Raw genomic sequence first — 57,671 nt, 5'->3', positions numbered from 1 at the left:
ATCATTTTCACAAAAACACCTTACATTCTGCCAACGAACTTTTAGCAGCAGCAGGCAAAAAAAGTTTTAGTGAGGTCGATATTAATATTTTCATGCGTGGCGATGAATTTGGTAATTTATCCGACAGCTATTTCCCGGACAACTTAACCAATGTAACTAAACATTAAAAATTTACTTATAAAACAAAAACCAATACATAGCTTTTTTATTACATTTGTATAGATGTTAACTTATTTAACCACTAAGATAAATCGTTAATTTTTTTAACCTAAACAATTTAATCAATGCTATTAACACCCAAAGGCTATCGCATAGAAATGCTTGATCACCATCAAAAAGAAAATCTGGCACATGATCTTATTCATGGATTTAAAAATGTTTCAGAATACATTAATGGTGTTTGCTACGAAACCGTTGCATACGTTCAATATCTGCTACATCCCACAAAAATTTCGCTCCGCGAAATGGAAACCATTACCGGTAAACATTGGGTCGAGAAATTCACCACACAGCGAGAGTGGACAGGCGAAACAATTCCTGCCGGAACCGCTCTTGGCTTCTACCGTATAAATTCAAGCGGTTTCTTTCATTTTGCATTAGCAGTCGGAGGAACCCAAATTCGTGCCGTTAACGGATTAACACTTGGAGCAAGCTGGGCATTTGAAGTCAATCTTCCATCTGTTCTTGGCCCAAGAAACGAGGATGGAACCTATAACTATGACAATAGCAAAATCAGAGTATATTTAATGTATCTCTAAAAACAAAAACTTATATTTTTAAAGAAATAAAAGCCCTACCCACTATTATTTTAATAAGTTCGGAAGGGCTTCTTTATTTATAACCTCTTTTGCCAAAACCGTATTGTCATCAGCCAAAAAATAAGTATCAAACCTCACTCCTTCTTCGATCAATTCCTGAGGAATTTTGTCTTCTTTTAGCATCTTTTTCAACAAAATCGGAAATGATGAAACAGCTGCTAATTTATTAGATTCAGTTTCTTTTAGATTGGTTTCAAACCTTAATTCAATTTTATTATCTTCAAGATAACCTCTTGCCGTAGTAAGCGTTATGTTTTCTTCATGGAAACTCTTGGCTGTACTTTTATTATAGGTAACTACATATTCCTGGAGTTTTTGCTTTGTATTTTTACAACTAACCAATGACATTACTAAAGCCGCAGCAAATAAGACTGGTATTATTTTCTTTATCATATTTATATCATTTTTTTTGTTAAGTACAAAAAGCATCTCAAGGTAATAATAATCTTCGTAATTTCTACATCTGAAAGAAAAGAGCTCTTACTAAGTTTTCGATTGTATCAAACGCTTACTATTTTGCCTCCTTATTCCTATCTTTGTTCTACTTAAAACGTCATCTTAAAATTGAAAAAATCAAGATTCTACTACCTGCTTGCATTTCTTTGTGTGATTTGGTGTGGAATTCTCTCCAGAAAAATTGCAGTCATTCCACTCTGTTTTGGAGATGCATTGTACACCGTCATGATGTATATACTAGTCAGAATCTTATTTTTTAACCAAAAAACTTCTATTACTGCGATAATTTCATTGACCATTTGCTACGGAATAGAATTTCTTCAGCTTTATCAGGCAGACTGGATTATTGCATTGAGAAAAACTCTTTTGGGCAGATATGTTCTGGGACAAGGCTTTTTATGGAGCGACCTTCTCGCCTATACATTGGGAATTATAACTGCTTTTATCATCGAAAAAATTATTCTAAATTATACTACCTATGAAAATCGTATTCGCATCAAACAACAAAAATAAAATCCAGGAGATTCAAAGTATTCTTCCAGAAAGTATAAAAATAGTAAGTCTTGAAGAAATTGGCTGTTTTGAAGACATCGAAGAAACAGCTGACACCATTGAAGGGAATGCCATTTTGAAAGCCAATTACGTCACCGAAAAATACGGATACGATTGTTTTGCCGACGATTCAGGCCTAGAAGTAACTGCTTTAAATGGTGAACCCGGAGTATATTCAGCCCGATATGCTGGCAAACAACGCAATGACGATGACAATATGAATAAGCTTTTAAATGCCTTAAAAGACCAATCGGATCGCAGCGCCCAGTTCAAGACCGTTGTTGCTTTAAACTTAAAGGGTGAGCAGCATTTATTTACCGGAATTGTAAAAGGAAGTATCACTTTGGAAAAAACAGGAGATCAGGGTTTTGGGTACGATCCAATTTTTCAGCCTGAAAATTATACCAAAACATTTGCTGAATTACCACGAGAAGTCAAAAATACCATAGGCCATCGTGGAAAAGCAACTCAGCAACTAATTGATTTTCTGAATTCAACCAAATAATTGTTTAAAATACAACATTTTAGAGTGCAAAATTGATATTTCGTGACGTTTTTTTTTGGAGAATTCTTCAATTTTCAATAAAAATGATTTCACACTAAACATAACTTTTTGATAATCAAATCATAACAAATACATAATTCTTAAAAGAGCATTAGTTTATCTGAATAATTAACAGTAATTTTGCACCCTATTTTAAATACACATATGAATAAATTTGAACAATTAGGATTGAATGAATCGTTACTGAAGGCGATTTTAGATCTAGGATTTGAAAATCCGTCAGAGGTACAGGAAAAGGCGATTCCCCTATTATTGGAAAAAGACACAGATATGGTTGCGTTGGCTCAGACAGGGACAGGGAAAACGGCAGCTTTCGGTTTTCCGCTAATTCAAAAAATTGATGCTGACAACAGAAATACACAGGCATTAGTTTTATCGCCAACACGAGAACTTTGTTTACAGATTACCAACGAACTTAAAAACTACGCAAAATACGAAAAAGGTATTAATGTTGTAGCAGTTTACGGCGGGGCTAGTATTACAGAGCAAGCAAGAGAAATAAAAAGAGGAGCACAAATTATTGTGGCTACTCCGGGAAGAATGCAAGACATGATTAACAGAGGATTGGTTAACATTAAAAACATAGATTACTGTGTGCTTGATGAGGCTGACGAAATGTTAAACATGGGATTTTATGACGATATCTGCTCTATTTTATCAGATACTCCAGATGAAAAAAGTACGTGGTTGTTCTCTGCAACAATGCCGCAAGAGGTTGCCAGAATTGCAAAACAATTCATGAGCGAACCATTAGAAATCACAGTTGGAACTAAAAATTCAGGTTCTGCAACGGTTTCTCACGAATTCTACTTAGTAAATGCACGTGACCGTTACGAAGCTTTAAAACGTTTAGCCGATGCAAACCCGGACATTTTCTCTGTGGTTTTCTGTCGTACTAAAAGAGATACTCAGGCTATAGCGGAAAAATTAATTGAAGATGGATATAGCGCTGCTGCGTTGCATGGAGATTTATCTCAGGCACAACGTGACGGTGTAATGAAATCTTTCCGTGGAAGACAAATTCAGATGCTTGTTGCTACTGACGTTGCTGCACGTGGTATTGATGTGGATAACGTAACTCACGTTGTAAACTACCAATTACCTGATGAAATCGAAACGTACAACCACCGTTCAGGTCGTACCGGTAGAGCAGGAAAATTAGGAACTTCTATTGTAATTGTTACAAAAAGTGAGTTGCGTAAAATTTCTTCTATCGAAAGAATCATCAAACAAAAATTCGAAGAAAAACCAATTCCATCCGGAATCGAAATCTGCGAAATTCAATTGTTGCACTTAGCAAACAAAATTAAAGATACTGAGGTTGATCACGAAATTGACAACTACTTACCGGCAATCAACAATGTTCTTGAAGGCTTATCTAAAGAAGAATTGATTAAGAAAATGGTATCGGTAGAATTTAACCGTTTCATCGCTTACTACAAAAAGAACAGAGATATTTCAACTCACTCAGGAGAAAGACGCGAAAGAAACGATTCTGAACCAAGAGAATTCAATAACAACGGAGCTGTTCGTTATTTTGTAAACATCGGTTCAAGAGACAACTTCGATTGGATGTCACTTAAAGATTATCTAAAAGAAACATTAGACTTAGGTCGTGATGACGTTTTCAAAGTAGATGTAAAAGAAGGTTTCTCTTTCTTCAACACAGATCCTGAGCACACTGACAAAGTAATGGACATATTAAACAACGTACAATTAGAAGGACGTCGTATTAATGTTGAAATTTCTAAAAACGATGGTGGCGGAAGACGTGACCATAACAATCGTGGTGGCGGAAGAAATTCCGGATCAAGAAGAGAAGGAAACTTTGCTCCAAGACGTGAAGGTTCCGGCGGCGGATTCAGAAGCGACAGAAACTCTTCTTCAAGAGAAGGTGGTTTCAGAAGTGAAAGAAGTTCTTCATCAAGAAGAGAAGGTGGTTTCAGAAGCTCAGCTCCAAGAACCGAAGGAAGTTCAGACAGAGCTCCAAGACGTTCTGAAAGCTTTGGTGATTCTTCAAGACCAAGAAGACCAAGAAGAGATTAATACTTTAATATCTTAAAATACAAAATCCCAAATTCCGGACATAACTGGAATTTGGGATTTTTTTTTAAAATTAAAATCTTACGCTCTGTAAATGAGTTTTACAATCCTCAACAATACAATCTAACCTTCTTTATTACTTTTTATTTAAATACCAAAAGCCACACTGTAGCCTTTGTTAATTTTCTTATAATTATATTCGAAGACTACAAAATATTTAATCGTGATTTACTACTTTTAGAGCTTTAAATCAGGATATGAAATATTTCGCAATTTTCTTTTTTACACTATTATCAGCCGTCGGTTTTGCACAAGACACTGAATCTACCGTTCCGCAAAGAGTTTCAGGCTACATCATCAACGACAATAGCAAACAGCCTCTTTCTAATGTAAACATCATCAACACAAACAAAGTACGTGGTGCAAAATCTGATGCTAAAGGATATTTTGAAATTGATGTTCAGCTTAATGATACCATTCACTTCTCGATTTTAGGTTTTCAATCTTTAAGAGTCAGAGTAACCAATGACTGGATCAAAAACAAAGTAACCCGAATTCAGCTTACCGAAAAAGCAATAGCGCTGGAAGAAGTAATTATTGCTCCTTTTAACTTAACCGGTTACCTTGAAGTCGATTCAAAATTAATCCCAACTAAAGAAAATTACCGTTATAGCATTTCCGGTCTTACACAAGGTTATGAAGCCGGTGAATACTCTCCAAATGCCTTCGGAAAAGTATTGGGCTCTATTTTCAACCCCGCCGATATGCTCTACAATTTCTTTGGTAAAAATGCGAGGGAACTCAAGAAGCTGAAGGAAATGCGAAAGGACGATACCGTTCGTAATTTATTAGAATCAAAATTTGACCGTGAAACTGTCTCTGTACTTTTAGGCATCAGCAAAGATGAAATTCCAGATATACTGCAACGTTGTAACTATTCAGATTCTTTTATACAAACAGCAAATGATTTGCAGATTATGGATGCCATTAGCGGATGTTACGAACAATATAAAGTATTGAAAAGGAATTAGAAAATTACTCTTAGCTTAAAATATACAAAATCCTCAATTTTAAAATTGGGGATTTTTTTGTTCTGTAATCGAGTCAAATAACTTTATCTACTGTAGTTTCTTCAAACAAATAAAGGTTTTCATTATTTTTTTGAGTAAATTAGACATTCTACTGCTATTGAGAATCCAGTTTACATAAAATAACACCGTAAATACCATGACAGATATTACCCAGAAAATTTTAAATTTTATCGATCTTCACAAAGGAGAGGAAAATAAAAAATCGGTAATCGAAAACATAACCAGCGCGGTTTCTTTTAGAGGATCAAACATCTGGATTCTTGCCTGTGCCATTATTATCGCTTCTGTTGGCTTAAATGTCAACTCTACAGCGGTTATCATTGGCGCCATGCTTATTTCACCTTTAATGGGACCTATTGTTGGTGCCGGTTTTGGTTTGGGAATGTACGATTTTGAGCTTCTGAAAAAGTCGATGAAAAATCTGCTGATCGCAACAGTCGTAAGTTTAACAACTTCGGCTATTTATTTCTACATAAGTCCGTTCAAAGAAGCGCAATCTGAGTTACTGGCCAGAACTTCTCCTAATATTTACGACATTCTTATTGCCTTTTTTGGTGGTTTAGTAGGCGTAATTGCGGTGACCAGAGTCGAAAAAGGAAATCCAATTCCGGGTGTAGCGATTGCAACTGCTCTTATGCCACCGCTTTGTACTGCAGGCTATGGACTGGCACTCGGAAATTATGCGTACTTTTTTGGTGCACTTTACCTGTACACCATCAACTGCGTATTCATTTGCATTGCCACTTTTGTGATCGTAAAATTCTTAAATTATCCCGTTACAAAACAACTGGATCTACAACAACAAAAGAGAGTGAAATATGGTATTTCACTGCTCATTTCACTATTAATTGTACCTAGCATCTATTTTGCCTATCAATTGTATATTCAAAAAAGCTACACTTCCAGAACCGAAATTTTTATACAAAAGGAATTCCTCGATAAAGACTATCCTATTATTTATAAAAAAATCAAATACAATACTAACCCCAGAAGAATTGAATTGGCTTTTTTAGCAAAAAAATTTGATGATAATGAAATTATCAACCTTAACAAAAAACTAAGCGGTTACGATTTACCCAATACACAACTAATTATCAGACAGGACACTGTTAATTTAAGAAAAGATATTATGAATCAAATCAACAGCAATCAAAGTGTAGTCGATCAAAAAGACATCTTAATCAACAATCTCCGAAGTCAATTAGAGCAATATCAATTCAACACCGCCCAGATCAATAACGAAGCTAAAATACTTTTTCCTGCTGTAACAGCTTTAAAAATTGGAAATTATAACATTGAAGAAGAACCCAATAAATCGAAAATAATTCCTGTCGTTCTTTTTCAGAGTAAGAAAAAAGTGGATCCGGAAACCAAACAGAAAATGAAACGATGGCTAAAAGAAAGACTCGCCAAGGATTCTATTGAAGTATATCAGCAAAATTAGTTTTCAGTCGCGGTGTTCAATCTCAGTTTACAGTCTCAGTTTACAGTCTCAGTTTACAGTCTCAGTTTACAGTCTCAATTAACAGCTTTTAAGGCGCTGAAAACTGAGACTGAGACTGAAAAACTATAACTTATTACTTAACCGGTATATTCGAAAGGATTTCCAATACAAATTTCCAGTATTTTTGTGCAGATGAAATACTCGCTCTCTCATCAGGAGAATGCGCCCCGTGAATAGTCGGACCGAAAGAAATCATATCCATATCCGGGTAGTTTGTTCCTAAAATTCCACACTCTAAACCTGCATGACAAGCTACCACTTTTGGTTTCTCGTTATTTTGTTTCTCATAAATTCCAACCAAAGTATCTAAGATTTCAGAATTTACGTTTGGCGTCCAACCTGGGTAAGAACCAGAAAACTCCACTTCGCAGCCTACCAATTCGAAAGCAGAACGCAAAGCATTAGCCAAATCAAATTTTGAAGTTTCGACAGAAGAACGTGTCAAACACCCGATTGATATTTCGCCATCTTTTACAATTACTCTCGCAATATTATTTGATGTTTCTACCAAATCAGCCATATCGGCACTCATTCTGTACACTCCGTTATGAGCCGCATAAAGAGCACGAATAATACCTTCCTGAACACCTAAATCCATTACTTTCTCCGGTAAATCGCATTTTACGATTTCAATAGATAAGTTAGGTTCTGTCGTTTTGTACTCCGCCTTGATATCATTGATGATTTCCTGCATATCAAAAATATACGCCTCGTCAAACATTTCAGAAATAATTACTTTGGCTACACTTTCTCTCGGAATCGCATTTCTTAAACTTCCTCCATTAATCTCCGCCACCTGTAATCCGAAATTTTCAAAAGCATCAAACAACAAGCGGTTCATAATCTTATTAGCATTCCCTAATCCTTTATTAATATCCATACCTGAGTGACCTCCATTAAGTCCTTTTACAGTAATGATATGTCCAACTGATCCTTCTGGAACTTCTTCTTCATTATAAGTTCTTGTTGCGGTTACATCAACCCCTCCTGCACAACCAATATCAATTTCATCATCTTCTTCGGTATCTAAGTTCAAAAGAATCTGCCCTTGTAAAATACCTCCTTTTAGGTTTAAGGCCCCGGTCATTCCGGTTTCCTCATCAATCGTGAACAAAGCTTCAATTGCCGGATGCGGAATATCTTTGCTTTCCAAAATTGCCATAATTGTCGCTACTCCCAATCCATTATCTGCACCAAGTGTCGTACCACGCGCACGAACCCAGTCACCATCCACATACATGTCAATTCCCTGCGTATCGAAATCAAAAACAGTATCTGCATTTTTTTGGTGCACCATATCCAAATGCCCCTGCATTACAATTGCCTTGCGATTTTCCATTCCCGGAGTTGCCGGTTTTCTGATGATTACATTTCGGATTTCGTCTTCAAAAGTTTCTAAACCTAAGCTGTTTCCAAAGTCTTTCATAAATTCAATTACACGCTCTTCTTTTTTTGACGGACGTGGAACGGCATTTAAATCGGCAAACTTATTCCATAGTGCCTTTGGTTCCAGATTTCTAATTTCCTGACTCATTATATTTTTGTTTGTAGTTTAACAATTAAGTGCCCCAAAGTTACAAAGTTTAAATGCTTTTTTCGTCACAAATTTCACGAATTAGCATTAATCTGATGGCTAAAAAACAAATTCCGCAAAACGCCTCTTTTACAGTTCTAATATTGTATTTATATTTACGTAATTCAAAACTAAAATTGTGAAATCGAAATACATCTTGCCCCTATTTCTTGTTGTTCAGATTATCCTCTTAAAAATCCTTTCCTTGTTTCCTGATTTTGTGGAAGGATTTTACAGCAACAACTTATACATTAGAATTTCACATTTTTCCAGAACACTTTTAGGTAAAGTTTCATTCTCTGTAGGCGATTGTATTTATGCCGTTTTGATTTTATCCGCGATAAGCTGGTTTTGGAAAATTAGAAAAACATGGAAAATGGATTGGAAGGATCATGTTTTAACGATGCTGGGTAAAATTTCAATCTTTTACTTTTTTTTCCATCTCCTTTGGGCCTTCAACTATTATCGTGAACCTCTATTTGAAAAAATGGAAATCACAAAAGAATATAGCGATGCCGACTTACTAGTTTTCACAAAGAAATTAATCCTAAAAACGAACGAGATTCAGCTTCAAATAACCCAAAATGACAGTGCTAAAATTGTCTTTCCATACACTCAAAATGAAGCTTTCAGAATGAACTTAAACGGATATGAAAATCTTGCCAAAGAATATCCCTATTTCAGCTACGAGATTCCCAGCGTTAAGAAATCGCTCTTTAGTCTGCCATTGACTTATATGGGTTTTGGAGGCTACCTGAATCCGTTTACCAATGAAGCTCAGGTTAATGATTTATTGCCTATGTATAATTTTCCCGTCACGACCTGTCATGAAATGGCACATCAAATGGGATTTGCCAGCGAAAGTGAGTGCAATTTTATCGGGGTTCTGGCTTCGGTTAAAAATGATAATTTGTATTATAAATATTCAGGTTACAGCTTTGCTCTACGATATTGTTTAGGAATCTGGCAGGTTAAAAATAAAACTATTTTTAAACAGTTAAAAAAACAAATTCATCCGGGAATTCTAAAAAACTACCAGGAAAGTCAGGATTTCTGGAAACAATATGATACTTTCATTGATAAAGGTTTTCATGTTTTCTATGATAATTTTTTAAAAATAAATCATCAGAAAGACGGTTTGGAGAGTTATAGCAAATTTGTAGATTTGATGGTGAATTATTACAAAACCAAAGCATTATAAAGCTCAATTCAAATCATACCGAAGTTTTAGCCACTGATTAAAAGGATTAGAAAATTCCTATAATCATTTTTAATCTGCCGTAACAAAAAAATAAACAGTACCTTGTAACAAAATAGATTTCAATACTACTAATACATTTATGAGCGAAAATCTAGAACAGTCATTTGTTACGCAATTGCAGGCAAATCAGAATATAATCCATAAAATATGTAGATTATATACTGCCGGCGAAGATGCTCACAAAGATTTGTTTCAGGAAATCACCATTCAGCTCTGGAAAGCGTATCCAAAATTTAGAGGCGACAGTAAATTTTCGACTTGGACGTATCGAGTTGCCTTAAACACCGCTATTACCTTATACCGAAAAACTAAACGAACCGTATCAACCGTAGAATATGAAAGTCATCAGCATTTTATAAAAGATGTTGATTACAATTATGAAGAAGAAGAACAGATTAAACTGATGTACAAAGCAGTTTATCAGCTTAATGACATCGAAAAAGCATTAGTTTTTATGTATTTAGAAGACAAAGATTATCAAGAAATAGCAGAAACCTTAGGAATCAGCGAAGTGAATGCTCGTGTGAAAATGAACAGAATTAAAGGGAAACTTAAAAAAATACTAAATCCTTAAAAATTATTATGAAAGAACTGGATTTATTAAAAAAGGACTGGCAAAAGAACTCGGATTCTTTTGAACAAATATCGGAGAAGGAAATCTACAAAATGATTCACAAAAAATCGTCTTCAATCGTGAAGTGGATTTTAATCATCAGCATTTTGGAAGTACTATTTTGGACGATCTCAAACTACTTTTCAAATGTAGATGCTGATCTAAAGAAAATGAATCATCCTGAGATCATTCTGGTAATGGATATTTTATTATATTTCAACTATATCGTGATTTTTGTTTTTATCTACTTTTTCTATAAAAACTACAAAACCATCACGACCACGGTTTCTACCAAACTCTTAATGAGCAGCATCTTAAAAACCCGAAAAACAGTTCAGTATTATGTTTGGTACAATTTGGGCATGCTTGTCGTATCATCTATCCTCAGCTTTTTCATCGGATATGTTTACAATCCGGATATGGCAATTATTAGAGAAAAATTAGCCTTAAATGGAAAAGCAATGCTATTCTCAATCGGCGCATTGGTACTGCTTGTACTGGTTCTTTTCGGAATCTTCTGGGGAATTTACAGATTGCTTTACGGAACTCTGCTACGCAGGTTATACGCAAATTATAAGGAGTTGAAGAAAATTGATTTCTAAGGAAGGTGCTAAGGATCTAAGGGCCTAAGTTTTTTACAATCTAAAATCAAAATCTAAAATCTGCAATCATTAATAATCCCATCTTCTCATTTTATTAAGCTCTTCCTGTACTTTGATTTCTTCTGCCGGAATAACTTTTAAAAATGAAGGGTGCTGTTCGATTGCATATTCTACTTTTTCAACAATTTGTTCGATGGTATCGTTTTCATAATCAATCTCAAGAGGTTCTTTGATGATGAAAGACTGTAAAATTCCTTTCTTTTTCATTCGTAGTCCTTTTTTATCAAAAGAACGACGGAAACCGTCTATGACAATTGGAATTACAACAGGTTTGTGCTGTTTTATGATATGAGCTGTTCCTTTACGAACAGGTTTAAATGACTTCGTAGTGCCTTGCGGAAATGTAATTACCCAGCCGTCTTCAAGTGCAATTCTGATATTTTCGGTATCATTTGGATTAACATCGCGTTTTTCGGTAACATCAACACCTTTTGCACGCCAGGTTCTTTCTACTGTGATCGCTCCAACGTAAGCCAAAATTCTTGGCAATAATCCGGCCTGCATGGTTTCTTTGGCAGCAACATAATAAATATTCATCTTCGGCTGCCACAAATACCCAATATTCTTAATAGTATCCTGACGTCCGCTTAAACTTGCGTTAAACACATGGAACATGGCAACTACATCAGCAAAATAGGTTTGGTGATTCGATATAAACAAAACGTTTCTATCCGGCAACGTTTTAATAATTTCCGATCCTTCAATCTGTAATTCATTAAAACCTCTATATCTTCGGTGGGTCATGGCTCCTAAAACACGGATCAACCATTTCTTGATGAATAATATATGTCCGAAAGGATTTCGTTTAAACAATCCCATAGCTCTCAATTGTATTATTTTATTAGGACGCAAACTTACAAAAATTATTCTTTTACCAATCCCCTAAAACATTTTCTAAAATAAACCGGTAGTATAATGAATATCAAATTGTTAATTTTTATTCTTTATATTTTTTCGTCAAAAGTCGATTTTAAAACATCTCTCAGTTCACTCAATATCATGGCAGTTGCTCCCCAGACAATATGATTTTGTATGTTAAATGCAGGAACTAAAGCATTGTTTGCGTAAGAAGTTGATAATGTGACTTCAATAACAATTTCGTCGTTCAGAAAAACAGAGAGCGGTAACTCTATAACACTGGCTACTTCTCTGATATCCGGATAAAACAAAAGCTCTTCTTTGGAAATACCCAAAAAAGGATGCACCAGGAAGTTGCTTGGCGGAATATACATTGGTGTGAAAGATTTGATTACCTGTATTTTATCAGGTGCGATACCCACTTCTTCATATGTTTCACGCAAAGCGGTTTCTTTATAATCGACATCTGTCGTTTCATATTTTCCTCCGGGAAATGCAATTTGAGAAGAATGAACTCCATTATACGCATTTCGGACAATCAATACGAGATGTGTTTTATCGTTTTTTGGATAAAACAACATCATGACCGCCGCGATGCGAGGATTTTTATCTTTCAAATCAAGATTTTTCAAGGCTTCGAGGCGTTCTTTTGGAGCCATTTTAATATGAGCCAACTCCGCTGGTAATACTGCCGGAATTAAATTAGGAACATATTGCAAAAAGTCTTGAAAATCCATAAGCAAAGTTTATTTTTGTACTTTTAAATAAAATATAAATATAGTCCAGAAAACGCGGTTCTACAAGTTTTCTAAAATCAAGTCTTAAAAATGTACAGTAAAGAAGAATCACAAAGGATAAAGAGAGAATTCTGGGTAGCGTTCGCTGAAAAATACCCTCGTAAATGGGTACTTTACGATACCAAAATTAAAGATTTTTCCTTTAAATTTTATGTAGACAATAAAAAAGCACAGGTTCTAATTGATATCGAACAAAGAAGTGATGAAAAACGAAATGCTTACTTTGAAAAAATTGAAGCACTGAAAAATATTCTGGAGGAAGAATTCATTAAAGATTTGGTTTTCGAAAAAAACTATACTCTTGAAAGTGGTAAAACAATCAGTAGAATTTGGGTCGAAAAACTAGGTGTTGGTTTTAGCAACCGCAATAACTGGGATGTTATCTTCGATTTCTTCAACGAAAAAATGCATGCTCTGGAAATGTTTTATCTGGAGTATGATGAGTTTATTAAGGATATAGAAGCTTAAGACAAGGCACTAAGGTTCTGAGTTGCTAAGGTTCTAAGAAACGTAATTACTTTATAATTATACTAAATCCGGCAGGTTTTTGAAACCTGTCGGATTTAATAAAAAATACTTAAATTCTGAGCTATTAAGACTCGAAGAAAGTATATTACCTTAGTAGCTTAGAACCTTAGCTCCTCAGAACCTCAATCTACACACTAACCATATTATACACAATAATATGATCGTCATAGTTGATGTAAAGTTGTTTACGGAAATCCTGTTTTTTTCGCGTGATGATCGATAGCTTGCAGGCTTTACCATCATTGTCTTTACACATAAAAGAATACACAATATCGGTATCGTTTTCTTCCCGTTCGATATAATCTAAAATACTGAAAAGCTGTATTTCCTGCGAGTAAACCACAATTCTGTGCTTATTGGTATCCAGAATTACCGAAAGGTTAACCAAATCCAGATTAGACCATTCACCCCACTTCCCTTTTTCATTTTTTTCCAAAACACTAAAACCAGATGTTTTAAACTGGTAAGACTGACTATTAGCTTGCTGTAAACCAAGTCCGAAAAAAAGCAAAAGTATAAAAGTGCGTGTAGGATTCATATTGTATTTCTTGGGGGTAATTCAGAACTCAAATTTAGCCTTTTCCTGGCAAGCAGCTTCAAAATCGGACATCATTTGTTGAACAATTTGCTCTACCGGTAAAATTTCATGGATTATTCCTGCAATCTGCCCTATTTCGAGTTCTCCTTCTTCAAGATCTCCTTCAAACATTCCTTTTTTGGCTCTTGCTCTTCCTAAAAGCTGTACCAAATCTTCTTTCGAAGGACATTTTTCGTATAGTTCCTGAACATCCTGATAGAATTTGTTCTTAACCAATCGAACGGGTGCCAGTTCTTTAAGAGTCAACTGTGTGTCTCCTTCCCTAACCTTAACAATCGTTTCTTTAAAATTATCATGTGCTGAAGATTCAACCGAAGCAGCAAAACGGCTTCCCACCTGAACGCCATCGGCTCCTAAAATCATTGCAGCAAGCATTCCTCTTCCCGTTGCAATTCCACCTGCAGCAATCAATGGTATCTGAACTTTCTCTTTCACCATTGGAATTAAAGTTAAAGTTGTCGTTTCATCACGGCCGTTGTGTCCTCCTGCTTCAAAGCCTTCAGCCACGATAGCGTCAACACCTGCTTCCTGCGCTTTTAAAGCAAAAATACTGCTGCTCACTACATGTACGACTGTAATTCCTTTTTCTTTTAAAAATGAAGTCCATGTTTTTGGATTTCCGGCAGAAGTAAAAACAATTTTCACTCCTTCTTCCACCACTATGTTTATAATTTCTTCAATATTCGGATACAGCATCGGAATGTTGACTCCAAATGGCTTATCGGTCGCTTTTTGGCATTTCTGAATGTGTTCACGTAAAACTTCGGGATACATGGAACCCGCACCAATTAAACCTAAACCTCCTGCATTACTTACTGCTGCTGCTAATTTATAACCGCTGTTCCAGATCATTCCGCCCTGAACAATTGGATATTTGATCTTAAAAAGTTGTGTAATTCTGTTCATTCAAAAATGTAGTTATTGTTTTATTATCTTTCCTGTTTTGTGAAGACCATCAGCATCAAAAGTATAAAAATACAATCCACTTTTTAGTCCTTCAACAGAAAGAATAGGGTTTTGATTTGTAATTTGTTTTTCGATTAGCTTTTGTCCTAAAACAGAGTACACTGAAACTGAAGCGGTACTGTTCTCAAACAAAAAGGAAACCGCTGTCTTGGTTGGATTTGGAAAAACAGAAAAAACTTGTCCTAAAGATTTGAAGTCTTCGACTCCTAAAGCGGCTCCAAAATTAGGAATTCCGTAACCGTAATTGTTATTCGGTGTTGTATATCGATCAGAAGACTGCAGTACCATTTGTCTAATTTCTTTATTCGTTTTGGATGGAAAAGCCTGCCACAAACACGCAATCATTCCAGCCATAATCGGACAAGAAAACGAAGTCCCGTTTATTGTTGTAATATTCCCACCGGTATCAGATACAACAGCGGCTGTACCTTGTGCCATAACATCCGGTTTAATTCTTCCGTCATAGCTTGGTCCGATAGAACTAAAACCTGATCTAACTTTCGAAGAAGTTACGGAGCCTACTGTAATTACTGAAACAGCATCTGCAGGTCCTCCAATATGAGGTTCAGCTGTAGCTCCCTCATTTCCTGCCGAAGCGACCACGATTATTCCTTTATTAAAAGCCATTTCGGCACCACGGGAGATAAAATTAGTTGTCCCGTTCATATCACTATACGTATGGGTGTAGTTTGGATTATCAAATTCGAAATACCCTAAAGAAGTTGTAATAATATCAGCTCCTACCCGATCGGCTTCTTCAGCTGCCTCTACCCAATACGATTCTTCTACCGGATTTTCAGTAGGATCATACTCTGTAATGTATAAATAATAGGAAGCATCAGGAGCGGTACCTACCAGAGCATTTTCTTTGTAACCACCCATGGTCGAAAGTACCATTGTTCCGTGACTGTCTCCTGAATAAAAATTGGCATTTCGGTTGACATAATCATATCCTCCTAAAATCTGATTATTATCGATTAATTTCTTAAAAGGCAAAGCGGTATTAACTCCCGGAAAACCTGCATCTAAAACGGCAATTACTTTTCCTGAACCGGTTTTATTCTGTTGGTGCAGAACCTTTCCATTTAGCATTTCTATTTGGCCTGCTGAAGTTCCGTAGGCATAATCCGTTTTTGATTTCAGTTTGTCTTTTACCTGACTAATCTTAGTCTCCGTTACTTTTTTAGAAGTTGTATTCAGGTTTTTATTGGCAAAAAACACTTTATCGACAAATGACAGTGCTTTAAGTGCTAAAATATCGGTTTGCGTTCCCCTTATATGAAGTGCGTTTAACCATTTGGATTTTGCCATTATAGTTATTCCCGAACTCGATCTAACCTGATTGATATAAGAGTCCTCTACAGGTGCATCGGTAAGATCTAACGCAATATTTTGATTGGCTCTTCGATCTAAGGCACGCTGTGTCAAAATGGTAAGCGGAGCATTAAGAGAGGCCTGCGCATTGGGTTTGTTTTTAAAGTACACCCATGCCTCTTCCTGCGAAAACACCGCGGAAGAAAAAATCAACAACAAAAAGACAAAATAGTGCTTCATGATTACTTTTTTAAAGGTGAAACCTCCGTAAAAAAATATAAAGCTAAGAAATTACTCCCGAACCAACTAATTCATTTTCTAAATACCAGGCCACAAACTGTCCTTTGGTAATCGCAGACTGAGGTTCTTCAAAACGAACGTACATTCCGTTTTCAAACTGATACAAGGTTGCTTTCTGTAGTGGCTGACGGTAACGAATTCTTGCCATTACTTCCATTTGTTCACCTTCCTTCAATTTCAAATCTTCACGGATCCAGTGTACTTCTGAATTACCCACGAACAATGCTTTTTTGAATAAACCCGGATGATTGCTTGTTAAACCGGTATAAATGGTATTAGTATCAACATCCGTAGCAATTACAAATAACGGATCTGTAGTACCGCCGACATTTAAACCTTTTCTTTGTCCGTTTGTAAAATAATGTGCTCCCTGATGTTTACCCATCACTTTACCCATCGTTGGAAGATAATCCAGTTTTTGAGACTCTATTTTCAATTCGTCTTCCAAAGATATTCCGGTCGGTTTTTCAATAGTATAGATTGGGTCATTTTTATCAATCTGAACAATCAAACCTTCTTTTGGCTGTAATTTTTGCTGCAAAAATTCAGGTAAACGCACTTTTCCAATGAAACAAAGTCCCTGAGAATCTTTCTTTTCAGCAGTAACTAATTCCATTTCAGCAGCGATTTCGCGAACTTCAGGCTTGGTCAATGCTCCAATTGGAAACAATGCTTTAGATAATTGTTCCTGAGACAATTGACACAAGAAATACGATTGATCTTTGTTAACATCATTTCCCGCAACTAATTGATAAACCGTTTTTCTGTCAACTTCAATTTCGCTCTTTTGACAATAATGTCCAGTTGCAACATAATCGGCACCAAGACTTAGAGCGATTTTCATAAAAACATCAAACTTGATTTCGCGATTACAAAGCACGTCAGGATTTGGAGTTCGTCCTTTTTCGTATTCATTGAACATATAGTCAACGATTTTCTCTTTGTATTCTTCACTTAAATCAACAGTTTGAAACGGTATCCCTAGTTTTTCAGCTACCAGCAAAGCATCATTACTGTCTTCTAACCACGGACATTCATTGGAAATTGTAACCGAGTCGTCGTGCCAGTTTTTCATAAAAAGGCCAATAACTTCATATCCCTGCTGTTGCAACAAATAGGCTGCAACACTTGAATCTACTCCTCCGGAAAGTCCAACAACTACACGTTTCATTCTAAATCGTTTATATTTTTACAGGGTGCAAAGATAAGTCCTAATTTTGAAAATCGCAGTAGTTTTTGATTAGTTTATACAATGTCGTTGTAAATAAAACTTATTACTTTCTAACAAATTTATGAGTGATAAATTTGCCTTTGCTCATTTCGCTAAGAAAATAAACACCACTGGATAAATTTTCAACATTTAGTGTATCCTCTACATTAGCTGTCACTTTAAATGTTTTAATAGTTATTCCTAATGCATTTATGAGGTTTAAGATGGCATCATGATCCGATTTAATCGTGATAATTTTATTACTTGGATTCGGATATATGACAAAGTTTAAGTTTTTATCAAATGATACTGTGTTCAGGTTATGATTTGGAACAGTTCCCGAAATAGAATAACTTCCAATAGATCCATATGCTGAATATCCTCCCCAAGCTTTGTCGCCTGCACCAACACCGCTAATGCTAACAAAATACTTCCCAGCCGGAAGATCTGCAAACATAAACCCGTCTAGATAGTACGGATCAGAGTCCCAATACTGTCCGATTTCGATACCCTCCGAATTGTACAGCTGAATCAAAATATGAAGATTACCAGTCCCCCATTTGTTTACTGTATTTGCTTCGATACTTACATCTCCTCCGCTAGTAGTAAAACTAAAGAAGTCTTTATCGCTCTCTTTCTCTATTACACCATCTCTTTTAATAATTTCTCCTTCGCTGCTTAACGTTAGATTAAATGCCGAAGCTATATTATCCCCATAATCATCAATTCTATAACCTACTCCCCAGCTTTTATCGGAAATAATTGCAAGATCATTTTCGGTATTATTGGCACCACTATATTCTCCTTTGCTCCAATGCGAAACAGGTCTCACAAAAGACGTTCCCATTATCGGCCCCCAAGCGGTATTATTTAACCCGGCAAAATACTCTTCTTTTGGAGAAGTACGCCCATCATGTTTTAATGAAAAGAGATGCCCTATCTCATGAGAAGCTGTTTCTCCTGCTGCTTTACCGGTAGCAATATTAAAACACCAGGCCGGAGCATCAGTGTCCCAGGTAAAAGACCCTATGAAGGCTATACCTCCTTCTCCCGGACCTGCAGTATCTGTCGGGGTGATTACAACACGTTTTCTTTTTGTTTTTGGATAAGCATTAAAAACAGCCTCATTTGTTGTTATATTTAAATTAAAAGGTCTGTAATCTTCCGCAACAACCTCAAAAGCTTGCAGTATAAAAGCATCGCTCATTCCTGAAGGGAGAGCATAAATGGCACCTCCATTATTCCAAAGGTTTCCCGCAGGCATCGTATGCCCGTCAAAATCCAATAATATACACCCTGTTCCACCCGGTAAACTTTCTAATTTTAACAGATCAGAATTAATTGCAGCAGAGCCATTTTTTGCAGTTTTAGCTTCCTTTTGTGATATAGTAGCATAATCCACACAGATCAAGGAATTAATATCCACTTTTGATACATAAGCATTTCCCTGAACATCTGAAGAGTATTTGTATGCTTCATTTGTTTTCTTAAGAATAATATGTCCTTCAAGTGATTTTTCCATTACCCTAAGGTAAAAAGAAGATCCGGAAACATTTTTGATCTCTCCGACTAAAAATTCACTTAAAGCACCCGACTCTTTGTAGTTTATTTTTCCAACAAAATTTTTTGAATCCGCAATCTGAAGTAAAACATTCTTGTTTTCATTTCTTCCGGCAGAGACCTCAAGCCCCTTCTTCAAGTTACTTATAAAACTGCTGCATGTGCCTAAGGAAGTCTGAGAGACGGCCACATTACTAAAAAAAACAGTCAGCACTAAGAGTAATAAAAAAATGTAGTTTTTTTTCATGTATTTCTTCTTTATTATAGCAAGAAGCATCCTGGTCAGATACTTCTTTGATTAAAAATGTTAATTAGCTAAATCGAAATTTAACAGCGAATATAAATATTTACTGATTAAAAAAAACACCAACAATTATTATTTTTCTTAGTGAAAACATCAAAAAAAACATCAAACCAGAACAATACATCTCTAATTCACTCTATTTAAGAACAATAAAAAAACATTTCAATTCCTTACCTCGATTGTGATCACAAAAAATCAAATTATTGTAAAAAAGCAAGCTATGAAAAATAAGCTTTTTCTTTTAAATAACTATTCCGTTTTAGGCTTTGAATCGGCCTTATAACTGCTTTTAGGATCACTCATATTAACTTCCTTGGTCAATTTTCCTTTAAAGTAAAACTGCCACATCCCGGATTTTTTACCTTTCGTAAATTTTCCTTTAGATGCCACAACTCCGTCAGAGTCATAAAAAACAGCATCACCACTGTACTCGTTATTTTTAAAGGTACTTTGTTCTAATAGAATTCCGTTTTGCCCGTACTTCTTATAAACACCCTCTTTCAGACCTTCCTTATAAGTCATTTCCTCAGCAATTTTAGAATCCGGGTAATAAACTGTTCTTGTTCCTTCTAATTTTCCCGCTTTGTATTTTTCAAGCGTCATGATGGCTTTCGAAGCTTTATGATAGTACTTCCACTCACCTTCACGTGACTTACCGATCTCTTTTCCTTCGCTTACTTTATTTTTATTCTGATCGTAAAAAATAGTATACGAACTTCCATCATTAGCTGTAAAATCGCGAGTTGCTACAACATCTCCTTTTTTAGTATCATCAAAAAATTTAAACACTCCGGTTTCTCTTCCATGGCTAAAAGTTCCTTCGTAACGAGGACGTTTAGAAACTTCATAAATTCCTTTCCAAACTCCGTCCTTTTTCCCGTCAGTATCCAATTTATTAACCTCCTGTGCTACTGCAAAAAAGGTATTTAATAAAAGTAATCCGGCTATTATTTTTTTTGAAATCATATCTTTTATATTCAATTTTAAACTTTAACGATTCAGACTTTGATAAAGTATATTTCAGATATAAAAAAATCCCGAAGAATCGAGATTTTTTTATTGGTGTTATTTATTTTTCTTCTGAGCTTTCGCAGCTTCTTGCTGTTCCATTACTTCCTGAAGACGTTGTTGAAACTTACTTTGCTTTTTAGGCTCTTTTAATTTATTTTCCTGAATCTGAGCGTGAATCTTATCACTATCCACAATGTAATTTTTAATTACATACATGATTCCAATTGTAATTAAGTTCGAAATAAAGTTATACAAACTCAATCCGGCACCATAACTATTGAAAAAAATTAACATCATTAATGGCGAAACATAAATCATGATTTTCATCATTTTTGCCATATCCGGCATACCTTCCTGCTGAGGCGCTGCCATTTGCTGATCTCCGGATGTCATTTTCATGTAGAAGAAAATTGCAATTGCTGCCAAAATTGGGAACAAACTGATATGGTCTCCATACAACGGAATATGGAATGGTAATTTTACAACTGAGTCAAATGAAGACAAATCGTCTGCCCAAAGGAAACCTTTTTGTCTTAACTCAAAAGCTGAAGGGAAGAACTGGAATGAAGCATACATAAAAGGAAGCTGAATCAATGCCGGAATACATCCTGCCATTGGATTTACTCCTGCTTTGTTGTACAGTTTCATCGTTTCCTGTTGTTTCTTCATTGGGTCTTTTTTGAATTTTTCTCCCAATTCTGTAATCTCCGGACGTAAAACTTTCATTTTAGCCTGAGACAGAAATGACTTATACGTAATTGGCGACATAGCCAATTTGATAATAATCGTAAAGATAATAATTGCAATTCCTAATGACAATCCAATAGTCGAGCTTAAGAATCCAAACAATGGAATAAAGATCAAGCGGTTAATCCAACCAAAAATACCCCATCCTAAAGGAATGATTTTTTCGAAATTTTTATCGTAAGATTTTAAAATTTTATAATCTGCCGGTCCAAAATACCAACTCATTTTATAATCTATTTCTCCATTAGAGAAAGCCAAAGGCACATTTGCTTTAAACTGCTTTGTATAAACAGTATCGATTTTTTCGTCTTTTACTAAGTTTTGAGAAACAAGCTGTGATTTTTCAAAAGAAGTATTTGTGTGCAAAATCGAAGCAAAGAAATGTTGCTTAAACGCAATATAATCTACTTTTTCAGGGGTTTCTTCTTTATGATCTCCCTGACCTACATAACTTTCTTTACCATCTTTGTAATTATAGTAAATCTCAGCATAACGGTTTTCATACGAAATACTTTTCTCGTTTCTGAATGTTTTTAAATCCCACTCTAAGTCTAATGGCTTTCCGGTATTTAAAACTTTGTTTAATCCCTGAGAACGAACGTCAAAACCAACTAAATAATCATTTGGTTTAAGGACATACTTATATTCTAAGAATTCATTGGCACCTGCTTTTAAACGCATTGTCAAAATTTGATCTGCGCCATTTTTAGTTAGCGTAGGTTCAAAAAACAAATCTTTAGAGTTTAAAGTTCTGTTATCAGCGGTTTGTAACTGAATGTTTAAGTGAGCATTATTGTCTTTAATCAATTCAACTAATTGTCCTGAATTTTTTTCAAACTTTTTGAACTCTTTCAACGTAGCTTCTACTATATAACCACCTTTGTTAGCGATTTTAAGTTTAATCTTTTCGTTTTCAATAGTTGTAAAACCTTCTTTAGCAGAAGGAAGTGTAGCTGAATAAGCAAAACCTCCTAATGTTTTTTGTAATTGTGCCAACTGAACTGTATCACCCGGAGTTGCAGCAGCAACCGGTAAAACAGCTGTTTTAGTTTTATCTGCTTTAGCTTGTGCTTCTTGCTTGGCAATTAGTTCTTTTTTTGCTTTTTCAGCAGCAATCTCTTTATCAGAAGGCTGATTTTGGTACATAATCCAAATCAAAATTCCAAATATCAATACAAAACCAATGATTGAATTAAGATCAAGTTTTTTTTCTTCCATTACAGTTTAAAAAGTTATTCGTTAAAAAGGTATTAGTGCTGAATTAGATTCAAACGTTACACTTTTCAGAATATTAATTATTATTTTTTATGCGCATTCACTGCAGCAGCCACAAAGTTTACAAAAATCGGATGTGGATTTGCTACTGTACTTTTATATTCAGGATGGTATTGTACTCCAATGAAAAACGGATGGTTTTCAAGTTCTACAATTTCTACTAAACCTGTATCCGGGTTTACCCCTGAAGCTTTCAAACCTGCATTTTGCAGTTCCTCAGCGTATTTATTATTGTATTCGTAACGGTGACGGTGACGCTCTGAAATTGTGGTCTGTCCGTAAATTTTATACGCCAGAGTATCCGGTTTGATATCACATTTCCACGCACCTAAACGCATCGTTCCACCTTTGTCTGTCACTGTTTTTTGTTCTTCCATCAAATTCACTACAGGATGAGGCGTTTTATCGTTCATTTCTGTTGAATTTGCTTCTTTGTAACCTAAAATATTTCTTGAATACTCGATTACAGACATTTGCATTCCTAAACAAATTCCGAAAAACGGAATATTATTTTCACGTACATAACGAACGGCTTCGATTTTCCCTTCAATACCTCTTTCTCCAAAACCAGGAGCTACTAAAACTCCATCCAGACCTGCTAATTTTTCTACAATATTTTCAGCATTAATATGCTCTGAATGTATCGAAATTACATTTACTTTGGTTTCGTTTGCGGCACCTGCATGTATGAATGCTTCTAAAATAGATTTGTAACAATCCTGCATTTCTACATATTTCCCAACCAAACCAATATTTACGGTATGTTTTGGATTTTTCAGTCTTTTCAAAAACGTATTCCAGTTTTTAAGATCCGGAGATGCTTTTTTAGGTAAATCTAATTTTTTCAAAGCCACGACATCTAATCCTTCTTCAAGCATTAAATTTGGAACTTCGTATATCGTTGAAGCATCAATAGACTGAATAACTGCTTCTTTCTTAACATTACAAAACAAAGCCAGTTTCTGACGCAGTTCCTGAGACAATTCATGCTCGGTTCTACAAACCAAAATATCTGCTTTGATACCACTTTCCATCAAAGTTTTTACCGAGTGCTGTGTAGGTTTTGTTTTCAACTCACCAGCAGCAGCCAAATAAGGAACCAATGTTAAATGAATAACAATTCCGTTGTTTTCACCTAACTCCCAAACCAACTGACGAACAGACTCTATATAAGGTAAGGATTCGATATCACCAACGGTTCCGCCAATTTCAGTAATGACAATATCATAATCGCCGGATTTACCCAACAATTGCATTCTGTCTTTGATTTCGTTTGTAATATGAGGAACTACCTGAACTGTTTTTCCTAAAAACTCTCCTCTTCTTTCTTTTTCGATTACAGAAAGATATACTCTTCCGGTTGTAACGTTATTCGCCTGAGAAGTAGGAACGTTTAGAAAACGCTCGTAATGACCTAAATCTAAATCTGTTTCAGCACCATCATCCGTTACATAACATTCTCCGTGCTCGTATGGATTCAACGTACCCGGATCCACATTGATATACGGATCAAATTTTTGAATAGTTGTACGGTATCCTCTTCCTTGTAACAATTTTGCTAAAGATGCCGCGATAATTCCTTTTCCTAATGAAGAAGTCACACCGCCTGTAACAAAAATATATTTTGTTTGATTCATTCTGTTGTTGTTTGTATGTAGTTGTGTAAAAAACTTGGCAAAAGTACAAATTTTATTAGACAATTTATCAATTAGAGAATGAGATAATTTGCAATTTTTTAATTAGATCAATTACATCATTTCGCAATCGATATTTTTAACTTTTTATTAGAGATTTTTTTGAGGATTCTTTTATTAATTTTAAAAATCTCTTTTATTTTCCTAAATGCATATTAGAAAGGGCAAATACAAAATAATGCCCCATAACAATGGTAACATTAATAACACCAAGTATAAAACCTATCCGCGGAATTAAAATCGAACTATTTTTCTTTTTTTCTATATTCATACCTATTAGGCTTAAGGCCATAGCAAAAGCTCCAAGATAAAAAGTTGCCATACCAAAAAATATTGCAACAAATAAGTCTGTATTAAAAGTATAGAAATAAATTATTAATGAAGCTCCTGCTAAAACTGACGCTATCAAAGCTATAATTCCCAGTAAAATATCCGATTTTAACATACTATTATCCTTTTGCATTTTTCTATTTTTGTTTGTAAATGTAAAAAATCACCCACAATATTAAATTATACTCCGGGAATAGTTTTCTAAAATTAAAAATCAAAAGATTGAACATTGACTCGTACACATTAATAAATTCAGGCTCGAATTCTGTGGTATCAATTTGTTTTTAGAAATTATACTATTTTGTATCTTTAACTTAGAAAAAAAACAAATAAAAAACGTTTTTTCTTACTATTTATTTGATAGGCTTCGGGTATTGTTTTTTGATATTTCGAATCAGTTCCTCGAGTCCATTCAACTTTAATTCATATATAAGCTGCAACTGTTGTCCCAATTCTCCTTTTGGAAATCCTTTATTATGGTACCAAACGACATAATATTCGGGTAAATCAATTAAAAAATAACCTTCGTATTTTCCGAAAGGCATTTTGGTATGGGCTAATTTGATGAGAAGTTTTTTGTCTGATTCCATTTTTTAAAGAAAAAAGAAGCAAGAAGAAAGAATTTCTTTCCTCTTGCTTCCGATTAGTTGCAAAGCTATTGATTTTTTTCTTTTGCCACAGGTAAAAAAGTAGTTTTCGGTTTCAGTTTTCAGTCTCAGTTTCAAACTTACTATCACTGACACTGAAAACTGCGACTGACAACTTAAATTTTTAGAATCTTCCTCTTCCTCCTAATTATCTGCCATACTGTTTTCTTTGCCACAGATTAGAAGGATTAAAACGATTTTCTAATCTTTTGCTGTACTATTTAAAAGATTTCGCCACGAATTCACGAATTATTCTAAATACAATTCGTGAATTCGTGGCGAATATAAAACTTAGTCCCTCAGAACCTTAGCAACTTTGAACCTTAATAATGCCATCTTACGAAAGCTTCCATCGCAGCATAGGTCGCTAAACCTAACTGTTGGTATAAAGCCGCTGTTTCAGCATTTCGGTCTTCGGCTCTTTGCCAAAATTCTCTGGCATCAGTTCCCTGGAAAACAACTCCGTCTTTTTGAGACTGGTGTTTGAAGATTCCATGACGTTTTGCCAACACCTGATCCGGGCTCATTGGCACAGCCATTTCTACTTCGTCAATTCCCCATTCCTGCCATGCTCCACGGTACAGCCACAACCAGCAATCGTCCATAAATGATTTTGGTTTTAGCGCTTTTACAGCTTCAAAAATAGCATCCAGACATACTTTATGTGTTCCATGCGGATCGGCTAAATCTCCCGCAGCGTAAATTTGATGCGGTTTGATTTTTTCGATTAAATCCATTGTCAATTGGATATCTTCTTTTCCGATTGGTTTTTTCTCGATGGTTCCGGTTTCATAGAACGGTAATTCCATAAAATGAATCTGATCATCGGTTAAGCCTACAAAATGACTGGTTGCTCTCGCCTCTCCTTTTCTGATTAATCCTTTGATGTAACGAACTTCAGGAATATCAATTTCGCTGTTCTTTTTATTGGTTAGGAAAGTCGCTGCTTTTTGGTAAATATTGTCTGCCTCTTCGCTTTTGATTCCGAATTTTTCATTGTAATCAATTACGAATCTTGCAAAACGCAAAGCTTCATCATCGGCTACAGCAATATTTCCGGAGGTTTGATACGCCACGTGTACTTCATGTCCCTGCTCCTGCAAACGCATGAAAGTTCCCCCCATACTGATGATATCGTCATCCGGATGCGGACTAAAAATCAATACTCGTTTCTTAGCCGGTTCTGCTCTTTCCGGACGGTTGGTGTCTTCCGCATTTGGCTTACCACCCGGCCATCCTGTGATTGTATTTTGAAGTTTGTTGAATATTTTAATGTTAATATCGTATGCCGGGCCTGAATCAGCTAATAAATCGCTCATTCCGTTTTCGATATAATCGGCATCGGTCAATTTTAAAATTGGTTTTTTAAGATCCAGAGCCAATCCCAAAACTGCTTTTCTTGTCAATTTATCAGTCCAGACAATTTTTTCAACCAACCATGGCTTGTTGATTCTCGTTAACTTTGAACCTGCCTCTTTATCCAGAATAAAAACGGCATCATTATGTTCCTGAAGAAAAGAAGCCGGAATTCTGTTAGTAACTTCACCTTCAACAGACTTTGCTACAATACTTGATTTCCCTTCTCCCCAAGCCAATAGAATTACCCTCTTGGCTTCCATAATTTTCTTAACTCCCAATGTAATAGCTGTTCTTGGCGTATTATTCAATCCGAAGAAATCTTTACTTGCTGCTACTCTGGTAATATGATCTAAAGCCACTAAACGAGTTTTAGAGTTTTGTAACGATCCTGATTCATTAAAACCAATATGTCCGTTTCCTCCAATTCCAAGAACCTGTAAATCGATTCCGCCAAGTGCTTCAATTTTTGCTTCGTACTCGTGGCAATAATCTGCAATTTGTTCTTTGGTCAAAAGTCCGTCCGGAACATGGTAGTTTTCAGGTAAAATATCGACATGATCAAACAGTAATTCTTTCATAAAACGAACGTAACTGTTGATTGAATTAGGCTCCATTGGATAATATTCATCCAGGTTAAAACTAATTACATTTTTAAAGCTCAAGCCTTCTTCTTTGTGCAAACGAACCAGTTCAGCATATAATCCTTTTGGAGAAGAACCAGTCGCTAATCCTAAAATACAAGGTTTGTTTTCTTTTTGTTTGGATTGAATTAAAGCCGCAATTTCCTGAGCTACTTCTTTTGATGCATCGCCGGAATTTTCAAAAACGACCGTGTTGATGTTTTCGAAACGTTTTTCGAACCCTGTTGCTTTGTCGATTTTACTTTTTAACATGATATAGTTTTTTAATTTTACTCGTTACCTCTTACCACTTTCGATATTTATGTCCTTTAACTGCATAAAAAAAGATCATTAAATAGGATGGCAGCAGCATTAAATAAGCAATCTGATTCCCGCTTTTTGAAACTCCCACGGTACCATTTGCTATATTTGACGCATTTATATTTTCTGTGATCATTCCGTAGAACAAAGGAAAAATTGCTCCTCCGATGATCCCCATGATCAAAATTGCACTTCCAATTTTTGTGTAGCCTCCCAAATCTTCTAATGCCATTGGCCAGATTGCAGGCCAGCAAAGCGCGTTTGCCAAACCTAATAATGCTACTAAAAGTATCACTACCGGCAAACTTGGAATTCCGGGTAACTGAATCATTATTTTTGGCGAAATCAATACTATTGCCAACACTAAAATTACTCCCAAAACTCCTGATCCTTTCAAAGCTGTTACTTGTGAAAGATATTTTGGAATTAATGTTATTCCTAATATATACCCTACAACCATTGCTGACATGGTAAATGAAGTTAGTTTTAAATAAAAATTCCCTTCGGTTCCATATACGCCTAATTGTTTTCCGAATCCTCCAATAGAATCTCCGGCCAAAACTTCGGCTGCCAAATACAGCATCAAGGTGATTACTCCTAAAACCAATTGCGGGCGTCTGAAAGCGTTTCTAATTTGCTTAAAAATACTCAGATGTGCTACGTTTCCTTCTTCATCCAAATCAATTTCAGGAAGCGGGGACAGTTTCACCAAAAGTGCTAAAACTGTTATAATCAATCCCATATAAAGATAGGGTCTTTGCAATTGTAATGCAAGTGAATTTAAAGCATTTGTTTTGGAAACGGCGTCCAAAACAGCAATTTTATCGGCTGTAAACTCCTGCATGTTAGACAGTACCAAAGCTGTTAATATCAATGGCGCTACAAAACCTGCCAATTTATTCGCAATTCCTAATACGCTAATTCTGGCTGCTGCACTTTCTCTAGGCCCAATTACTACTACATAAGGATTGGAAGCTGTCTGCAAAATTGCCAGACCGGTTCCCATCACAAACAAAGCAATTAAAAACAGTAAAAAGGTTCGGCTTTCGGCGGCCGGATAAAACATAAATGCTCCGGCTGCAATGATTAATAATCCTAAAGAAATACCATTCTTATACCCTACTTTTTCAATGACCCAGGATGAAGGAACTGCCATTACAAAATAGGCAATGTAAAACGCAAAAGTTACAAAATAGGCTTGAGAAGAAGTCAATTCGCACGCTAATTCAAAAAAAGGAATTAAAGGTCCATTTAACCAGGTGACAAATCCCAATATAAAAAACAATGCGGTAAGAATAATCATCGGAATGATTGAACTCCTCTTTTCTATATGTATTGCAGTCTCAATTTTTGACATAATTTTATGGGTTGATTGTTAATAGATTAGTTGTTTGATTCCTCTAAAATAACATCAACACTTTTTGCAAATATATCGCAATTTACCCGCAATTCGATGCGTATTTTTTGCAATTTTAAAACAAAAGTAGTCTAATAAGTTATACTTATCTGTAAATTAGATATCAATATTTTGTTAATTTTTTCTAAATACTCCAGTCTAAAACCGGATAATATTGCTTTAAATATTCTTTTACATCAGCAATATCTTCTTTAGCCGTAAGGTCCGGAACGTGCTCTGAAAACGGAATACCTATCGTTGTATTCGGATTTTCTTTGACAGCATTTAACAGTACCGTAGGCAGCTCTTTTTCGTCGCGCTCGGGATGAACAGGGCAATTTTTCAGGTGTGTATATAAAGTGCTTCCGTTGAATTTAAAAGCATTCATACTGACTCTGATTTTCCCTTCCACATCTTTATAATCGGCTAAAACATCGGCTGAAGGTTTTTCTAAAATATCCAACAACTGATTATTCTGATCTAATTTAGCGATGGCGAAACGCGAAATCCTTTCAGAAGGAAATTCCAAAGCTTCGCGATCGTAAGCAATAAAAGCATTTGGACTGTCGGTCTCTCTAAGTGCCAATAACGCTGCTGCCGAATACAAGTTATCGCTGTTACAAACTGAATACTGCTGTGTGTTTAACTCCGGAAACTGCTCTACTGCCTGAAACAAAGCATCAGCAGTACCAAATGGTTTTACTCTGCCTTCTGGAATGTATTGAACCGCAAATGAAATATTGAGTCCGTGAAAATCATTATCGGTATTCTGACTGCCGTAAAACTCTTTAAAAAGCTCTCCCTGCTCTCCAATAATAATGTAGATTTTTTTATACCCCGCTTTTTTAGCGTTGAGCAGAAGATAATCCAACAAAGGCCTTCCGCTTGCTCCAACTCCAATTAACCCTTTACTTCTTTCATTTGCCTGCGCAATTTCTTCGGCAGATAAATTGTTTGAAATGGCTTCTTTTTTCATGCGTGAAGATGCTCCACCCGCAAGAATAACTAAATTGTTATGCATATTTATATATTTTCATTTTGAATTTTCTTCAATCAAGAGGTTTAAAATTGTTTCAAGTTACAGGTTTCAGATTCCCAGAACTCACATTTCACTTTTCTCACCTTACATCTCACATCTCACATTTCACAACTCAAACCTCAACACTCTCAATAACCCTTACACCCGGATCAACGGATACGGCATAAGCTTCCTGAGCTCCAGCTTCGAGAATAGCCTGAATCACCGCATCTTCTTTTTCGGGATTTGCAATCACTACGATACTTCCTCCTCCGCCTGAACCTACAATTTTTGCTCCGTAAGCACCAGCGCGCAAAGCAGCATTGACCATAGCATCAATTCGGGGTACTGTAATTTTTAATAAATCACGTAAAACTTCATGATGCTGGTTCATCAATCCGCCTATTTTTTTGAGATCTAAAACCGGTTTTTCAAACTCTTTCAGAGCTTCTTTGGTATAATGATAGTTTTTTAATGCGGCTTCGAAGAAAGGAATCAATCGGTCCGGCAAGCAATTTCGGTAACGATCCAGATCTTCTATTTTGGAAGCATGCAGATCAAAATCCGGGAAGTTTTGCTTTACGATATCAATAGAAATTAAAGCATTTCCTTTTAACTCGCCCAATAAACCGATCGTCTCTTTTGGAACTCCCGAAACTCCTGTTATCAGGCCTTTCAAGCTCTTCCCTATCACTTTATACGAAAAGGGATCTTTGGTATTGATGTATACGATATTCCCTACCCCGATACTAAAGTGGTCCATCATTCCGCCAGGTTCTCCGTGCTCCAATACTTCGGATTCATAACCCAATTTGGAAATAAACTCAGGCGTAACTTCACGATCAATACCAAAAGCATCGATTAAAAAACGAATCCATGCCATCAATAAAGCCGAAGAACTCGACGTTCCGGAGTTTATCGGAATATCTCCCGTGATTGTAATATCGTATCCAACGTTTGGCACACAGCCGTACCTGCGCAATACGCGTAAGGAGGATGCAAAATAATCTCTGGGTTCTAATTTGTCGAAAGTGGCATCAATATCAATGGTACGAGTCTCATTAATATCAATCATATTTAAAACAAATGTCTGAGTCAGATTTTCTTCAGCAATTAGTTGTATATTCCGATCGATTGCACAGGCGATAACCGGCAATCCTAAATAATCCTGATGATCTCCAAAGAGACAGGTTCTGCCCGGGGCTAATGAGGTAATTTTTTTCACTTGAAAATTTTATAATAAAACATTGTAAAAGAATGACTTACAATGAAAATTGGTTAAAAATTGGTTTTATTCTTTTGATTTTGATTCTACGAAACTATTGATTATATTTTTATAAAACAAGAAAAAACAAGAAAATGTGCTCGAACACACTATTATAATGTTCTCGAGCACACTAATTAATTCTTACAGGATTTTTAAATAATCAAATCAAAGTTTCTATATTTGCCAATATGGATAAAAAGTACACCATTAAGGATATAGCAAAAATGGCCGGAGTTTCGAAAGGGACTGTCGACAGGGTTTTGCATAACAGAGGAAAAGTTTCTCCTACAGCACTAGACAAAATAAATGAAGTTTTAAACGTCATTAATTACGAACCGAACTTAATTGCACGAAATTTAAAGAATACCAAAGTTTACAGAATTTGTGTTTTATTGCCTGATCCGGAAATCGACCCGTACTGGCTTCCGTGTATTAATGGAATCCAGGATGCTAAAACCGAATTTAAAGCTTACAGTGTTATTATTGAAACGCACTTCTTTAATCCGGAAAGCACCAAATCGTTCTTAAGTGCTCATGATATCATTATCCAAAAATCACCTGATGCTGTTTTAATTGCTCCATTGTTCCATAAAGAAACGGTAGAAATTGTAAAGCAGTATGACGATTTAAACATCATAGTAAATACATTCAACAACCAAATCGAAGGTGAATCTATAAAAAGTTTTGTTGGACAGGATTTGCATAAAAGCGGCCGTGTTGCTGCCAGCCTAATGAATCTGATTTTAACAGAAGGTCAGATTGCGATCATACATATTGACGAAAGCCTTAAGAATGCAGTACACATGCAGGAAAAAGAAAAGGGTTTCAAAAGCTACTTTGACGAGAAAAAGATTAACGGTTTTTCACTGACTACCTTAAAACTAAAACATTCGAACGTAGAAACTAAATTTTCTGCGTTTTTAGATGAAAATCCAAATCTGAAGGGGATTTTTATTACCACTTCAAAAGCGTATCAGATAGCCTCTATAATGGCTACTCTAAAAGATAAAAAGATTGCGATTATTGGTTATGATTTGGTAGAGAAAAATGTCAATTTCCTAAATCAGGGACTGGTTCATTTTTTAATTCATCAAAATCAAAAAAGACAGGCTTATTTAGGGGTGAGTACCCTGGTTGAACATTTCTTGTTTAGAAAAGATATTCCGGAAACAATTTTACTTCCAATTGATATTATTAATGTAGAAAATGCTTCTTTCTACGTTTCTTAATTTCCAACAGGACATTATTTTATATTGATTTTTTTGCACGCAGATTCAGCAGATTTGTGCAGATTTTTTTTTTGAATATCTATGTTACAAATATTGCCATAAATATCTATAAATATTGCACTCCTTCGGAGCTTGTTTCAAGTTCAGTTTCATTTCAAGTGCTACAAATCAAAAAAGATCCGCGTCTTCACAAAGTGAATCCGTACCATCCGTGTACCATGATTTCAAAACGCATATTCCACGACTCACATTTCACTTCTAACATCTTACTGCTCCAGAATAAATTTCCCAAAAGAAGAGGCGATATGAAAATTAGGAGTTTCGGTATCAGGATTCACCCATGAAATCCAGGTGGGTTCATAGTCCCGATTTTCATTCTCCAAAAACTTAGCTCTAAAAACCCCTGCTTCAATCGTATTGTTGTGTATTAAATTCAACTCTTCTAATGACTTTATACTGATTCGTCCTTCCACTGTAAAAGAAATTTCATCTTTTGACGTTTTGATTTCCAAATCGGTTTTAGGCCATTTCCAGTCAAAATCAAATTCTTTGTCGGGACGTGCTTTAAAATCCATTAAACGTCCTGCTGTATCGATTTCCAGACAATAATAAGGGTTTAAGGATTCATTGGTTCTAAAAAACAATTCTACACGATCTGAGTTGTTGATACTATCAAAACTATCGTCTTTTTGATCAATATAAATTTGTGTATCAAAAACTATGAATTTGAAAAAGAAATTTTCAAGATCCCAGAATGCTCTGAATTCTATTTTTGAAAATGGATCACTTTTCCATGGCGAGCAAAAATCAGTTAAGCAATTTGCCTTTTCCCAATTTATTCCTTCAAAATCAACCGACTTTGAGGGAACATAATTTACCTGATATCCTTTCATCATTTTACTTTTATAATTTATGTTAATTTTTTAACAATTTATGCTTTAAAAATTACTTTAGCCAGAACCTGATTTTTTACTAAACAAGCGTTACGAATGTAAGGTAAAATTTAATAAAAAAACGCATCTCATTTTAGCGTATAAATACGTAGGAAAACTGTTAATTTAATTGTCTTAATTTTAATATATAAAATACGAAATTAGCCAAATATTTAACATTTTATCAAATATTTACACATTCAAACAGATTTCAAACATAAAAAACATCAAAAAATAAGTTTTTTCTATTTACCAGCATTTTTATAACAATCCTACGAATTTAAGCAAAAAATAATGTTTTACTCAAAAAAATGTGCTCGAGAACATAAATTTAATGTGTTCGAGCACATTTTTCTTCATTTTTCTTGTTTTATAAAAATTTAATCAATAGCTTCGTTTCATAATAATCTTAAAACCAAGTTAATTAATACATTTTTTAGTCGTTTTTCATCTTCCCAAAAAACAGAAAAACTAAAAAATACCACATACAAAAAGAGTAAAACAGATCGGCAGTTGTTTTTAAACCATTTCGTCAGAAGATAAATTATAAATCAAAAATTATCTCAAAAAAGAATTCCAAAAGCTTACAAACGAAAAAACAAATAAACATTAACCAAACTCAATTTTTAAGTATGAAATTTTTAACCAAAAAAAGACCAGAAGATTTTAGGCTAAAAAATCTTCCCGGTACAGAGATTAAACTCACACTTTTTTTAGTATTCGTTTTTACTATTCAGGTTTCAGCAACCTCAGCCGTAAGAATAAATCGCAGAACTGATATTGCATTCTTTTTTGAAAAAACAGTGAAGGGTAAAGTAACAGATCAAAACGGACTTCCTATCGCCGGAGCAAATGTTGTTGTAAAAGGAAGCCGGACAGGAGTACAAACAGATGCGGACGGAAGTTTTGCCATTACTGTTGCTGATAATGTAACCAAACTGATCATTTCCTATGTTGGAATGGAAGATCAGGAAGTAACCGTTGGAAGCTCACCTTTAAAAATTGTCCTCAAAGAAGCGGGGCAAAAATTAGAAGAAATCGTTATTGGATACGGAAAAGCTAAGAAAAAGGACCTTACGGGATCTGTAAGTTCTATAGGCAAAGACAATTTAAACTTAGGAGGTACAATCTCTAACGTTGGTCAGGCGCTGCAAGGGCGTGCGTCGGGAGTTCAGGTGCAGCAAAACAGCTACGCTCCGGGTACCAATCCTTCGATTGTTATTAGGGGAGGAAATTCTCTTAACAATTCTAATTCACCTTTGTATGTTGTAGACGGTTTTATTACCAGTACAGGAGCCTCCATCAGTCCGAACGACATTGAAAACATTCAAATTCTAAAAGATGCCTCCTCTACCGCTATTTATGGTTCGAGAGGTGCAAATGGGGTGATCCTGATTACGACTAAAAAAGGAAAATCGGGTAAGATGCAGATTGAAGCTGAAATCTCAGATGGTTTTCAAAGCATCATCAAAGAGCCTTCGCTTATCAACGGGCAGCAATATGCCGATATTCAAAATGCTATTGCGAAAGAGAATGGCAGACCTCCTGTTTTTTCTTCCGATTTCCCTATTGCTAATACGAATTGGTTTAAAGCCGCTACACGTCCGGGAGAAGTATTAAACAGAACCATTACTTTTAGCGGAAGCGACAAAACCTCTAAATTTTTCCTTTCCGGAAACTACATCAAACAAACCGGAGCTATCGAAAACACTGATTTTAAAAGATACAGTGTGAGAATGGGCGGTGAAAAAAGATTTAACGACAAATTAAACGTTGGAACTAACATCTATGGAGCTGCCAGTGAAGGAAACAACAGTGATTTTGGAGATAATATTTTGTCCCCGATGTTTTCTATCCAAACCGCTCCTCCTACGATCCCAATTTACAATCCGGACGGTTCTTATTACAAATTTCAGGGAAAGGACAATGCTTTGGCACTTTTGTTAGAACCAACCGATCATATCATCAACAGACTGGTTAACGGAAATATGTTCTTAGACTATGAAATCATTAAAGGGCTTACGTATCATTTTGGAGCCGGTGCGGAATGGCAGGAAAACATTGAAGGACGATACACACCAAGAACACTGGTTGCAGGAGCGGCTTTAAAAGGATCAGGATCTGAAGAAAACAAAACTTATTTCAGATGGAGTACGGAGCAATACCTAACTTATAAATTCAATATCAACGAACATTCGATGAGTGCCATGATTGGTACATCTAATCAAAAAGATACGTATGAGTTTTTAAGAGCAGCCGGAACCGGTTTTTCTAACGATGCGTTAACCTATCACAACCTTGATGCGGCAGCTGTTTATTTGAAACCTGAGACCGAAAAAATCGAAACGAAGCTGACTTCTTATTTTGGAAGGCTAAATTATTCTTTCAGTGATCGATATCTGGCTGCATTTACCCTAAGAAAAGACGGTTCTTCCCGTTTTGGGAGCAATAACTCTTTCGGAATATTTCCTTCAGGAGCGGTAGCATGGAAGATATCTAACGAATCTTTTATGCAAAACTCCAAAACGGTCTCTGATCTTAAGTTAAGAGTCAGCTATGGTGTTACAGGAGCAGATGGTATCGGAGATTATGCCTTCATGCCTACCTTAAAAGCCTGGGGCGTAACTATTGGAGATGGGAATTTTGTTAATGGTACAGAACCTGCCAATTTAGCCAATAAGGATTTAAAATGGGAACAAACCACTCAGACTGATATTGGTTTGGATATGGGATTTTTTAACGACAGAATAACCGCAACCATCGATGTGTATAAAAAAAGAACTACCGATGCCCTGATCAGAGTTCCTATTGGCGGATGGTGGGGTTTTAATACACAAACCATCAACTCCGGAGTAATTGATAATAAAGGTATTGAATTGGGAATTACCAGTACTAATTTCAAAAACGATCATTTCTTATGGACCACCTCCTTAAATGTGGCTTACAACAAACAGGAAGTAGTTTCACTTGCCGATAATGTTGCGATTATCAGCCAAAATACTTCTAATCCAAGCGGAACGGTTTCGGGACGAGAATTTACCAGACTGGAACCAGGTAAAGAAATGGGAGTTTTATACGGTTTTAAATATGCCGGAGTAATCAAAACCGGAGAAGTATATGCTCCGCAGCCTTTGTCTAAACCGGGTGATCCAAAATATGAAGACTTAGACGGAGACGGTGAAATTACAGTAAAAGACAGAACGTATTTAGGCAATTCAACACCGCATTACACTCTTGGGTTTAATAATGATTTCAAAATTGGGAACTTCGATCTGAACATCTTTTTTCAGGGAGCTTTTGATTATTCGGTTTACAACATGACCCGAATGGTTGGAGAATCGACCACGAGTACAGATGCTTTAAACCGCTGGGTGGCTGGAACTAATGAAAATACAGATGTACCAAGAGACGGTTACTACAAAAGTACTTACGGAAGTTATGTCAATTCAAAATTTGTAGAGGAAGCTTCTTACCTGCGACTAAAAAACCTTTCTATCGGATACACCATTCCTGAAAGTGTCTTAAAACCACTCAAATTTGTAGACCATATCAGATTGTATGCTATCGGGCAAAACTTACTGACGATTACGAATTATTCCGGAAATGATCCTGAGGTAAACGGACATTTCACCAACGATACTACCAAACAAAATCTGGGAGGAGGAATCGATTTCAATTCATTCCCGGCTTCACGCACCATCATTTTGGGTATTAAGGTTGCCATTCATTAGTCTAAAAGCTTTTTTAGTAACATAAAATTTATTAAAATGAAAAAATATACAATCATATTCCTCTTACTGACGGCAGGTTTGCAATTTTCATGCAATGATGATCTTGATCCTACCGTATACAGCAGTTTGACCGATACTAATGGATTTCAGACCAAATCGGATGCCATCGCTTCTATTAATTCTATTTACGGAAGACTAAAAGGGCCTTCTGTGGGAGACAACTTTTCATATTGGGCAACAAGACATTTTGCATTAACTGATATTGCTACAGATTTAGGGCATTGTCAGTACGGCGGCGACCCGGGACAATTATCTCTGGGGCTTTGGAATTCTGCCAACGGTCTGCTTCTGGAAGACTGGAATGCCATGTACAAGTTAGTAGCGAACGCTAATTTTGCTATCTTCAATATTTCAAAAATGAGCGGTATCACCGAAGCGGAACGAACTCAGTTTATAGCCGAAGCTAAATTTTTAAGAGCTTCTGCCTATATGGATTTAACAGATTCCTGGGGCCCTGTTATTTTAGTGACGGAAGCTAACTTAGATAATCCAAACTATCTGGAGCAGACACCTCCTTCTCCTGTCGCAACAATAGAAACTCTTTTAATTAAAGATTTGAATGATGCCGCTGCTGTTTTACCGGTAAACTATAAGAAAAATGCAATTTATGAGAGTAATGATGTAGGACGTGCTACAAAAGGTGCAGCGTTGACATTATTGGCAAAATTATATTTACGAAATCATGACTGGCAAAAAGTAGCCACTCTTACACAACAAGTCATGAACCTCAACGAATACAGCCTGTTCCCTACTTATTTAGGGCTTTTTAAAGAAAGTAACAAATGGTGCAGCGAAAACATCTTTTCGTCTCTTAGCGATGCCAATGTAAACGGAACGGAACTTCTGAACCATTTTGGTCCTATCGATCATCCGGTTGTCGAAAACAGATGGCAGTATTATACCGTAAACTGGGATTTTTACAACACATTTGGAGATGAAGACGATCGCAAAAAATGCTTCTTCCCGGAATTTATGGGTACTGATAAATTGCTTCACAAACAAGCACCTTCTTTAGGAGCACAGCCGCCAAAAGGAGAATTCTACATGCCGGATGTATCAACCCGAAAATATGCCGATGATGAAACAACCACTTATTATGACGGTCATAGTGTAAACATTTTGCGTTATGCGGATGTATTGCTGAGCAGAGCTGAAGCATTAAACGAAATAAGCGGCCCGACGGCAGAAGCAATAGACCTCATCAATCAGGTAAAAGGAAGATCACATGCTAAATTACTGGTTTTATCCGACTACAATAAATCTACTTTACGAGATGCAATTTTACAGGAAAGAGGATGGGAATTGTTCTATGAGGGAAAACGCCGTCAGGATTTGATCCGTATGAATAAGTTTGATGTTCTCGTAAATGCCTACCATCTGAGAGTTGGAGAAACAGCACCAATCGTCATGCCTAAAAACAAATATTACACCTATCCGCAAAGTCAGGTCGACTTAAATCCGAACCTGAGCAATGCCGACAGATAATAACAAAACAGATCGGGAACAGACGTTATTTTCACGTTCTGTTCCTGATTTTTAAGTATAAATCGTGTGATACCGGAAAACGTTGAACTACAATATAAATAAACTTGGTACAACTTTTCTGTTTCCTAAAAGAACCCTTTCCAATGATTAAAAATGCAATAATTAAAGGATTTTTTATTTGCCTGCTGCTAATTGTGGTAAGCTGTTCTAAAAAACAGGGAACTCCTGTCACGAACATCAACATTGGTATTCATGGCAACAACGAATTGAAAATTCAGATTGATGTGACCACAAATGAAGATGTTCAGGTCTATGCCGAGTATTGGTCTGCTCAAAAAGGCGCAAAAAATAGAATAAGCTCTCCGGTTTCAAAAGCTGGCCTGTCTCATTCTTTGGTCCTTTGCAATATTACTCCTGAATCTCAATATCACTTTCAGTTAATCACGAGCAATGGAAAAGAAAAAGACAGCAGTAAGATATACACCTTTAAATCGAGAAAATTACCGGAATGGCTTCAGAAACAATTCAAAGCAAACTGTCCAAAACCGGAATTACTGCCCGATAATTTCAAAAAAGGTTTTCTGCTTTTAGCCAAAAGAGAAACACCGGGAGTTGCTTATATTGTAGATTATAAAGGTAATTTAAGATGGTATCATACCGTTGAAGGAACGGGTTTTAAAGTGACCCATTTTACCAAAGAACAAAGCATTATTGCTATTCTGGGGAAAAATGATGAACCTACAAGTTACGGAAGTGAGATTCTCGAAATCAATTTACAGGGAGACACTTTAACTCACATTAAAAAAGGACAAGGCGATTTAAAACAGGTGATTCATCACGAAATCATCAAAAAATCGGCAAACGAAATTGTGACTTTGTTTGTCGATCAAAGAATAACTGATCTAAGTTCTATTGGCGGAAAACAAAAAGATACAATTAATGGGGACGGAATTCTGATTCTGGACAGAAAAGGAAAGCAACTCTGGAAATGGAGTGTTTTTGATGATTTAGATCCCATGAAAGATACAAAACTGCTCAAAACTAAGAAAGACTGGATGCATGCCAACAGTTTAAACTATGACAAAGACGGTAATTTCCTGATCTCATTTTACAACAACGGTCAAATTTGGAAAATTGATGCCAAAACCGGAAAGGTACTCTGGAAATTAGGCAGAGGAGGAAATCTAAAAATGTCCGGAGACAGCGATTTCTCTCAGGCACACGCCGCCCACATCAATCCTGAAGGCAGTCTGATGTTTTTTGACAACGGAGTCGACAAAAAGCAATCTTCTGTTTTTGCATTAAAAGTAGATGAAAAGAATAAATCTGTTCAACTGGATTTCCACATACTATTGCCAAAAGACATTTACAACGACCGAATGGGAAGCGCTTATATGATTGATAAAGAAACCATTTTGGCTTGTTGTTCCAAAAGACATATTACGGTTTTAACCAATAAAAAAGGAGTTTTACTGTGGGCATTAGAATCTGAAATTCCGCCTTATCGGGTGCAATTCATTCCTGAAGAAAACTTAAAACCGTTTCTATTGAATTAAAGTCAGTCTTTAAAAAATAAAAATCATGAAAAAAACAATTCTTATCGGACTTTTTGCAGCATTGCCAATTGTTGTTTTCAATTCGTGCAATACTTCCAATTCGCAGACCTTAGCCAGCAAAACTGCCGACGATGATTCGTATATTACCATTGACACCTCAAAAATTCCGGACGATCAATTTGGAGAATCTGTTCGTTATGGAAGAGAGTTAATGCTAAAAACCGCATATTATATTGGTCCAAACGGCATCAAAGGAAAGTATTTAGGCAACAAAATGAATTGTACCAACTGCCACCAGGATGCAGGAACAAAACCTTATGCTTTTAATTTAATGTCCTCACACGACAATTATCCGCAATATCGCGGACGTGAAAATAAGGTCCTTACTCTGGCCGAAAGGGTTAACAATTGTATCATGCGTCCACATTCCGGGAAACCGCTTCCGCTGGACAGCAAAGAAATGGTCGCTTTTTTATCCTACTTTAAATGGATCAGCAAATTTGTACCGAAAGACGGCAATTTTAAAGGTGCCAAAAATCTGGAAATTGAATTTCCGGATGTAGCTGCAAGCCCTGAACGAGGAAAAGCTCTGTTTATCGAAAACTGCGCCCGCTGCCACGGAAACAGCGGTGAAGGACAATACAATGCCGACAAATCAGGCTACACCTACCCGCCTCTTTGGGGACAATACGGGTATCAGCCGGGTTCAAGCATGCATAGAGTAATCAAACAGGCACAATGGTTAAAAAGCAATATGCCGTACGATAAAGTCAGTCTGGGAAAACCATATCTTACGGACTTACAAGCCCTTGATATCGCCGCCTATGTCAATGATGATTCCGTACACGACAGACCGAATCCTAAAACATTCGATTACCCCAATAAAATGGGCAAACCTATTGACTATGCACACAGCCCTTTCAATGATAACTTCTCCGAAGAACAACACAAATACGGCCCTTATAAACCCATTATCGCCTACTGGAAAAAAAACGGATGGAAAGCGGTATATTAGCTTGATTTGAAGTTGATAGTTTGTGGTTGATAGTTATAAACTTATCCTCTAAAAAATAAATTATTTGTAGTTTATCATCTACAACAACCAACAACCAACAACCAACCAACCAACCAACATCTCACAACTCACATTTTACATTTTACATAAAAAAAACAATGAAAACAAACCTAAAAAACAAACCCATTTTGAGTAGACTATTGATGCTATGCCTATTCGTTTTCAGTATTTCGTTAACTGCGCAAATAAAATATACAGACGGTAACGACAGCTGGAACCCTAATTTACTGGGAAATCACAGAGTCGCAGTAGCCTTTACCGGCACCGGAAATGTAGCCAAGACTACGATCGAATGGCGCAGAAGAGACGAAAAGCCCGAACTGAAAAAGATCATCGTTCAGGATGCTTCCGGCAAAACGATTTCAAATATAAAAACGGCTGACATCAACAGAGAAAAGGGTACTGTTTTTTTTGAACCTGTTTCAGGAAAAGGAACGTATTATGTGTATTATATGCCGTACATCGACGAAGGTGATGCCAACTATCCAAAAGGAGTTTACGCCAAACCCGAAGATAAAGCAGACGCACAATGGCTTGTCAAAATCAAACCCAATTTAGCGGACAATTGTACGGTTACCGAAATTCAGAGCGTAAATGCTTTCAACAGTTTTTATCCGATGGAAGTCATCGCAACTGCGGCCGAAACGAAAGAGCTTATTGCCAAAAACAGCGGTAGCTCCTTCCTGGTTTTTCCGGAAGACCGTTTGTATTCCATTCGAATGAAAAATGATTTGCCGCAAAGATGGATTCAAAAAGGCGTTCAAAATACCTTTTCCGACACGGCGTTAAGAGGTGAATATCTGGCGTTTCAATTAGGCGTTTATGCGTTGCAGAATATTGACAACTTAAAAGTTACTTTTTCAAATTTAATCAGTTCTACCGGAGCCATAATCGAAGCGAAAGACCTGAACTGTATCAATACTGATGGAACAAAATACGACGGAGCTGTTTTTACCAATACCGTTTCAGTTTCTAAAGGAAAAATACAGGCTATGTGGTGCGGTATCAATGTTCCGGAAACTGCAGCGGCAGGAACTTACAGCGGTAAAGCGACTGTTATTGCCGATGGAAAATCAAAAGATATTGTACTTCAGATAAAAGTGACTAATGAAATTACTAAAAACGGCGGTATCGATTCTCCCGAGAAAATGACACGTTTGAAATGGCTGAATTCAACCTTAGCACAGGATAATACTGTTATTGCGCCTTATACGCCACTAACCGTCAAGGATACCGAAATCTCTTTATTGGGTAGAAAATTAGTTTTGGGCTCTAATGGTTTTCCAACACAAATTCAAACGTATTTCACACCCGAAATGACAACAATTGGTTCAAAAGCCAATGACATTTTAAGTGCTCCGTTGGCTTTTCATTTTTTGGATGCCTCCGGTAAAGAATCGTTACAATGGAAAAATGCAGGTCTTAAATTTCTGAAAAAAGAAAGCGGAACCGTTTCCTGGGAAAGTATTTCTACATCAAAAACACTTGAAATGAATGTACATGCTTCTTTAGAATTTGATGGCTTTTTAACGTATACGGTAAAAATCACAGCTCTTGAAGATGCTGTGTTTAATGATATCAATTTCCAAATGCCAATTCAGCTCTCTTCTGCAAAATACATGATGGGATTAGGTCAAAAAGGAGGCGATCGTCCTGCTACTTTTGACTGGAAATGGGATGTTGCGCACAAAAATCAGGATGGGGCCTGGATTGGAAATGTAAATTCGGGATTGCAATTTTCGTTACGCGATGAAAAATACAGCCGTCCGTTAAACACCAATTTCTATTTGCAGAAACCTTTATTGCTTCCAACTTCCTGGGGGAACGAAAATAAAGGAGGAATTACCATCACTCCCGATCCAAAATCGGTTTTAGTGAATGCGTACAGCGGCGCCCGAAGCATGAAGAAAGGAGATGTATTGTATTATAATTTCAATTTACTAATCACGCCTTTCCACACCATAAATACCGATTTTCAATGGAATGCTAAATTTTATCACAAATACAGCGATATCGATACGATTGCCAAAACAGGAGCAACCGTAATCAATATTCACCATGCAAATGCGATCAATCCGTATATCAATTATCCTTTCATTGAATTTAAAAAAATGAAAAGCTATATCGATGAGGCGCATGAAAAAGGATTAAAAGTAAAAATTTACAATACCGTTAGAGAGGTTTCAAACAAAGCGTATGAGACTTTTGCTCTCAGAAGTTTAGGGCATGAAATTTACTCTCCGGGTAAAGGAGGCGGATTTTCCTGGCTGCAGGAACATGTGGGAGACGATTATATTGCTGCATGGTTTGTGCCTGAAATTAAAGATGCCGCAATTGTAAACAGCGGAATGAACCGTTGGCACAATTATTATGTGGAAGGCATGAACTGGCTGACACAAAACGTGGGTATCGATGGTGTTTACCTTGATGATGTTGCTTTTGACAGAATTACCATGAAACGAATCAAAAGAGTATTGACCAAAGACGGGCATCCCGGAATTATTGACCTGCACAGTGCCAATCAGTACAACAAAAGTGACGGATTTAACAACAGTGCCAATTTGTACATGGAACACTTTCCATACATCAACAAACTATGGTTCGGAGAGTATTTTGATTACGAAAAAAACAATCCTGACTTTTTCCTAACCGAAGTAAGTGGAATTCCTTTCGGGTTAATGGGTGAAATGCTACAGGACGGAGGAAATCCATGGAGAGGAATGGTATACGGAATGACAAACAGAATGCCATGGAGCCACAATGCCGACCCGAGACCTATCTGGAAGTTATGGGATACCTTCGGAATTAAAGGTTCTGAAATGATTGGGTACTGGAGCGAAAACTGTCCGGTAAAAACGGCTAACGACAAAGTACTCGCAACGGTTTACAAAAAAAACGGAACCGCTTTAATCTCTATCGCAAGCTGGGCCGATACGGATGTAAAAGTGAAACTCAATATCGACTGGAAAAAGTTAGGAATCAATCCGGCAAAAGCAACTATAACTGCCCCTGAAATTTTGAATTTCCAACCGGCACAAACCTTTACCGCAAAAGACGAAATACCGGTATCAAAAGGAAAAGGCTGGTTGTTGATTGTGAAATAAGTGAGAGGTAAAATGTGAGATGTAAAACATCTTTAATTTCATGACGATTACACGCCATGTTTGTCATTTCGACGAAGGAGAAATCACCACAAGAAACTCCACAATCTTTGTCGAGCTACTAACGAAGATTTCTCCTTCGTCGAAATGACAAGATTGTAAAGAAGTTTATCAAAAGACTAATGAATAATCTAAAACCAAGAAGTTTTACAAGACAAAAAAACTAAAGATCAAACATTTAAGAACAAATCTCACAGTTAACATTTTACAACTAGCATTTCACATCTAACATCTAACACTTCACACCAAACATATGAACCTTAAACCTTTCTTACCGATTCTACTCCTTGGAAGTCTGTTTGTCAACGCACAAAATAAACCCACCATAAAAGAATACAAAAAAGTATTCACCACCTACCCGTTTTCGGATCCTGATCCCATTCCGAAACCGGACACAAAGGTGTATCCGTATTTTCGATTTGACGGTTTTACCGATAAACCTGTGCAAAAAGAATGGAAAGTTATCGAACTGGAAAATGATTACATCAAACTCATGATTCTTCCTGAAATTGGCGGAAAAGTTTGGTCGGCTGTTGAGAAATCAACCGGAAAGGATTTTATTTACAACAATCATGTCATCAAATTTAGAGATATTGCCATGCGCGGGCCCTGGACGAGCGGTGGTGTTGAGGGCAATTATGGCATCATCGGACACACACCTAACTGCGCCACTCCCGTTGATTATGTCACTCTCACCAGAGCAGACGGTAGTGTAAGCTGTGTGATTGGCGTATTGGATCTGCTAACGCGAACTTCATGGAAACTGGATATCAATTTACCCAAAGACAAAGCGTATTTTACGACTAATTCCTTCTGGTTCAATGCTACCGAAATCGAACAGCCTTACTACACCTGGATGAATACAGGTATAAAAGCTGCTGAAAGTCTGCAGTTTATTTACCCGGGACAAAGTTATATCGGTCACAATGGCGAACAGAATTCATGGCCCATTGACAAGGAAAATGGTAAAGACCTGTCGTTCTACAAAAACAATGATTTTGGCGGTTACAAATCGTATCATGTCTTTGGTAAATACGACGATTTTTTTGGCGGATATTACCATGACGAAGATTTTGGAATGGGAAGATATGGCAATCACGACGACAAACCCGGCAAGAAAATATGGATCTGGGGATTGTCTCAACAAGGCATGATCTGGGAAAAATTATTAACCGATACCGACGGTCAATACGTAGAAGTCCAGAGTGGAAGACTGTTCAATCAGGCAAGTGAAACCAGCAGTTTAACCCCTTTCAAACAGCGTTCCTTTGCCCCTTATCAAACGGATTTATGGACAGAATACTGGTTTCCGGTAAAACAAACCAAAGGATTTGTGAAAGCAAATAATTACGGTGCCGTAAACGTAAAAAACGAAAACGGCTGGCTTAAAATCTATTTTTCTCCGCTTCAAAAACTAAACGAAAAACTGGAAGTATTTGACAATGGCAAAAAAATCTATTCCAAAGATATTTCGGTAAATACATTGCAATCTTTCAAAGATTCTATTCCAATTGCTGTTGATCCAAACCAATTAAAACTAACACTTGGCGAAAATAAACTCGTGTGGAATTCAGCTCCCGAAGATGGAAATCTGAACCGCCCGTTAGAAATTCCTAAAGATTTTGACCATAACTCGGTGTACGGACTGTATCTGCAAGGAAAAAATTACCTTAGTTTTAAAGATTATGTCAAAGCTGAAGAAAAACTAACAGCCTGTCTTCAAAAAGATCCCAACTACGCTCCTGCCCTTGCTGATTTGGCGATTTTACAAATTCGCAAATTTCAATACCAGGAAGCTGTCCTTTCAGCAAGTAAAGCTTTATCTATTGATACGTATCACCCTGCTGCCAACTATTATTACGGACTGGCTAATCTGCATTTAGGTAATACTACCGATGCTAAAGACGGTTTTGATATCGCTGCAGCAAGCGTTGAGTTCAGAAGCTCTGCTTATACCGCTTTAAGCAAAATTTACTTTAGGGAAAATGATCTTGCAAAAGCAGCTGAATATGCCGAAAAGAGTTTACAAAACAATCAGAATAATGTGGAAAGCCTGCAATTGCTTGCCGTATTGTATCGTCTGCAAAACAATAAAAGTAAAGCAACTGAAATTCTTACTGCAATACATAATGCAGATCCTCTCAATCATTTTGTTGGTTTTGAAAAATATCTTTGGGATTCGTCAGAGGGATCAAAACAGCATTTTAAAGCTTTGATTCAAAACGAAATGCCACAGCAAACGTATCTGGAGTTAGCGATAGGATATGACCAAATAGGCCGTAAAGAAGAAGCCTTAAAGATTTTTTCGCTAGCCCTTCCGAACGCTGAAATAGTATATTGGAAAGCTTATTTAGAAAACAAAACCGTTGATTTAAGCAAAATTCAGCCCGATATTAATTTCCCTTTCCGTGGAGAAACGGCACAAATACTGGAAAAATTAATCCAAACGAACCATCAATGGCAATTGAAATACCATCTGGCTTTAATCGAATGGAATCGCGATAATCTCTCAAAAGCAAAAGAGTTGTTTTTGCACTGTGCCAATCTGCCTGCCGATCCTGCTTTTTATGCGGCCAAAGCTTCATTATTTAAAAACGATCCTCAACTGGTTTTATCCAGTCTGCAGCAAGCAATTAAACTAGACAGTCAAAGCTGGAGATATCCTAAACTTTTAACCGAATACTACATTGGTCAAAAACAATTCGACAAAGCACTGGCAACCGCAGAACCCTTCTATAAAAAACATCCTCAAAATTATGTAATGGGAATGCTGTATGCCAAAACACTGCTCCTGAACAAAAAATACACTGCTGCCGACACTTTCCTGACCAAACTGCAAATCCTTCCCTTCGAAGGAGCTACAGCTGGACGTCAATTGTATCATGAAGCAAAATTGATGCAGGCTTTAGCCGAAATGAAAAACAAGCAGTACAAAAAAGCATTACAATTGATTTCGGATGCTAAATTATGGCCGGAAAATTTAGGAGTAGGAAAACCGTATGACGAAAATATTGACGAAAGGCTCGAAAATTGGCTCAATTATCAATGTTACATGAGCCTGGGCGATGCCAACAAAGCTAAAAGCGCTTTACAAAATATCATTGCTTTTAACCCAAAAGTTGACAACACGGTTATGAATTTTCTTCCAGCTAATCAACTGATTACGGCCTGGGCAATCGAGAAAACTTCTTCGGCACAAAAAGCGGAAGAATGGCTGCAAAAACAAGCCAGGTTATATCCTGACAATAAAATTGTACAATGGACTTTTGAAACATATCGTAAAAAACAATCCAATATTTTAACCGAAGAGGAGAAAGACGGTGAAGTTCGAATTATAGAAAAACTATAAAAACTTCGGTTAAAATTGTATTTTTCGAAATAAAAATGCGAGTTTTAGGGCAAAAAAAATATTTTTTGAAGTCTTAACAACAATAATCAATCAAAATAATCATTCTAAAAAACCAAAAAATGAACAAACAATTTTTAAAGTATTCCCTTTTTAGTCTTTTCCTTGTTGCCGGGCAAAATGTGACCGCCCAAAACAGTGATCAGACCAAAAACCCACTATCCGTTTATCAGGTTACCCCGTTAAAAGTAAATGACTTGATACACACCAAACTCGACGTATCTTTTGATTACGGAAAGCGCTATTTATACGGAAAAGGATGGCTGACTTTAAAACCTCATTTTTACGATACTGATTCTCTTAGACTCGATGCTAAAGGAATGGATTTCAAAACTATTGCTATAGTTGATGGTAAAAAAACGATCCCGTTAAAGTACACCTACGACAATGAACAGCTTTCTATCATCTTAAACAGAAAATATAAAAGCACCGAAAAATATACCATTTTCATTGATTACACCGCAAAGCCGGATGAACTTAAAGTAAAAGGAAGCCTCGCCATAACAGATGCAAAAGGTTTGTATTTTATCAACCCTGACGGAAAAGGCGACAAACCGGTTCAAATCTGGACGCAGGGTGAAACAGAAGCCTCATCAGCTTGGTTTCCAACAATTGACAAACCCAATCAGAAAACAACTTCTGAAATTGCTATGACTGTTGACGCTAAATATACTTCACTCTCTAATGGGAAACTAATATCACAAAAAGACAATAAAAATGGTACGCGTACGGACACCTGGAAAATGGATCTGCCGCATTCACCCTACCTTTTTATGATGGCAGTAGGGGATTTTAAGATTTACAAAGATTCTTATAACGGACAGGAAGTAAGTTATTATCTGGAGCCAAAATATGCACCATACGCCAAACAAATTTTTGGAAAAACTCCGGATATGATGAAGTTTTACGGCAAAATGCTTGGGGTAGAATATCCATGGGGAAAATATGCTCAGATTGTAGCAAGAGACTACGTTTCAGGTGCCATGGAAAACACTTCGGCAACCTTACACGGTGAGCACGTTCAAAAAACGGAAAGAGAGTTATTAGACGACAATCAGGAAAGTACTATTGCACACGAACTTTTTCACCAGTGGTTTGGTGATTATGTAACTGCCGAATCCTGGTCAAACTTAACCATGAACGAATCTTTTGCCACTTTTGGAGAAGTGCTTTGGCACGGTCACGATGAAGGACAGGATGCCGAAGACCGCTCTCGTTATGAAAAACTGCAAAACTGTCTGCGTTCTTCCAAAGACGGAGTTAGTCCGCCATTGGCACGTTTTCATTACGGAAACAAAGAAGATATGTTTGACAACATCAGTTATTCTAAAGGTTCCATCATCTTGTATGCTTTAAAAAATCAAATGGGTGATGAAGCCTTCTTCAAATCTTTAAATAAATATCTGACGACCAATGCATTCAAAACAGGAGAAAGCCACCAATTACGTCTCGCAATGGAAGAAGTAACCGGAAAAGACTGGAGTCCGTATTTCAACCAGTGGTATTTTCAGGGCGGAAATCCGATTCTGAATATTGAATACGGTTATGCCGATGGAAAAGCAACAATGGCAGTAAAACAAGTTCAGGAAAGTTCGGTACAGACCTTTACCCTTCCGTTAAAAGTAGATTTTTATGTTAATGGAACCAAAGTCCGAAAAGATATTTTAATTGACAAAAGAGAGCAGAATTTCAGTTTTGACCTGCCTTCAAAACCGGATTTCATCGATCTTGATCCGGATAAAATTTTAGTGGGTAAAGTCATTGACAACAAAAAAATATCCGACTACCTGTATCAGTACAAAAATGTCCCTACGTACTACAACCGAATTGAAGCGATAAAGTTTGCGGCAAAAGACAAAAGTCATGAGGCACAACTGATTCTTTTGGCCGGTTTACAAGATCAGAGAGACGATTTAAGAACCCGCAGTATCCGTGCCATAGATCTGGCAGACAATGCTATAAAAGAGGCTGCACTTAAAACCTTATTGAACATTGCTCAAAATGATAAAAAAACGAATCCGAGAGCTGCAGCCCTTATAAAACTTGCAGGAACGGGTGATGCCACTTACAAAAATTTAATGATTGAAAGTACTAAGAATCAATCTTATAATGTGGCCGCAGCAGGAGTTTTTGGATTGTCGAAATACGCGCCGGAAGAGGCAGATAAAATAAAAGCAGCTTTAGACGAAGATACCAGAAATCACATAACGCCTTTGCTTAAAGAATTTAACAATCAAAAATAAGTAATCGGTTAAACTGCAATATGGGTATGATTTTAATCCATTGGGTGTAATTATTTTTAAACACATAGGAACATAGATTTAATACTCTAAAAAAGGCGTTTTACTTATTTACAACACACAGAGGCTACTATGTGAAAGAAAGATATTTCTTTTTCGTATTCTCCTTAATAAGTGAAAAAACTATGTTTCTATGTGCCAAATAATATCTTTATTAATTACGTTCAACAGGTTAACCTTACTTAAAATAAAAAGAAACAAGGTTTTATAATTAGTACTTAAAAATATTGTTTCTATGCCTCTCTGATTTGATTAGAGAGGCTTTTTTTTTATCCAAAAAAGAAAAACATACTCTTCAAATTAAAATGCTATCAGAAGACTTTCCTTGTATCTTTTCTCATGCTCTAAAGCTCTTTTAAATCTTCCGGAATTTCTTATTTCGAAAAATCCAATTTCACTGCTATAAATCAGCTAAAAAAATAAGGATTTTATAGTTTTTTTGCTTCACAGCAGAGCAATCCAAAAAAACATTATTTACATAAATAAGACCTGTTTTTAAACGAATTATTTCTTTTTATAAAAAACAATTACAATTACTCGTAAAATTCTCACTTTTTACTTCAGTCTTTATTTTTTTCCCCTGTACAGCTCACCTATTTTCAGAGCCAAATTTAGGCGATTCCGTAAAAAAATGTGCTCGAGAACACAAATTTCGTGTGTTCGAGCACATTTTTCATGTTTTTTCTTGGTTAATAAAAATATAATCAATAGTTTCGTCAAGTAGTTAAAATATCATATAAGATTTTTCCTTCTTTAAAAACCTTTTTGAGAGTAAAAAAGAATAGAAAATCAACACGATAATTACAACAAAAAACAACCGCAAAAACAATCATTAACCAAAACCAAACAGAAGTATGAAAGAAGCACTTTCAAAAAATCCTAAGATTTTAAAGTTGCAGACGGTACTTGATAAAAGTTTAAAAACAACATTGTGTACTTTGTTGTCCGTAACTTTTCAAATTACAACTGCTGCTCCCTCAAAAGAGATTTCTTTAAACAAAACCAGCTTACTGGCCTTCCAAAAAATAGTGAAGGGTAAAGTTGTGGATGAAAAAGGAATTCCAATTCCTGGTGTAAATGTTATTATAAAAGGCTCCAAGACCGGTGTTCAAACGGATATCGATGGAAGTTTTGCCATAGAGATACCAAATGCCAATACCATTCTGGTATTCTCCTTTTTGGGAATGCAGGATCAGGAAATCCCTGCCGGAAATGGTACTATCAAAGTGACTATGAAAGAAGCCGGGCAGCAGATGGACGAAGTTGTAGTCGTGGGGTACAGCAAAGTAAAAAAAGAAAGCCTGACCGGGTCATTACAAACTTTAGACAATAAAAAACTAACGGATGTTACTACTCCCGCTGTTGAGAATTTATTAGCAGGAAAAGCAAGCGGAGTTTTTGTTAGTACCAGTGGAGGTCAACCCGGAGGTGCTTCAAAGGTAGTGATCAGAGGCCGTAGTACTGTAAATGGAAGCACCGACCCCCTTTGGGTTGTAGATGGTGTAATTGTAGGAAACAGTTCTCCTCCAATGAATCCATCAGATATTGAAAGTCTTACTGTACTTAAAGATGCCGCTTCTACAGCAGTTTACGGTTCCCAAGGTGCCAATGGTGTCATTGTTGTTACGACAAAAAGTGGCAAAGGCGGCAAAGCAACTATAAACTTTTCTGCAAAAACATCTATGGCGACATTAGATTCAGGAAACTTTAAAATCATGAACGGAAGCCAATTGTATGACCTTTACGATTCTTTTCCAAACAAACAAATTTTCCAGAATGCTTCCTGGTGGACACCTGAATTGAGAAATAAAAATTTTGATTGGTGGGACACTGCCACTCAAACTGGTCTTGCAGAAGATTACAACCTATCGGTTAGTGGTGGTGGAGAAAACTTTAAAAGTTATGTTTCCTTAGGCCTTTATGACGAAACCGGAGCTGTAATAGGCTACGATTTTAGAAGACTAAATGGTTTGATGAAATTTGAATACAAGCCAACCAACTGGTTGACCATAAGACCACAGGTAAACTTAACCAAGCAAACTACTTATGATAAGCAACATGATGTTGGTGCAATGTATCGCAACCTGCCATGGGACAGTCCTTATTTACCGGACGGATCATTAGTTGGAAATGCTCCTAACCCAACCTGGGTAAATACTACAGGATCTAACTATTTGTACGATTTACAATGGAATTTTTCTGAATCTGAAAATTACAATGTACGTTCCAATCTTGATTTTGATGTTAGGTTAACTAAATGGCTGACTTTTGCTTCTGTGAACAATTATATTTTTGGTAATTCGAATTCAACTTCTTACTCTGACCCAAGATCTTCTTCAGGTTTGGCTGTAAAAGGAAGAATTGAAGATTATTTCAGCACTTTTAACAGACTATATACCAATCAATTATTAAAATTCAACACCTCTTTTGATAAACATCAAATCAATGCTGTTGCCGGTTATGAGTGGAATGAATACAGCTCCAAATACAGTAATGCCATTGCGACGGGAATCCCTCCGGGAATTATTGTAACAGATCCGGCTGCTATTCCGGAAAAAGTAGATGGTAACCGCTCTGAATGGGCTGTACAATCGCTTTTGTCAAACATGAACTATTCTTATGACAACCGATACCTGGCACAACTTTCTTTCCGTCGTGACGGAGCATCCAATTTTGGAAAAAATGCGCAGTATGGTAATTTCTTCTCTATCAGTGGTGGATGGAACATCCATAATGAAGCTTTCTTTCAGGCAAAATGGATTAACAATTTAAAATTAAGAGCGAGTTACGGATCGGTAGGAAACCGTCCAAACAGCTTATACGGACATCTTCCATTGTATTCTTTCTCTCAAAGTTACAATGCAAATCCGGGAGCTTTGATTTCTCAATTGGCAAACCCTGACTTAAGCTGGGAAAAAACCTATACTGCCGGAGTTGGTTTAGATGTAAGTTTCTTCAACAGAGTAAACATTACGTTTGATTATTACGATAAAGATACCTCAGATTTATTATATGCAGTGCCTCTTCCGGGTGTTATTGGGGTAACCAGTATCTGGAAAAATGTTGGTGCCGTAAACAACAGAGGTTTTGAAGCTTCTATTAGTGTAGACATCATCAAAAACGAAAATCTGAAATGGACTGTTGATGCTAACATTGGTGCCAACAAAAATAAAGTTACAAGTCTTTACGGAGATCGTCAGGAAATTATTGTAGGAGACGGTAGCGGAGTTGCCGGTTCTGCCGATAAATTATTGAAACCGGGTACTGATGTAGACAGCTGGTTCCTTACAGAATGGGCTGGTGTTGATCCTCAAAACGGAAAACCACAATGGTATACTACCAATGCTGCAGGAGAACGTGTAAAAACAAATAGCTACGCAGAAGCCTCAAAATACAAAAAGATTATTGGCTCTTATACTCCTGATTTCTTTGGAGGATTCTCTACCACTCTGAACTACAAAAACTTTGATTTTGCTGCTATTTTCAGCTATTCTGTAGGAGGACAAATTTACAACTATGCCAGATCGGAATTTGACTCAGACGGAGCTTATACTGACCGAAACCAAATGAATCTGCACAGCGGATGGAGCCGTTGGGAAAAACCAGGTGATATTGCCACCCACCCACAAGCTATTTATGATAACACAAGTCAATCCAATAAAGCTTCCTCTCGTTTTCTGGAGACCGGAACTTATTTGAAAATGAGAAGCCTTTCATTGGGTTACAACATACCGCTTAAAAGTATTAATATCAATAGTCTAAGATTATTTGTGGCCGGAGAAAATTTATTCACCATCTCCCACTTTTCAGGTGTAACACCAGAGTTGTCTCCTAATTACAATAGTGGAACCGGTCAATATGTGATCTCAGGTACCGCTACACAAATTTACCCGCAAACTCGCAGAATTACACTTGGACTTAACCTATCACTTTAAAAACAAAATCATGAAAAAGATAATACTACTAGGTCTCGCAATTAGTTTTCTGAGCTCATGTGAGTTAGACAGAGAGCCATTCGCTTCCTATACAAAAGATAAAATACAACAAGATAAAGAAGCTTCGGTAGAAGTATTGCTAAACGGATGTTATGCACAATTAAAGGGGTGGTCAGATGTGATGCACCGCGTTGGAGAATATCCGGGAGACAACATCATGATCAGAGGAACTTCTACTGACTCCTTCTACTCTTTCATCTCCTATCAGCATCTTCCTGATAACGGCAGATTGTCTACTTTTTGGAATAACGGTTATAAAATTATTTCACAATCAAGTGATTTAATCAAACTCATTTCAGAAGGAGAAAGCCCTGCTATTGACCAGCAATTAGGAGAAGCTTACTACTTAAGAGGTATGATTTATTTTTACTTATGCCGTACCTATGGAAGACCTTATGCACAATCGCCTGAAACCAATTTAGGTGTACCAATTGTAAACGGCTTACCGGCAGATTTGAACAACCTTAGACTTCCGGACCGTTCTACCGTAAAAGCAACTTACGAACAAGCGATTAACGACTTGAAAAAAGCAGAAGCTCTAATGTCTGTTGGGAAATCTGCAGCATATGCGACTAAAGAAGCTGCTCAGGCAATGCTTTCAAGAGTGTATTTGTACATGAGTGGTACTTACGAAACACCAAATCAGGAGTATGCAACACTTTCTATTGATTATGCTAAAAAAGTAATTGCAAGCGGAAGATACAGTTTGTTAAGCCGCTCTAACTTTATGAAATACAATACTTATGCTCCGGATTCTTCTGAACAAACCGAAACAATTTTTGCGGTAAAAAGAGTAGCTACAGAATATTCAGGATTCGATCATTATTACGGAATTGGAGGAATGTATGCTAATATTCAGGGACAAGGATGGGGCGAAATGTATGCCAGTGGAGAGTACCTTGATTTATTGAGTAAAGCCGGACTGAAAAAAGATGCTCGTTGGGCCTTTATTGATCCGCAATATACCAAAGATGCCAGCGGAAATAAAACAGAAGCCTTCCGTTTCATAGTTGATGTATACAATACCGGAGGAACTCAAACCGGATACAATTACATCCAGCAGCCGTTAAAAACAAAAGCAGACGGATCGTATTTTATTACAATTGGAACTACTGATTACAACCTTACCGCTGTAAATGCAGCCAATAATCAGTACTCCATTTCTTATCAGGGAAAAACTTATACAGGAGAGAAAGATTACATGATGCTTTTAAACCGTGTGTATCCAATGTTCTATATTACAAAATGTTCTTTACAGGATAATGATTCACACCTGCATTCGCCTATCATCTCAAGATTAGCCGAAATGTACCTGAACATGGCCGAAGCTTATGCAAAAAAAGGAGATTATTCTAATGCTTTGACTAACCTGAACATTATTCGCGAAAGATCAATTGTTGGCGGTGGCTATAGCTCTTTAAGCAGTACAAATGCTTCACAGCGCATCGACGAAGAGCGTCAATTAGAATTGGCTTTTGAAGCGCACCGTGGTTATGACGTTTACAGAAACGGACAAACAATGACACGTCGCTATCCTGGTCCTCATTTACCAATGAATGACGTTCCGGCAACAAGCCCTCGTGTGGTGCAATACATCCCACAATCAGAAATTAATGCTTATCCGGGAACTTTAACACAAAACCCATAGTTTTTTATTTTATTGTTTGTTTTGAAACCTCTCTAATTTGGTCAATTAGAGAGGTTAATTTAAAAAAGAAGAATACATTTATAATAACTTAATCGCAACAAATGAAAAAAATAGTATACCTGTTTTTTGCTTCTTTTCTAGTTTCGGTTTCCTGCGTTGGCAGCAATGATGATGCACCATCGGAAAATGAAACCATAGAAAATCCAAAGACAACAATTTCTCTGCCTCTTGGTGGAAATGCGTATAGTTCTAAACATTTAGACGGAAAAAATACCATTACTGACAATGGCATCGAAAACTGGACGGATTCCAACGAGTTTTTCACGGCTTATTTCAGAATTTCCAAACCCGGAACTTTTCAAATTACGGTAGAAGAATCTGTTGAAGTGTATGGAAAATCCGAACTGGAATTTTCGATCAATAATGAATCCAAAAAAGTAAACTTCACCACTTCAAAAAAGGCTGTTATCGCAGGAACCTGGAACCTTAAAAAAGAAGGATACATTGCTGTTAAAATAAAAGGAATCAGTAAAACCGGCGATCGTTTCCCGTCTATTAGTCGTCTAACGATTGCAAGTGCTGATTTTGACGGTAAAATCTCTTACGTACCCAACAACGAAGGTGACTTCTATCATTGGGGACGTCGTGGACCTTCTGTTCATTTAAACTATCAGACTCCCGAAAACACCAATACCGAGTGGTATTACAACGAAATTACTGTTCCTCAGAACGAAGATAAAATTGGATCTTATTTTATGGCAAATGGTTTTGGCGAAGGTTACTTCGGAATTCAGGTAAACTCAGCCACAGAAAGAAGAATTTTATTCTCAGTCTGGAGCCCGTTTACCACTGACGATCCCAACAGTATTCCGGAAACTCATAAAATTAAACTGCTGAAAAAAGGCGAAAATGTACACACAGGCGAATTCGGTAACGAAGGTTCAGGTGGACAAAGCTACCTGAAATACAACTGGAAAGCTGGAAACACGTATAAGTTTTTACTTCGAGGACTGCCTGCCGGTAATAATACTACCACATATACCGCCTACTTTTACGCTCCCGAACTGAATAAATGGTTGTTGATTGCCAGTTTCAATCGTCCTCAAACCAATACCTATTTGAAAAGATTTCATTCCTTTCTGGAAAATTTCATTCCGGAACAAGGAGATCTGTCCCGCAAAGTCCTGTTCAACAACCAATGGGTTTGCGACGACAAAGGTAACTGGTTCGAAATTAATTCAGCACGTTTTACCAACGACAACACAGGAGCAAAAGAATACCGAATGGATTTTGCCGGAGGAACAGAAGATGGTTTCTTTTATCTAAAAAACGGAGGCTTTTTTAATGACTATACCACTCCAAAAACTATTTTTACAAAACCATTAACGAATAAAAAACCGGAAATAAATTTCAATACATTACCTTAAAAATTATTAAAAAAAAAATTGAAATGAAATTATATTAACACATAGCAACATAGTCTTTATAAACTAAAAAAGGCGTTTCACGAATTAAAATGTACATAGCAGACTATGTGAAAGAAAGACTTTTCTTTTTTGAATTTCTTTTTAAGACATTAACAACTATGTTTCTATGTGTTAGAATTAAACTTTTGTCAATTTCACCATACAATTTACTAAAAATACAACACAACAATAATCCCCGATAATCGGATTTTTAGATTATCAATCATTTAAAATCAAAATAATACCTTATGAAAACTAGTATTTTAAAATTCATGTTAGCCGCCTGTATTCTGTTTGGAGGAACAATCGCATCGGCACAAATGATTAAAACCAAAACACCGGCTCGCGCAAAAGGTCAAACTGACGTTT

General features: G+C 36.5%; 42 protein-coding genes (2 of these 42 cut by a window edge). 23 read left to right on the top strand and 19 right to left on the bottom strand.

What is annotated here, in order from left to right; genetic code table 11:
* A protein-coding gene (locus tag ACAM30_RS15540) for an FMN-binding glutamate synthase family protein (RefSeq protein WP_369615509.1) crosses the window boundary here: on the top strand, positions 1-167 show its 3' portion. The gene continues 1,345 nt to the left of window position 1, outside the view; only the last 167 of its 1,512 coding nucleotides appear in the window; the start codon falls outside the window, past its left edge; the stop codon is at positions 165-167.
* A gap of 117 nt (positions 168-284) precedes the next feature.
* On the top strand, positions 285-758 hold the full coding sequence (locus ACAM30_RS15535; RefSeq protein WP_369615508.1) for a hypothetical protein: 474 nt from the start codon (positions 285-287) through the stop codon (positions 756-758).
* Positions 759-803: 45 nt separating this feature from the next.
* Here the strand turns inward: ACAM30_RS15535 and ACAM30_RS15530 are convergent, their stop codons facing one another.
* Positions 804-1,211, bottom strand: a complete 408-nt coding sequence (locus tag ACAM30_RS15530; RefSeq protein WP_369615507.1) for a hypothetical protein — start codon at positions 1,209-1,211, stop codon at positions 804-806.
* Between the two features lie 171 nt (positions 1,212-1,382).
* On the opposite strand from ACAM30_RS15530, the gene ACAM30_RS15525 reads away from it, so the two are divergent.
* The 5 genes from ACAM30_RS15525 (at position 1,383) to ACAM30_RS15505 (ending at position 6,969) form a co-directional block, all read left to right on the top strand.
* Entirely contained in the window at positions 1,383-1,787 is a 405-nt protein-coding gene (locus tag ACAM30_RS15525) for a DUF2809 domain-containing protein (protein ID WP_369615506.1), read from the top strand.
* Positions 1,753-2,331 (top strand): non-canonical purine NTP diphosphatase, encoded by a 579-nt coding sequence (locus ACAM30_RS15520; protein ID WP_369615505.1) that lies wholly within the window; start codon positions 1,753-1,755, stop codon positions 2,329-2,331. The genes ACAM30_RS15525 and ACAM30_RS15520 overlap by 35 nt, the downstream gene beginning before the upstream one ends.
* Positions 2,332-2,535: 204 nt before the next feature.
* Complete coding sequence (locus ACAM30_RS15515) at positions 2,536-4,437, top strand: DEAD/DEAH box helicase (RefSeq protein WP_369615504.1); 1,902 nt, start codon at positions 2,536-2,538, stop codon at positions 4,435-4,437.
* Positions 4,438-4,691: 254 nt separating this feature from the next.
* On the top strand, positions 4,692-5,465 hold the full coding sequence (locus ACAM30_RS15510) for a carboxypeptidase-like regulatory domain-containing protein (RefSeq protein ID WP_369615503.1): 774 nt from the start codon (positions 4,692-4,694) through the stop codon (positions 5,463-5,465).
* A gap of 196 nt (positions 5,466-5,661) precedes the next feature.
* A complete protein-coding gene (locus ACAM30_RS15505) occupies positions 5,662-6,969 on the top strand; it encodes a DUF389 domain-containing protein (RefSeq protein WP_369615502.1) in 1,308 nt (435 codons plus the stop codon).
* Between the two features lie 133 nt (positions 6,970-7,102).
* On the opposite strand, the gene ACAM30_RS15500 is transcribed toward ACAM30_RS15505, so the two are convergent.
* Positions 7,103-8,563: an aminoacyl-histidine dipeptidase gene (locus ACAM30_RS15500; RefSeq protein ID WP_369615501.1), complete on the bottom strand. Its 1,461-nt coding sequence runs from the start codon at positions 8,561-8,563 to the stop codon at positions 7,103-7,105.
* 178 nt (positions 8,564-8,741) lie between these two features.
* Here ACAM30_RS15500 and ACAM30_RS15495 point away from each other — a divergent pair, with 178 nt between their 5' ends.
* From ACAM30_RS15495 to ACAM30_RS15485, 3 genes are all read left to right on the top strand, one after another.
* The gene (locus ACAM30_RS15495; protein WP_369615500.1) at positions 8,742-9,803 is read left to right on the top strand and encodes a DUF3810 domain-containing protein; all 1,062 of its coding nucleotides are present in this window, start codon (positions 8,742-8,744) and stop codon (positions 9,801-9,803) included.
* Positions 9,804-9,942: 139 nt separating this feature from the next.
* Positions 9,943-10,437 carry an RNA polymerase sigma factor gene (locus tag ACAM30_RS15490; protein ID WP_017497354.1) on the top strand — a complete coding sequence of 165 codons (495 nt, stop codon included), beginning with the start codon at positions 9,943-9,945 and terminating at the stop codon, positions 10,435-10,437.
* A gap of 8 nt (positions 10,438-10,445) precedes the next feature.
* Complete coding sequence (locus tag ACAM30_RS15485) at positions 10,446-11,078, top strand: hypothetical protein (RefSeq protein WP_369615499.1); 633 nt, start codon at positions 10,446-10,448, stop codon at positions 11,076-11,078.
* A gap of 69 nt (positions 11,079-11,147) precedes the next feature.
* Here ACAM30_RS15485 and ACAM30_RS15480 read toward each other — a convergent pair whose 3' ends face one another.
* Positions 11,148-11,957, bottom strand: coding sequence for a lysophospholipid acyltransferase family protein (locus ACAM30_RS15480; protein ID WP_369615498.1), 810 nt, complete (start codon positions 11,955-11,957; stop codon positions 11,148-11,150).
* Positions 11,958-12,082: 125 nt separating this feature from the next.
* Positions 12,083-12,733: a CoA pyrophosphatase gene (locus ACAM30_RS15475; protein ID WP_369615497.1), complete on the bottom strand. Its 651-nt coding sequence runs from the start codon at positions 12,731-12,733 to the stop codon at positions 12,083-12,085.
* Positions 12,734-12,823: 90 nt separating this feature from the next.
* On the opposite strand from ACAM30_RS15475, the gene ACAM30_RS15470 reads away from it, so the two are divergent.
* Complete coding sequence (locus ACAM30_RS15470; RefSeq protein WP_369615496.1) at positions 12,824-13,261, top strand: DUF4268 domain-containing protein; 438 nt, start codon at positions 12,824-12,826, stop codon at positions 13,259-13,261.
* A 187-nt stretch (positions 13,262-13,448) separates the two neighbouring features.
* Here the strand turns inward: ACAM30_RS15470 and ACAM30_RS15465 are convergent, their stop codons facing one another.
* The 14 genes from ACAM30_RS15465 to ACAM30_RS15400 all read right to left on the bottom strand — a co-directional run bounded on the left by ACAM30_RS15465 (position 13,449) and on the right by ACAM30_RS15400 (position 31,216).
* Positions 13,449-13,859, bottom strand: a complete 411-nt coding sequence (locus ACAM30_RS15465) for a hypothetical protein (protein WP_369615495.1) — start codon at positions 13,857-13,859, stop codon at positions 13,449-13,451.
* Positions 13,860-13,880: 21 nt separating this feature from the next.
* On the bottom strand, positions 13,881-14,825 hold the full coding sequence (locus ACAM30_RS15460; RefSeq protein WP_369615494.1) for an NAD(P)H-dependent flavin oxidoreductase: 945 nt from the start codon (positions 14,823-14,825) through the stop codon (positions 13,881-13,883).
* 12 nt (positions 14,826-14,837) lie between these two features.
* On the bottom strand, positions 14,838-16,439 hold the full coding sequence (locus ACAM30_RS15455) for a S8 family serine peptidase (RefSeq protein ID WP_369615493.1): 1,602 nt from the start codon (positions 16,437-16,439) through the stop codon (positions 14,838-14,840).
* A 43-nt stretch (positions 16,440-16,482) separates the two neighbouring features.
* Positions 16,483-17,670 carry a tRNA 2-thiouridine(34) synthase MnmA gene (gene mnmA, locus ACAM30_RS15450; RefSeq protein WP_369615492.1) on the bottom strand — a complete coding sequence of 396 codons (1,188 nt, stop codon included), beginning with the start codon at positions 17,668-17,670 and terminating at the stop codon, positions 16,483-16,485.
* 103 nt (positions 17,671-17,773) lie between these two features.
* On the bottom strand, positions 17,774-19,516 hold the full coding sequence (locus ACAM30_RS15445; RefSeq protein ID WP_369615491.1) for a T9SS type A sorting domain-containing protein: 1,743 nt from the start codon (positions 19,514-19,516) through the stop codon (positions 17,774-17,776).
* Between the two features lie 306 nt (positions 19,517-19,822).
* Entirely contained in the window at positions 19,823-20,539 is a 717-nt protein-coding gene (locus ACAM30_RS15440) for a toxin-antitoxin system YwqK family antitoxin (protein ID WP_369615490.1), read from the bottom strand.
* A 99-nt stretch (positions 20,540-20,638) separates the two neighbouring features.
* Positions 20,639-22,549 (bottom strand): membrane protein insertase YidC, encoded by a 1,911-nt coding sequence (gene yidC, locus ACAM30_RS15435; protein WP_369615489.1) that lies wholly within the window; start codon positions 22,547-22,549, stop codon positions 20,639-20,641.
* A gap of 80 nt (positions 22,550-22,629) precedes the next feature.
* Positions 22,630-24,243 (bottom strand): CTP synthase, encoded by a 1,614-nt coding sequence (locus ACAM30_RS15430; protein ID WP_369615488.1) that lies wholly within the window; start codon positions 24,241-24,243, stop codon positions 22,630-22,632.
* A 193-nt stretch (positions 24,244-24,436) separates the two neighbouring features.
* Positions 24,437-24,763: a hypothetical protein gene (locus ACAM30_RS15425; protein WP_369615487.1), complete on the bottom strand. Its 327-nt coding sequence runs from the start codon at positions 24,761-24,763 to the stop codon at positions 24,437-24,439.
* A gap of 220 nt (positions 24,764-24,983) precedes the next feature.
* Positions 24,984-25,220 (bottom strand): DUF3820 family protein, encoded by a 237-nt coding sequence (locus ACAM30_RS15420; RefSeq protein WP_369615486.1) that lies wholly within the window; start codon positions 25,218-25,220, stop codon positions 24,984-24,986.
* A 380-nt stretch (positions 25,221-25,600) separates the two neighbouring features.
* Positions 25,601-27,529, bottom strand: a complete 1,929-nt coding sequence (gene nagB, locus ACAM30_RS15415; RefSeq protein WP_369615485.1) for a glucosamine-6-phosphate deaminase — start codon at positions 27,527-27,529, stop codon at positions 25,601-25,603.
* A gap of 31 nt (positions 27,530-27,560) precedes the next feature.
* Positions 27,561-28,934: a sugar MFS transporter gene (locus ACAM30_RS15410; RefSeq protein WP_369615484.1), complete on the bottom strand. Its 1,374-nt coding sequence runs from the start codon at positions 28,932-28,934 to the stop codon at positions 27,561-27,563.
* 184 nt (positions 28,935-29,118) lie between these two features.
* The gene (locus tag ACAM30_RS15405; RefSeq protein ID WP_369615483.1) at positions 29,119-29,994 is read right to left on the bottom strand and encodes a sugar phosphate nucleotidyltransferase; all 876 of its coding nucleotides are present in this window, start codon (positions 29,992-29,994) and stop codon (positions 29,119-29,121) included.
* A 130-nt stretch (positions 29,995-30,124) separates the two neighbouring features.
* A complete protein-coding gene (locus ACAM30_RS15400) occupies positions 30,125-31,216 on the bottom strand; it encodes a mevalonate kinase (RefSeq protein WP_369615482.1) in 1,092 nt (363 codons plus the stop codon).
* A 230-nt stretch (positions 31,217-31,446) separates the two neighbouring features.
* Between ACAM30_RS15400 and ACAM30_RS15395 the strand changes: the two genes are divergently transcribed.
* Entirely contained in the window at positions 31,447-32,487 is a 1,041-nt protein-coding gene (locus tag ACAM30_RS15395) for a LacI family DNA-binding transcriptional regulator (RefSeq protein WP_369615481.1), read from the top strand.
* A gap of 266 nt (positions 32,488-32,753) precedes the next feature.
* Here the strand turns inward: ACAM30_RS15395 and ACAM30_RS15390 are convergent, their stop codons facing one another.
* Positions 32,754-33,383 carry a sugar-binding protein gene (locus ACAM30_RS15390; RefSeq protein ID WP_369615480.1) on the bottom strand — a complete coding sequence of 210 codons (630 nt, stop codon included), beginning with the start codon at positions 33,381-33,383 and terminating at the stop codon, positions 32,754-32,756.
* A gap of 668 nt (positions 33,384-34,051) precedes the next feature.
* Between ACAM30_RS15390 and ACAM30_RS15385 the strand changes: the two genes are divergently transcribed.
* The 11 genes from ACAM30_RS15385 to ACAM30_RS15335 all read left to right on the top strand — a co-directional run.
* The gene (locus tag ACAM30_RS15385) at positions 34,052-37,150 is read left to right on the top strand and encodes a SusC/RagA family TonB-linked outer membrane protein (protein ID WP_369615479.1); all 3,099 of its coding nucleotides are present in this window, start codon (positions 34,052-34,054) and stop codon (positions 37,148-37,150) included.
* 36 nt (positions 37,151-37,186) lie between these two features.
* Positions 37,187-38,695 (top strand): RagB/SusD family nutrient uptake outer membrane protein, encoded by a 1,509-nt coding sequence (locus ACAM30_RS15380; protein ID WP_369615478.1) that lies wholly within the window; start codon positions 37,187-37,189, stop codon positions 38,693-38,695.
* Positions 38,696-38,838: 143 nt separating this feature from the next.
* The gene (locus tag ACAM30_RS15375) at positions 38,839-40,251 is read left to right on the top strand and encodes an aryl-sulfate sulfotransferase (protein ID WP_369615477.1); all 1,413 of its coding nucleotides are present in this window, start codon (positions 38,839-38,841) and stop codon (positions 40,249-40,251) included.
* Between the two features lie 25 nt (positions 40,252-40,276).
* Positions 40,277-41,266: a c-type cytochrome gene (locus ACAM30_RS15370; protein ID WP_369615476.1), complete on the top strand. Its 990-nt coding sequence runs from the start codon at positions 40,277-40,279 to the stop codon at positions 41,264-41,266.
* Positions 41,267-41,424: 158 nt separating this feature from the next.
* Positions 41,425-44,430, top strand: a complete 3,006-nt coding sequence (locus tag ACAM30_RS15365) for a glycoside hydrolase domain-containing protein (protein ID WP_369615475.1) — start codon at positions 41,425-41,427, stop codon at positions 44,428-44,430.
* Between the two features lie 310 nt (positions 44,431-44,740).
* Positions 44,741-47,836 (top strand): DUF5107 domain-containing protein, encoded by a 3,096-nt coding sequence (locus tag ACAM30_RS15360; protein WP_369615474.1) that lies wholly within the window; start codon positions 44,741-44,743, stop codon positions 47,834-47,836.
* A gap of 119 nt (positions 47,837-47,955) precedes the next feature.
* Positions 47,956-50,136 carry a M1 family aminopeptidase gene (locus tag ACAM30_RS15355; RefSeq protein WP_369615473.1) on the top strand — a complete coding sequence of 727 codons (2,181 nt, stop codon included), beginning with the start codon at positions 47,956-47,958 and terminating at the stop codon, positions 50,134-50,136.
* Between the two features lie 911 nt (positions 50,137-51,047).
* Positions 51,048-54,128 carry a SusC/RagA family TonB-linked outer membrane protein gene (locus tag ACAM30_RS15350; protein ID WP_369615472.1) on the top strand — a complete coding sequence of 1,027 codons (3,081 nt, stop codon included), beginning with the start codon at positions 51,048-51,050 and terminating at the stop codon, positions 54,126-54,128.
* Positions 54,129-54,138: 10 nt separating this feature from the next.
* Positions 54,139-55,836, top strand: coding sequence for a RagB/SusD family nutrient uptake outer membrane protein (locus tag ACAM30_RS15345; RefSeq protein ID WP_369615471.1), 1,698 nt, complete (start codon positions 54,139-54,141; stop codon positions 55,834-55,836).
* A gap of 101 nt (positions 55,837-55,937) precedes the next feature.
* Entirely contained in the window at positions 55,938-57,263 is a 1,326-nt protein-coding gene (locus ACAM30_RS15340; protein ID WP_369615470.1) for a DUF3472 domain-containing protein, read from the top strand.
* 311 nt (positions 57,264-57,574) lie between these two features.
* On the top strand, positions 57,575-57,671 hold the 5' end (the start) of the coding sequence (locus ACAM30_RS15335; protein ID WP_369618656.1) for a Gfo/Idh/MocA family protein. 1,259 nt of this gene lie beyond the right edge of the window; the window shows 97 of its 1,356 coding nt (coding positions 1-97); it begins with the start codon at positions 57,575-57,577; the stop codon falls past the right edge of the window.

Source organism: Flavobacterium sp. CFS9, assembly GCF_041154745.1.
In the GTDB taxonomy this organism is placed as follows: domain Bacteria; phylum Bacteroidota; class Bacteroidia; order Flavobacteriales; family Flavobacteriaceae; genus Flavobacterium.
The sequence above is the reverse complement of the archived record's forward strand: the minus strand, read 5'-3'. Positions and strand labels throughout refer to the sequence as shown.

Coding starts and splice junctions, on each gene's coding strand:
- ACAM30_RS15425 (WP_369615487.1), bottom strand. CDS start 24,763: ATGCAAAAGGATAATAGTATGTTAAAATCGGATATTTTACTGGGAATT.
- ACAM30_RS15390 (WP_369615480.1), bottom strand. CDS start 33,383: ATGATGAAAGGATATCAGGTAAATTATGTTCCCTCAAAGTCGGTTGAT.
- ACAM30_RS15360 (WP_369615474.1), top strand. CDS start 44,741: ATGAACCTTAAACCTTTCTTACCGATTCTACTCCTTGGAAGTCTGTTT.
- ACAM30_RS15455 (WP_369615493.1), bottom strand. CDS start 16,439: ATGAAGCACTATTTTGTCTTTTTGTTGTTGATTTTTTCTTCCGCGGTG.
- ACAM30_RS15475 (WP_369615497.1), bottom strand. CDS start 12,733: ATGGATTTTCAAGACTTTTTGCAATATGTTCCTAATTTAATTCCGGCA.
- ACAM30_RS15370 (WP_369615476.1), top strand. CDS start 40,277: ATGAAAAAAACAATTCTTATCGGACTTTTTGCAGCATTGCCAATTGTT.
- ACAM30_RS15505 (WP_369615502.1), top strand. CDS start 5,662: ATGACAGATATTACCCAGAAAATTTTAAATTTTATCGATCTTCACAAA.
- ACAM30_RS15500 (WP_369615501.1), bottom strand. CDS start 8,563: ATGAGTCAGGAAATTAGAAATCTGGAACCAAAGGCACTATGGAATAAG.
- ACAM30_RS15535 (WP_369615508.1), top strand. CDS start 285: ATGCTATTAACACCCAAAGGCTATCGCATAGAAATGCTTGATCACCAT.
- ACAM30_RS15385 (WP_369615479.1), top strand. CDS start 34,052: ATGAAATTTTTAACCAAAAAAAGACCAGAAGATTTTAGGCTAAAAAAT.
- ACAM30_RS15460 (WP_369615494.1), bottom strand. CDS start 14,825: ATGAACAGAATTACACAACTTTTTAAGATCAAATATCCAATTGTTCAG.
- ACAM30_RS15490 (WP_017497354.1), top strand. CDS start 9,943: ATGAGCGAAAATCTAGAACAGTCATTTGTTACGCAATTGCAGGCAAAT.
- ACAM30_RS15430 (WP_369615488.1), bottom strand. CDS start 24,243: ATGAATCAAACAAAATATATTTTTGTTACAGGCGGTGTGACTTCTTCA.
- ACAM30_RS15420 (WP_369615486.1), bottom strand. CDS start 25,220: ATGGAATCAGACAAAAAACTTCTCATCAAATTAGCCCATACCAAAATG.
- yidC (WP_369615489.1), bottom strand. CDS start 22,549: ATGGAAGAAAAAAAACTTGATCTTAATTCAATCATTGGTTTTGTATTG.
- ACAM30_RS15465 (WP_369615495.1), bottom strand. CDS start 13,859: ATGAATCCTACACGCACTTTTATACTTTTGCTTTTTTTCGGACTTGGT.
- ACAM30_RS15485 (WP_369615499.1), top strand. CDS start 10,446: ATGAAAGAACTGGATTTATTAAAAAAGGACTGGCAAAAGAACTCGGAT.
- mnmA (WP_369615492.1), bottom strand. CDS start 17,670: ATGAAACGTGTAGTTGTTGGACTTTCCGGAGGAGTAGATTCAAGTGTT.
- ACAM30_RS15365 (WP_369615475.1), top strand. CDS start 41,425: ATGAAAACAAACCTAAAAAACAAACCCATTTTGAGTAGACTATTGATG.
- ACAM30_RS15350 (WP_369615472.1), top strand. CDS start 51,048: ATGAAAGAAGCACTTTCAAAAAATCCTAAGATTTTAAAGTTGCAGACG.
- nagB (WP_369615485.1), bottom strand. CDS start 27,529: ATGTTAAAAAGTAAAATCGACAAAGCAACAGGGTTCGAAAAACGTTTC.
- ACAM30_RS15395 (WP_369615481.1), top strand. CDS start 31,447: ATGGATAAAAAGTACACCATTAAGGATATAGCAAAAATGGCCGGAGTT.
- ACAM30_RS15405 (WP_369615483.1), bottom strand. CDS start 29,994: ATGCATAACAATTTAGTTATTCTTGCGGGTGGAGCATCTTCACGCATG.
- ACAM30_RS15340 (WP_369615470.1), top strand. CDS start 55,938: ATGAAAAAAATAGTATACCTGTTTTTTGCTTCTTTTCTAGTTTCGGTT.
- ACAM30_RS15510 (WP_369615503.1), top strand. CDS start 4,692: ATGAAATATTTCGCAATTTTCTTTTTTACACTATTATCAGCCGTCGGT.
- ACAM30_RS15470 (WP_369615496.1), top strand. CDS start 12,824: ATGTACAGTAAAGAAGAATCACAAAGGATAAAGAGAGAATTCTGGGTA.
- ACAM30_RS15530 (WP_369615507.1), bottom strand. CDS start 1,211: ATGATAAAGAAAATAATACCAGTCTTATTTGCTGCGGCTTTAGTAATG.
- ACAM30_RS15480 (WP_369615498.1), bottom strand. CDS start 11,957: ATGGGATTGTTTAAACGAAATCCTTTCGGACATATATTATTCATCAAG.
- ACAM30_RS15515 (WP_369615504.1), top strand. CDS start 2,536: ATGAATAAATTTGAACAATTAGGATTGAATGAATCGTTACTGAAGGCG.
- ACAM30_RS15520 (WP_369615505.1), top strand. CDS start 1,753: ATGAAAATCGTATTCGCATCAAACAACAAAAATAAAATCCAGGAGATT.
- ACAM30_RS15380 (WP_369615478.1), top strand. CDS start 37,187: ATGAAAAAATATACAATCATATTCCTCTTACTGACGGCAGGTTTGCAA.
- ACAM30_RS15355 (WP_369615473.1), top strand. CDS start 47,956: ATGAACAAACAATTTTTAAAGTATTCCCTTTTTAGTCTTTTCCTTGTT.
- ACAM30_RS15410 (WP_369615484.1), bottom strand. CDS start 28,934: ATGTCAAAAATTGAGACTGCAATACATATAGAAAAGAGGAGTTCAATC.
- ACAM30_RS15375 (WP_369615477.1), top strand. CDS start 38,839: ATGATTAAAAATGCAATAATTAAAGGATTTTTTATTTGCCTGCTGCTA.
- ACAM30_RS15445 (WP_369615491.1), bottom strand. CDS start 19,516: ATGAAAAAAAACTACATTTTTTTATTACTCTTAGTGCTGACTGTTTTT.
- ACAM30_RS15440 (WP_369615490.1), bottom strand. CDS start 20,539: ATGATTTCAAAAAAAATAATAGCCGGATTACTTTTATTAAATACCTTT.
- ACAM30_RS15345 (WP_369615471.1), top strand. CDS start 54,139: ATGAAAAAGATAATACTACTAGGTCTCGCAATTAGTTTTCTGAGCTCA.